The following is a 56,728-nucleotide window of genomic DNA, read 5'->3' on the forward strand; positions in this document are numbered from 1 at the left end:
GCAAGCCGGTCATCGGCGATATCGCCAAGATGCCGCATATGCTGATTGCTGGTACGACAGGCTCGGGCAAATCGGTCTGCATCAACTCGATGCTCATTTCGCTGCTTTATAAATCGACGCCCGAGGAAGTACGCCTCATCATGGTCGACCCCAAAATGGTCGAGTTGGGCAACTACAACGGCATCCCGCACCTGCTCATCCCGGTCGTGACCGACCCGAAAAAGGCGGCGGGCGCTTTAAACTGGGCGGTGGGCGAGATGGAGCGCCGCTATAAGCTCTTTGCCGACCATCAGGTGCGCAACCTCGTCGGCTACAACGATCTCCAGCGCGCCGAGCGCGCCAAGGCCGAAAAGGAAGAGGGCGGAAACCCCGAGCTGTATCAGGTGCTGCCGCAGATCGTCATCGTGATCGACGAGCTGGCCGACCTGATGATGGTCGCGGCCAAAGAGGTCGAGACCTCGATCTGCCGCATCGCGCAGAAAGCGCGCGCGGCGGGCATGCATCTTGTTGTTGCCACACAGCGACCCTCGGCGGACGTGATCACCGGCATCATGAAAGCCAATATCCCCTCGCGCATCGCGTTCGCGGTGGCGAGCCAGATCGAGTCGCGCATTATCCTCGATACGACGGGCGCGGAAAAGCTCATCGGCAAGGGCGATATGCTCTATGCCCCGCTCGGCGAGGGCAAGCCGACCCGCGTGCAGGGCTGCTTTATCTCTTCGGATGAGATAGAAGCTGTTATTGCGCATATCAAGGAGACAAGCACTGCCGAATACAATGAAGAGATCCTCGAGCATATCGAGCGCCAGGCCGAAGCTTCTGAAAAAGGCGGGAACGGCTCCTCGGGCGGCAATGCCGCCGACGACGAGGACGAAATGCTGGAGGAGGCCATCGACGTTGTCATCGACTGCAAGCAGGCATCCACCTCGATGCTGCAGCGCCGCCTGAAGCTGGGCTATTCACGTGCCGCCCGCATCATCGATCAGATGGAGGAGCGCGGCATCATAGGCCCGTTTGAGGGCTCAAAGCCGCGGCAAATCCTGATTTCCCGCGAGGACTGGCAGGAAATGCGGATGCGCCGTCACGACAACCCGTAAACCCAAAGCCTTGCCCCGTGGGGCAAGGCTTTGACACATCACAAGGAGGAATAGAAATGCCACTGACCAAAATTGATATTGCGGAGCAGTCTTTTAACCCCTTTGCACTGCTCGCTAAGGACTGGATGCTCGTTTCCGCAGGCACCGAAGAGAAATGGAACACTATGACGGCGAGCTGGGGCGGCGTCGGCGTAATCTGGGGCAAGCCCTCGGCCACCGCTTATATCCGCCACAGCCGCTATACGAAGGAATTTGTTGATAACTCTGAGTATTTTACGATTACATTTTTACAAGATGGACACCGTGACGTGCTCAGCCTGCTCGGATCCAAATCGGGCCGCGATATCGACAAGATGCACGGGAGCGGCCTGACGCCCGTATTTGTCGATGGACAGCCGACATTTGAGGAGGCAAAACTCGTGCTTGTGTGCAAAAAGCGCTGCAAGAGCGAGATCGCGCCCGGGGATATTCTGCAGGACGAAACGCTCGATAAGTGGTATGCCGACAAAGATTATCATACGATGTACCTCGGCGAGATCATCGCGGCTTATCAGGGCTGAACGCGAAAAATTAACAAGCTGGACACCGGAATTTCACATCATTCCGGTATGATCCGGGCAGAACCGAAAGGGGCGGGCCGATGAAAAAGAAACTGCTGTCGATGCTGCTGGCCGTGCTGCTGGCGGCCGGCGCTGTGCCGCAGGCCGCGGCGGGCTATGAAAACTTCCAAGCCGTCAATTCCTATTCACAGGGACAGTTTAGCGATGTTGCCGCATCGGCCTGGTATGCGCAGGACGTTGCGCTCGCCTATGAATATGGGCTGATAAACGGCCGGACCGCGTCAACATTTGCGCCCGACGGCCTGCTGACGCTGGGCGAAGCGGTCAAACTGGCCGCGTGCCTGAACAGCATGTATGAAACCGGCTCGGCCGCGTTTGAGCCCTCCAAGCCGTGGTATCAGACCTATGTAGACTACGCGCTGGACGCCGGCGTGCTCGCCGCGCCCTACGCGGACTATAACGCGAACGCCACGCGCGCGCAGTTTGCCGCGCTCTTTGCTGCCGCTCTGCCCGAAGAGGCTCTCGCGGCGGTAAACGACGTGGAGGACGGCGCAATTCCTGACGTGCCGCAGGACAGCGGCTATGCGGATGCGGTCTACCGGCTGTACCGCGCGGGCGTGCTGACCGGCTCGGACGCACGCGGCACGTTCCACCCGGACAGCCCGATCAAGCGCAGCGAGGTCGCGGCGATTGCCGCCCGCATGGCGGATGAGACCCGCCGCAAGACGGTCTCGTTCACAGCGCCTATGGACCGGCAGGGCGTCTATGATGCGTGCATGCCCGCTGTGTTCAAGCTTTACAGCTATAATGAAGCAGGCAAGGCGCTCGGCGTGGGCAGCGGCGTGGTCATCAGCGAGGACGGCGAAGCCGTGACCTGCGGCCACGTGGTCAATGGCGCGCACGGTTTGACGGCTGAATTTGCCGACGGTACGCGCGTCGAGGTCGAGGGCATTTACGATATGGATGCGGTGACCGATCTCGCACGTCTCAAACTTTCCGGAAGCGGGTTTGCATATGTGGAGATTGACGAAAAACCGGTCTTGGGAGAAAGCGTGTTTATTCTGGGTTATCCGGGCGGCGGTGATGCAAAGCTGACCGCGGGCGAGCTGCTCGCGACGGACGACGACATGCTGTTTACGCCCCTGCTGCGCACGAACGCGTCCGCGCGGAGCGGCAATTCGGGAGGCGCGCTGGTCAACGCTTATGGAAAGCTCATCGGCATCGTGTCGAACGGTGAAGACCAAACATCCTATGCCGTGCCCATTTCCAACCTCGCCGGCCTGTCCGGCTCGGTGCTCTCTACGATGGATGCATACACGAAGGCGCACATGCCCGATGCGTCCCAGTGTTACAGCGGCCTATACCCGGTGCCCGATTTTGGAAAAGTAGCCGGCGCGACGCCTGTCGGCAGTGAACGCGCGGTCATGCGGGAGGGGACGGCGGTCCATTATTACTATGCGCTTCCCTCGTCTGATGAGGCGTTCGACAGGCTGTTTATGGAGTATTACAAGCTCTGTATGCAGCATTCGTTTTATAGGTTTTCCGGCGATCAGCTTTCTTCCTCGGCCGGATATCCGTATATCATCAGCTTTGGACAACAGTATTACCGCGGGCGCATGGTGCTCGTACTTCAAATCATCAGCACCACTCCGGCAGTGATCGGCGGCCTTCCCAAGGCCGCCGCTTTTTTATCGGTATGATTTCACAAAAACGCAGAAAAGTGAATGGTTAAAAGCGATTTAATCACTTTTTTCTGCATAAAACTGCTCCTACAGAAGAAAAATGAAAAAAGAAATGTGGAAAATGCTGCCGGGAAGCATTTGGTTTCGGCGTTCTGCATAATCTGAAAGCGGGAATTAGGTAAAATTCTACAATAGAACAGCGAATGGGTGGCGTGGTATAATATGCTTGTGTAACAGAAAAGGGAAAAGAACAAGCAATCGCAACGAATGGAGGAAACCAACCAAATGAAGAAGTACGTTTACATGTTCACCGAGGGAAACGGCTCGATGCGCGAGCTGCTCGGCGGCAAGGGCGCCAATCTGGCTGAAATGACCGGGCTGGGCATGCCGGTGCCGCAGGGCTTCACGATCACCACCGAGGCCTGCACCCGCTACTATGAGGACGGCAAGACCATCTATCCCGATATTCAGGATCAGATCATGGAATATCTGGATCAGCTGGAGAAGATCACCGAGAAAACGCTCGGCGACCCCGCCCGCCCGTTGCTGGTGTCGGTTCGTTCGGGCGCGCGCGCCTCGATGCCCGGCATGATGGACACCATCTTAAACCTCGGCATGAACGATGAGATCTGCGAAGCGGTCGCAAAGCTCACGAACAACCCGCGTTTCGCACGCGACTCCTACCGCCGCTTCATCCAGATGTTTTCGGACGTCGTCATGGAGCTGCCCAAATCCTCGTTTGAGCAGTTTATCGACCAGGTCAAGGACAAAAAGGGCGTCAAGATGGACAACGAGCTCGACGCTGACGATATGTCCGAGCTGATCGTACTCTTCAAGGAGCACTATAAAAAATCGCTGGGCGAAGATTTCCCGCAGGATCCCAAAAAGCAGCTTATGGAAGCGGTTCGCGCAGTATTCCGTTCGTGGGACAATCCCCGCGCCAACACCTACCGCCGCATGAACGACATCCCGCATTCGTGGGGCACGGCGGTCAACGTCCAGTCGATGGTATTCGGCAATATGGGCGATACCTCGGGCACCGGCGTTGCATTCACCCGTAACCCGGCGACCGGTGAAAAGAAGCTGTACGGCGAGTTCCTGATGAACGCACAGGGCGAGGACGTGGTCGCGGGCATCCGCACGCCGCAGCCGATCTCGGCGCTCGCAGACACTATGCCCGACGTATACCAGCAGTTTGTCGATATCTCCAGCCGCCTAGAGCAGCATTACGGCGACATGCAGGACATGGAGTTCACCATTGAGAATGCCAAGCTCTACATGCTCCAGACCCGTAACGGCAAGCGCACCGCGCAGGCCGCTTTGAAGGTCGCGGTCGATCTGGTCGACGAGGGCGTATGCACCAAGGAGCAGGCCATCATGAAGGTCGAGCCCAAGCAGATGGACGCGCTGCTGCACCCGACGTTCGTGCAGGCTGCGCTCAAGGCCGCAAAGCCGGTCACCACCGGCCTGCCGGCGTCCCCCGGCGCGGCGTGCGGCGCGGTGTATTTCACAGCGGAGGAAGCCGCCAAGGCGCACAAGACGGGCGCGAAGGTCGTGCTCGTGCGTCAGGAGACTTCTCCTGAGGATATCGACGGCATGGCCGTTTCCGAGGGCATCATGACCGCCCGCGGCGGCATGACCAGCCACGCGGCGGTCGTCGCGCGCGGCATGGGCACGTGCTGCGTCGCCGGCGTGAACGATATCAAGGTGTCCGAAGCTGACAAAACCATCACCTTTGGCGACGGCACCGTCGTCCACGAGGGCGATTTCCTGTCGCTCGACGGCTCGACCGGCAACGTCTATCTGGGCAAGATCGACACGCAGGAAGCCGAGCTGACCGGCGACTTCGGCCGCTTCATGGGCTGGGCGGACGAGATTCGCACGCTTCACGTCCGCACCAACGGCGATACCCCGCGCGACGCGACGCAGGCGCGCAAATTTGGCGCGGAGGGCATCGGCCTTTGCCGCACCGAGCACATGTTCTTCGAGGCCGAGCGCATCAAGGCTGTGCGCGAGATGATCGTGTCCGACACGGTCGAGCAGCGCAAGGCGGCGCTCGCCAAGATTCTGCCCATGCAGCGCGGCGACTTTGAGGCGATCTACCGTGCGATGGGCGGCCTGCCCGTCACCATCCGCCTGCTCGATCCTCCGCTGCACGAGTTCCTGCCGCACGAAGAGTCCGAGGTGCGCGAGTTGGCTTCGCAGATGGGCATTTCGTTTGAAAAGCTCGAAGCCAAGGTCGAGGATCTGCACGAGTTCAACCCGATGCTGGGCACCCGCGGCTGCCGTCTGGACGTTCTATATCCCGAGATTGCCGAGATGCAGACCGAAGCCATCATTTCGGCGGCCATCAACGTCGTTAAGGCGGACGGCCTGAATATCACGCCCGAGATCATGGTGCCGCTCGTTTCCGACATTAACGAGCTGCGGTTCGTCAAGAAAGTCATCAAGGATAAGGCCGATGAGCTGATCGAGCAGAGCGGCCTTAAGATGAAATATATGGTCGGCACGATGATCGAGACCCCGCGCGCGGCTGTTACCGCGGACGAGATCGCCGAGGAGGCCGAGTTCTTCTCCTTTGGCACAAACGATCTGACCCAGATGACCTACGGCTTCTCACGCGACGATGTGGGCCGTATTCTGGACTGCTATTTCGATAAGAAGATCCTCGAGAGCGATCCGTTTGCCCGTCTCGATCAGAACGGCGTTGGCAAGCTGGTCAAATATGCGGTAGAAAGCGGCAAGCGCGTCCGCCCGGATATCAAGCTGGGTATCTGCGGCGAGCACGGCGGCGACCTGTCTTCCGTCGAGTTCTGCCACAATGTCGGCCTGAACTATGTTTCCTGCTCGCCCTTCCGCGTGCCGATCGCCCGTCTGGCGGCGGCGCAGGCGCGTGTCAAGGAGCTTGGCAAGGCGTAAATTGATGCAAAAAACGGCTGTCCGCTGGACAGCCGTTTTTTTTGTTTGCCCGCGGTGCGCGGATTTGGTATAATAGAAAAAATGGCTATCGTGCGGAAAAAACGCCGATGAGCAGGGAAAGGGCAAAATCCAGGCCGGCCCGGAACGCGTCCTCCGCAAGCCCGTTCGCCTCGGCGCGGGCGGAACGGCAGATGCGCTCAAGCTGCTGCTGCCCCTCCTCGGACAGGCGCGGATACAGCGCCGCATAATCCTGATGCGCGCGCCATTGCGCGGGTTCGGGCATATTGCGGTAGCCGTAGGCATAATAAAGGTCGTTCAGAAATGTGTTCATAAGACATCACCAGCCAGTTCATTAATCATGAACTTATTATAGTTCACGAAACGTGAACTGTCAATAGGAAAGGAGAAAAAAGTTGGATTATATTGATAGGCTGAAAAAAGCCCGATTAGACAAAAACTTGCGACAACAAGATGTCAGTGAACATTTAGGAATTGCGAAATCAACGTATAGCATGTATGAAACTCGCAAGAATAAAATGGATATTGAAACATTTGCCGAACTTTGCAGGCTTTTTAACGTAACGCCTAATGAAATGCTGGGCTTTGACGAATAACTATGGCAAAGCGCGAAAAAGAGTGCTATAATACATTGGAATGATATGGATAGAGGGTGCGATCATGAAAGGAATTATTCTCGCGGCGGGCAAAGGCTCTCGCCTATATCCGATGACGCGGCCGGTCTGCAAACCACTCCTGCCTGTCTACGATAAACCGATGATCTATTATCCGCTCGCCGTGCTCATGCAGGCCGGCGTGCGCGATATCATGATCATTATTCCCCCTGGAGAGGAAGGCCCATTTTACCGCCTGCTCGGCTCGGGCGCGCGCTTCGGCGTCAACATTTGCTATGAGGTGCAGGAGGTCGCGCGCGGCATCGCGGACGCGCTGCTCATCGGCGAACAGTTTGTCGGCGGGGACGACGTGTGCCTGGTTCTGGGCGACAACATCTTCCATTCGCTCGATTTTGAAAACTATCTGCATCAGGCCACGGCGCGCGAAAAGGGCGCGTGCGTGTTCGGCTATTATGTGGCCGACCCCCGCGCGTTCGGCGTGGTCGAGTTCGACGAGAGCGGCAACGCCGTTTCGATCGAGGAAAAGCCCCGTTTTCCGAAATCCAACTATATCATCCCCGGCTTGTATTTTTATGACAACCAGGTCATGGAGATCGCGCACAATTTGAAGCCCTCGGCGCGCGGCGAACTGGAAATTACTGACGTAAACCTCGAATACCTGCGGCGCGGCGAGCTGCATGTCGTCAAGCTCGACCGGGATTTTGTCTGGCTCGACGCAGGCACGGCGGACAACCTGCTGTTTTCCGCGCAGGAGGTCAAGCGCGTGCAGGATGAGACCGGGCGGTATATCGCCTGCCTCGAAGAAATCGGCTATAACCGCGGCTATATCAGTCATGAACAGCTCCAGCAGCTCAGCGGCGAGCTGAACAAAACGCTGTATGGGCAATATCTGGAGTGTCTGTAAAAGGAGCGTGCGTATGGCAGTCCACACCGAAACCAAAACGTATCATACCAAAGCCCACATGGGCATGATCGACGTGACCGACGATTTCCGCGCCGCAGTCAAGCGCGCCTGCGCGGAACACGGAGTCAAGTCCGGCATCATCACCGGCTTTACGACCGGCGGCGTGGCCGGGCTGACCACGCTCGAATTTGAGCCGGGCATCGTCCACCACGACCTGAAGGCTGCGCTCGATATTTTTTCGCCCTACCGGGACGAGACCGGCGCGGTCATCCACTACCGCCACCACGATACCTGGCACGACGATAATGGTTCGAGCCATATTAAGGCGGCGCTGCTGTCGCCGTTCATCACAGTGCCGTTCGTGGACGGTGAATTGGTCATCGGACCGTGGCAGAACCTGACACTGATCGAATGCGACACCCGCGACCGCACGCGGGACATTGTGTTTCAGGTGATGGGGGAATAAAGGTAAAAAGAAGCGCCCCGGCTGTAAGCCGGGGCGCTTTTCTTTGCAGTTAAGTGAGTGTATATGTGACGGTGGTTTTCAGCTCAATACCATTCTTGTTCGCAAGGCCGCTCGGCAGCGTTACGGTACCGTTTAAGCTTTTGGTGCCAATAAACGCGGAAGTGGCTTCATATTCGGTATAATCCCAAGTGATATTGGCGGTTTCCGTGCCGTCATTGGTGGTGATCGTGACCTGCATGGGGAAAGAAAGGCTGGAAACCGGCGTGTTCGTGCTGTAAGAGTAGGTGTTGCCGACCGACGCCGGGATCGAGACCACATACCATTCCAGCGTGACTGTCGCGGAGACGGAAAGCGGAATGTTGGACGGATTTACGATACCGTCCAGTTGGACAGTGCCCGTGATGGTTTGCGCCGTGTTGTACAAGTTGGCGTTAAAACTGCTTTCGTTCCACTGGATATTGGCCGCATGTGCGCCAGACTGCGAAGCGGTGACGCTGGTAGTGGCCGGCAGGCCGAGATCGGCAAACGCCGCGCCTTTATCCTTGGTGATATTCGCGCTGACCGGCGCGACGCTCTGCAATTCGTCCGGCAGGGGAGAGACCGGCCCAAACGCCGCGCTCGTCACCGAAGAACTGTTTGCGCCGCTGATTTTAACGGTGAGCGTCTGATTCAGATCGGCAGCCGCAGTCGTATATGTGCTGGAAACCGCGCCGCTGATTTCCGCGCCGTCTCGGTACCACTGATAGGTGAGGGGCGCGGTTGCGTCCGCGTTGGCGTGGGCGGTCAGCGTGTTGCCGACTGTAGAACTGCCGGTAATTTCCGCTGATGTGACCGGATGGACAGCCGGCGGCGTAACGCTGGATGATCCACCGCCGCCGCCCGAGGGCTTGCCGGCGTCATACTGCGGATCGGGCTTTACCGCGGCGGCCTGATCGGCGGCCTCGTCCGCCGCTTTGTCGATGGCAGCCTGCTCAGCCTGCCATTTGCTATTTAACTCAGCTTCCAATTCCTTAAGGTCGGCGTCCTCCGGGATATAGGGCGTAAGGTCGATCGTATCGCTGTTTTCCAGCGCCGCAACGGCCGCAAACGCGGGGGCGGAATCCAGTGTGAGCGCGGTTTTTGTGATTTCCGCGCCTGAAGAAACCATTTGTTCGCCCGCGGTGATGACGTGCTCCTCGCCCTCGACTGTCCACACCACCTTGCCGGAGAACAGGCCGGCGGCCGGCTGGTCGTTCAGCAGCGAGACATAACCCGAGGTGCCGCGCACGCTCATGCTGGTGCCGCCCGCGGAGACCGACATCGAGGAATCGCTCGACAACGGCTTCTTGACGTTAAAGAACATACTGCCGCTTTTGAGCGTGATCTTGAGCTTTTTACCCGTCGCCGTGCTGATCGTCGCGCTTGACGAGGCGGCAAGCTTAATGGCCTTGTCGTCATCCACCTGGAAGTAGACAGTGGTTGATTTGCCGGTCGTGATCGTATAGCCCGAGGCAAGCCTCATGCCTTTTGTGGCGGACACGCTCTTCTTGCCGCCTTTGTTGACGGTGGCGTTTGAACCCTCGACCGACAGGATCGAGATGCTGCGGCTGGTTGCCGAGGTCTGCGCCGCGCCCGCCATAGCCGGGGCGGAGACCATCAGTACCGCGAGCATCGCGGCCAGCAGTTGTTTACAAAGTTTCATGGGATGCCCTCCTTATGAATCCGGAAGCGTGAGCGCGGCCGTGCGGATCGCGCCGTTTAAGGTATCGGCAATATAAAGCGTGCCGTTTACAACACAGAGATCGGTCGGCAGATTGAGCTGAGAGCGCCGCGCGGGGCCGTCCGAATAGCCTGCCTCCCCGGTGCCGATGAGCGTGATCACCATACCGTCCGGTAAAACCGCGCGCACGCAGTGGTTGCCCGCGTCGGCGACCAGAAGCGTGCCGTCCTCCAAGAGGCGCAGGCCCTGCGGAAAGCGGAACCGGGCGTCTGCGCCCTTGCCATCGCGGTAGCCCGCGGGAAGATAACCGTCCTCATCAGGCGTTTCATCGCCGCCGCCCGCGATGGTAGTCACGTTGCCGTCCTTGATCCGGCGGATGCGGTGGTTGCCCGCGTCGGCCACATAGACCGCGCCATCTGAGCCGACCGCGATGCCGGACGGCTCGCAGAACCGCGCGTCCGCCACAGCGCCATCCTGATATCCGGGCTGCTCGGGCGTGCCTGCGAACAGGGTGACGGTCTGGTCGGCCGCGATCTGGCGGACGCAGTGGTTGAGCGTATCGGCGACATAGAGGCTGCCGTCCTCCCCGAGCGCAACGCCGCCCGGTGTGTTGAACCGGGCGGTTTTGGCCGCGCCGTTCTGGTATCCGGCCTCACCGCTGCCGCAATAGGTATACACTCTGCCGTTCGAAACGGTGCGGATCACATGGTTGCCCGCCTCGGATAGGTACAAGGTGCCGTCCGCGTCTGCGGTGCAGAACGCGGGCTTGTCAAACAGCGCGGTTTTGGCAGAACCGTCCCGAAGCTTACCGAGCGCATAGCCCGCCGCATCACGTCCGATGACCATGCCTGCCGCGGTGCTGACTGCCCCGCTTTGCAGCTTTCGTACCAGATTGTTTCCGCTGTCTAAAATATAAACCGCGCCGCCGCTGGATGCAAGGCCGGTGGGCTCGGAGATCAGGGCTTCGCCCGCCGGACCGTCGTGATAGCCGAGCGCACCCGGCAGAGTGGCTGTCCGTACCTCGCCTGCGCTGACGCGTTGCTGCTGTGCGGCGCGGAAAAGCAAAGAGGCGCTTTCCGCGCGCGTGATGGAGGCGAGAGGGGCAAAGCTGCCGTCCGGCTGGCCGCGAAGCAGGCCGCGTGTGGTTAGCGCGCCGATATAGGGTTTGGCATAACCCGAGACCGCCGCGGCATCCGTATAGGAAAGCTCCGCATCGCCTGAAACGTCCAGAAGACGGCCGACCAGCACCGCCGCGTCCTGCCGGCTCACCGGGGCGTTTGCAAAGGCATAGGTTTTGCCGTCGGCTTCCAGGCTGCCGGTCAGGATGCCGAGTCCCTGCGCGCCGCCCAGATAGGGGCGGAGTGCGGCGGGCACGCTTTCGGCGTCCGCCGTGGTGAGCGCACCCTGCTTGCCGCCCGCGCAGGCTTTGTTGAGCGCGGTGATGAATTCGCCGCGGGTCATCGCCTGTTCAGGTGAAAACGCGCCGTCGCCGGGTGCGAAATCGGAAAACGCGCCTTGTTCTGCGAGCGATGTGATCGCGTCGTATCCCCAGTAAGAGGGCGAAATATCGGAAAACGCGCCCGCGCCTGTCATCAGCATCGCCGCAGACAGGCCGCAGGCAGCCGCCCGCTTGCACCAGTTTTTTTTCATAAGTTTATTCCTCTGTCTCTTCTCTGATTTGCTCCACCCGGTAAACAGTCACCGGTTCGGCCTTGCCTTTCAGAATGCATTCCCCAAGGCAGGCAGCCTCAATGCGGCCGGAAAGCCGCCGATAGACCGCCTCGCTGATAAGCACCTCGCCGCCCTTTGCCCGGCTCTCCAGCCGCGCGGCGGTGTTGACCGTGTCGCCGATGGCGGTGTATTCCATACGGAAATCGGTGCCGATATTGCCGACGACCGCGTCTCCGCAGTGGATTCCGACGCCCACGCCGACCGTACCGCCTCCGGGCAGGGCGGAGGCCAGTTCGCCCGCGCCTGCGGCGATTTGAAGCCCGGTTTTGACCGCCTTGAACACATAATCGTCAACGGCGGCCGGGGCGCCCCAGAGTGCCATGGTCGCGTCGCCGATGAATTTATCGACCGTGCCGTCGTTTTCAAAGATACAGCGTGTCGTCAGCGCCAGATAACGGTTTAAAAACTCGACGACCCGCTCGGGTTCGAGCTGCTCGCTCAGCGTCGTGAAGCCCCGGATATCGACGAAAAGCACCGCGAGGTCGCGCTTCTGCCCGCCGATAGCGAGCGCGCCCTCACCCTTGCGGGCGATGTCCTCCGCGATTTGCGGCGACAGATAGCGGCTGTAAACCCCGACCAACCGGCGGCGTTCCTGCCGCTCGAGCCAGTAATTATAAAAGCTGCGGAAGAAAAAGGTCAGCCAGATGCCGAGCAGGGGATACAAGACCGGCAGAATCCAGCCACGATCGTATAGGAATACGCATAGGGCGGGATAGGCAGCGCTGAGCAGCACGGCCGCGAGCGCACCGAATCGGATATCCAGCCTGCCGCAGAGCACAAAGGTCAGCAGCATCAGCAGGAGCAGCGCGGCAAGTCCGGCGGCAAGCGGCGCGTGCTGCTTGAAATTACCCTCCAGCAGTGCCTGCACGACGTTGGCATGGATCTCGACGCCATACATCTGCGTATCGCGGCTGACCGGGGTATAGTAGCTGTCGAGCATGCCCGCCGAGTAGGGGCCGATGAGCACGATGCTGTCCGCAAACATCTCAGCGGGGTATTCGCCGTTTAACACGCGGATAAACGAGCTGCCTTCGCCCTCTGCGCCGAAGTAGTCCATAGGCTTGCCGGCGTAGGGGATGTACCACTGTCCGTCCTGGTCGAGCGGGGGAGCGGCCTCCGCTCCGGTGTAGGCGCGAAAGACCTCGTAAGCAAAGCTGTTTTCCGTCCGTCCCTCATATGTGACCGCCTGCAGGCTGCGGCGGATAACACCGTCCGCATCGGGCTGCACGTTGGTGTGCCCGGACGAAAGGGCGGCGTCCTTAAGCGCCGGGAAAGGCTCTTCGAGCGTCTGTACGCTGGTGCCGAGCGAAAACCCGGCGGCGTTTTGTTCGATCACCGTGCCGAACGACGCGTAGGACACGAGCACGACATTGCCCGCGTTTTGCACCGACCGGACGAGCGCGTCGTCCTCTTCAGGCGTGCGGCTGCCGTAAAACCCGATATCGACGCCGATAACCGCGGGCTTGCTGTCCGGGTCCTCGCACAGCTTGTCGATGAGTCCGGCGGTCACGTCGCGTCCCCAGGACTGGAACGGACCGAGCGCGCCCAGCGTGTCCTCGTCAATACCGATGACGTAAATATCCGGGCTGATGAGCGAAAGCCGCTGATAAAGGCGGTCCTGAACCGCCCAGTCGGCCCGGTCAAACCCGCCGCCCAGAAAAAGAGCGGCAAGTACAAGGGCAAGCAACGCATAGGCTGCGCGGGCTTTGTCAATCCGCCGCATCTCTGCCCTCCCACGCGCGGCTTTCCCGGAACAGCTGGACGATCTCGCCGTCCAGCTTGCCCTCGCGCACCATATCGTCGAGCACGGAAAATGCCTGTTCGACCGGGAACGCCGGCCGATAGGGCCGGTCGCTGGCGGTCAGCGCGTCGAAAACGTCCAGAATGGTCAGCAGCCGCACCTCGCGGGGCACCTCGTCGCCCTTGAGGCGGTTCGGATACCCCGAGCCGTCCATCAGCTCGTGGTGCTTGGCGGCCCAGCCGGGCACGCTGCGGTAGGCTTCTGTAAACTTGATCTTGCCCAGCAGCTTGCTGGTCAGTTCAACGTGGCTGTTCATAATCTGCCGTTCACCGCCCGAAAGTGTGCCGCGCCGGATGGAAAGCAACTCCTGTTCGCGCGCGGTCAGCCACGGGCGCTCTGCGCCGGCTTCATCGCGGTAGGTGCGCGCAGCGATCCCGGCGATGCCGGCGATATCCGCATCATCCAGCGAAACCGCACGGTTGACACGCTCCAAAAACGTCTGCGCGTCCTGAATGTCGGCCAGCCGCGCGGCGTATTGCTCAGCGTTCAGCCGGTGCTCCAGAAAATCAATCTTTGCGAGCAGGCTGATGGTGTGCAGCCGGTGCCAAACTGCGGTCTCCTCATGCCCCAAGCGGGAATCCTTGTTCATGATTTCGGCCGGGATGACGATTTTGCCAACGTCGTGCAGCCAGACAGCAATGATAAACTGCTCGCGGTCATTTTCCGAGAAGCGCCACGAGGCGCGGCCCTGTTCGCATGCATGGTCGAGGTAGCTGATAAACTGTTCGGCATAGCGCACCATGTTTTTGGTATGGTTGGCGTTATAGGGGGTGCGCTGGTCGAGCGCCTCGATAATGGAATAGACAAACGAGTGGAACAGTTCGGCGGTCTCCTGCAAATAGCTCATATTGCTGATCGACACGGCGGCCAGCGATGCGAGCGAGACGATTGCGCCTTCAAATACCTCGTGGAACGGCACGATTTTACCGTTTTCATCCTGCGCGTTGATGAGCTGCAAAACGCCGATGATTTCACCTGTGTAGCTTTCCATCGGCGCGACCAGCATCGACTGCGTGTGGTATCCGGTAATCGCGTCATAGGTGCGCGGCCCGGAAAAATCGAATTGCTCGGTATTCCACACGTCGGGAACGTTTATCACACGGCGGTCGATCGCCGCGCGCGCACACACATTTTTACGATCGAACGGCACAGGGGGCAGGCTGATCTGCTGGCCGTCCGCGCCGCGGTCGTAACCAAGCGAATTGGTCTTCATGATTGTGAAGACCAGCTTGCCGTTTTGTTTCAAATAGAGCGTGCCGCCGTCGCATCCCGTGATCGACATGGCCTCACTGACGATTTTGGAAAGCAGCTTATTATAATCCTTCTCCTTGCTTAATGCGGCGGCGATGTCCAGGAGATTTTTCACATTCACATGTGTCATCACAGGATGAGTTCCCTCCTTTCCTGCGCCAAAAAGCAGCGGGTGTCTTGACGGGCGATCTCGGCCTGCACCGCCGACAGCTCCGCGTCGGTGCGGGACGGATGCAGGTGTGCAAACGCTGTGCGTTTGGCGCGGCAGGCCTGGGAGAGCTGCAAGCCGTGTTGCCAGGTCGAGTGCCCGAAGCCCTGTCGGGCGGGATATGCGCGGTCGTCGTAAAACGCATCGTATACAAGCAGGTCGCAATCTTTTGCAAACGCGGTGAGCGCGGCTGAACTTTGCGTATCATACTCAAAATCGAGCGCGTATACGAGCGATTTACCGCCACATGTCATGCGGTAGAGCGTGCACTCATCAGGATGATGCGAGCGCATGGTCTCAAACGCGCATCCGCCGATAGAAAACGGCTGGCCGGCACGTAGGGTGTGATAATGCACGTTCGCCAGAAACGCTTCAGTGCCTACCGGCCAGAGCGGTGGACTCATCATGCGGTCGAGCTGCTGGCGCAGGGTCAGACCGCACCGATCCTCGCCGTACAGATGGATGGAATAGTCTTTCTTATACAGCGGCTCGAATAAAGGCAGCCCTTGGATATGATCCAGGTGTGTATGACTGATTAAAATATGTATCTCGTGGTGGGAACGCTTTGCAAGAAGTTCCCGGCCGAGCGGTATGCATCCGGTGCCGCAGTCGAACAGGAACAGCGCTTCCTCCGCCTGCACGCACAAACAGGGCGTATTTCCGCCAAACACCTGCGTATCCGCACCGGGCACCGGGATGGAGCCACGCACACCGTAAAATGTCACCTGCAAATAAAAGCCCCCCACCCTAAGAAAAGGCAATCCACAAATCAATATCGATTAAAAATTGGAATATACTGATACAATTATATTCTAATACATTTATAAGGTTTTGTATAGGGGAAAGGGGAGATTTTCCAATGTTTTTCTATGAAAAAAGAACCTATATGCCTGACGGCCATAGGCTCTTTTGATGATTCAAACAAAACTAATCTTTGTCTTGCAATGCATAAAGCGCAAGACTTGTCAGGCCGATTCCCAGCATTGCTATTCCTGAGCCGGCTTCCAATTTGTTCAAAAAGGATAAAACAAATAGGCAAAACGATGCCCCTCCTTGGCCTTGCGGCTGGGGAGGGGCTTTGCTTTCTGCGAGAATAAAATGAGATTATTTTTCGATTGGTCACATATAGTAAAACAGCAATTGAAAACGGGATATTACGAAATGAGACTGCGGAGGTGGAAAAATGGAAAAGTGGGAAGACCTGTTTGCAGGAAAATTGTTCATCACAGATATCGGAGAGTCGCTTCATACGGTGGTGAACGGAAAGGAGGTAGACCTAGGCAGATATGCCGTGTTTTCACCTAATAAGGGACATCCCGGTCATCAAGCGATTGAGGTGGGCTCGGATGTGAAATTATTGGCTCAGAAATATGGTATTACAGAAGAACGCATTTGTGTCCTGGCGAGTCGGGAGGAAGTAAAATGATCGCGTTAGAGGAACTGTTAAAGAGCATTTCACTTTCTGTGCAAAGCGCGCAGAATGCAATGCAGGAAGCGGAAATTAATAATTTTTTACATTTCTTTGAGAATGAGCTGCAAGCAGATGGTATGGATAATGTATCAGTTCCGGCACCAGTTTCGCCCAAAATACTGCCGTTTTGCATTAATCAAGGCAATCCGCAGCTGAAAGTGCCGCTGGTTTCGCTTACCGGGCACCGCTCACTATCGCTGGATACGGTGCGCGTTGTTTTAAATGTTACCGCGAAAGCAGATAGTGAGGGTGTTCAGGTTGAGGTGGCCTCGGTTGACAATAATGAGCAGCAGAGTCACCAAATCGCACTCGAATTTAAGCAGCAGGAGGCTTCGGAGGGCGTTTCACGTATGCTGGATGCAGCCAATCAGTTTATGTAACCACGGGAGAGAAAGGAGATCAACATGGCATTGGCAGATCAATTCGCGGGCTTACCGCTGGGACAACTGATTGCACAGCCTCTAATTGAGGTAGCTAAAGGGCAAGCTGAGTTGTGCAGTGTTTACTTAAGCTACTTATTCCGCTTGGCCTATAAAGATGGTAAAGCGGATGGAGAGACAAATGTGCTCAAGTTTACACTGAATCGCCAAATCGTCAGCCAAGAGGGTGAATCCAAGCTGCAGGCGATAGAAGTGCAGGCACCGTTGCTTTCGCTGGTTCCAGTGCCGGCCTTTGTTATGGATGAGGCTACCGTGGATTTTGAAATGGAGCTGAAAGAGCAAACCATGACTAAATCCACAGGCGATGAATCGGTGGAAACGCAATTTGGCACGAGTTTTTGGGGATGCCATGCAAGTATCCAAGGCAAGGTTGCCGCGCATCAGGAAAATTCCCGCCAGACGGACAGCACGGCAAAATATAAAATTTTTGCACGTGCTACGCAGCAGCAGCCGTCAGAGGGAATGGCAAAGCTTACATCGATATTTGCGTCTGTGATCGAGCCGATAGAAGCAGGCAAATAACCATATGTGAACTGGCTACATGAGGCAAGACGGAAGAAGGTGCGCAAATGCCTGTTCTAAGTGTGGTAAACTATCGCAGAGCGCATTGGACGGCGGCAGATCCCAATGTACGGGCTGCATTATTGGCGAATATTGGGCTGCTGCGCGTTACCAATGTGCATATTGGGCAAGCTGGGGATATTGAATTTAATGTGGGATCATTTACAAATGTACCGGCAGGTGCGGCGAACAGCATTTTAAGTACAGCGCTTTTGATTACCGCCGCTACGTTGGCGGTAGGAACAACGGTTGAACTGCACGGACATTTTAATACGGTTATAGATCAGCAGACGCGCGAAGCGAGAAAAGAAATCGCATCTATTGCTTTTAAGCTTTCCGCGGTTGGCGCGGAACGACCAGCATATTTGGGATGGATCGACCGTGCGAGCATTCCGGCGGCTAACCGGACGGCTCTTGATCGGGAGATAAATCGCAGGAGATGGAGAAATTAGTAAAATAACATAAGCCGTCCCTTTCGGGGCGGCTTTTATCTTTTTACCACAAACCAACTTCCGTCATCCCGCCGCCAAACAAACGTATTGCGTTTGCCTACCCGCACGCCATAGCGGAGGGCGTGCATGCCCTCATCATACCTACTGCCATACATGTGGACTATCCGGTATTCGCGTCCGTCAGGCCAGATGACGATGGCGGGGAAGTCCAGCCCATCAACGCGTCGTGTGCACACCTCGACGTTTACGATTTGCCGCCGCTGTGGGATTCTATCTCGGCGCACCGACCGTCCTGAAAGGGGCGGCGTTTGCTTTCCGCAGAGCCGGTGCCAAACATTACCACTTGATAAGAACGAACAAATGTTCTATTGTGAAAGCAAGGAGGCGGTACAATGGAACGAGTGATTTTACATGCAGATATGAACGCATTTTATGCGTCTGTCGAATGTCTGCACCGGCCGGAGCTGCGCGATAAACCTGTTGCCGTCGCAGGGGACGCAGAGGCGCGGCATGGCATCATCCTGACCCGTAACCAGATCGCCAAGCGGTTCGGCGTGAAGACGGGGGAAGCGATCTGGCAGGCGCGGGAGAAGTGTCCAGAGCTGGTCACTGTGCCGCCAAACTTTCCGCTTTACCTGCGGTTTTCGGAAATGGCGCGGAATATCTACCGCGACTATTCCGACCGTATCGAGCCTTTCGGCATTGACGAGGCGTGGATAGACGTGACCGGCTGTACGCATCTGTACGGCAGCGGGGAAGCAATTGCAAATGAAATCAGCCGCCGTATCAAAGAAGAGCTTGGACTTACCGTATCCATTGGTGTATCATGGAATAAAATCTTTGCAAAGCTCGGAAGCGACTACAAAAAGCCCGATGCGATAACGGTGTTCTCACGCGAAAACTATAAGGAACTGATTTGGCCGCTGCCGGTTGGTGATTTGTTATACGTCGGACCAGCGACACGCCGAAAGCTGCGCTCAATGTGCGTGCATACCATCGGAGAGCTGGCGCAAATTGAACCCCAGATGCTTCGTGCGCGGCTGGGCAAAATGGGCGATATTTTGTGGGGCTTTGCCAATGGCCTTGATCAAACGCCCGTAGCAATGGATGGCGACGCGCCGGCAGTCAAGAGCATCGGCAACGGCTGCACCGCGCCGCGCGATTTGGTTTGCGACGAGGATGCGAAGCTGCTGCTGTGCGCACTGACTGAATCAGTTGCTATGCGGTTGCGCGAGCAGGGGCTTTGTGCACGCACGGTGGTCGTTGGCATCCGCGACAATGGCTTATACAGCTACGAGAGGCAGGCTAAGCTGCAAAATGCGACCGATCTGACAGAGGATATCCTGACCGCTGCGCTTGCGATCCTGCGGGCGGATTACCGGTGGCATAGGCCGATCCGGTCGCTGACCGTGCGTGTGACGGATTTATGTGCGGGTAGCCAGCCGATACAGCTTGATTTGTATACAGATGCCGAACGACGGGAAAAACAAGAGCAGCTTGACCGGACGTTGGATTGGCTGCGCAGCAGGTTCGGCAATCGTTGTATTCAGCGGGCGGTGCTGCTTACGGATAAAAAGTTCGCGGCGATTGATGCAAAAAGCGATCACATCATTCACCCGGTCGGATTTTTCTAGGAGGAAAGGTTATGTGCGGACGATATCAATTTTCGCTGGATGAGCCGACGCTGCGGCAATATTGGGAGACCGCGCGAGAGAGGTTTCCCAACGTGCACATGGAAACGGGCGAGATATTCCCGACGCATGTTGTTCCCGTTTTGCTGGAGGAGGAAAGCGGTGTTGTGCCAGAACCTGTCAAGTGGGGTTTCCCACGCTTTAACGGCGGCGGGGTCGTCATCAACGCGCGGTCGGAAACGGCAGGCGAGAAACGTATGTTCCGGCAAAGCTTGATGACGCGGCGGTGCGTTGTGCCGACCAGCGGATTCTTTGAGTGGTCGCATGACAAGGCCAAAAACAAATATCGCTTTAAGGTACCGGGTAGCAGCGTGCTTTACCTCGCGGGACTTTGGAATGAGTTTAGCGGAGAGCGGCGGTTTGTGATCCTGACCGAGGCGGCAAACCCGTCAATAGCGGATATCCATGACCGAATGCCGGTTTTGCTGGAGCCGGAACAGGTGGAAGCCTGGATTCGAGACAACGAACAGGTGTCGGCATTGCTTGCGCAAGAAGCCCCTGCGCTCGAACGAGAGGAGGAGGGAAATGTGCAGCAAAGTTTATGTTGACGTGCTGGCGGCATGGACGGCGGATGGGTGGATTATACCCAAGGTGGTTAAATGGGAGGATGGGCGCAAATTTCCTATCGACCGTATCCTCGACGTGCGTCCGGCAGCGTCGCTCAAAGCGGGCGGAGCGGGCATGAGATACACAGTGCGTATCGGCAGGACGCAGAGCTTTTTGTTCCTCGAGGATGACCGGTGGTTTGTGGAGGCGAAACAGCAGGGAGCTTGATTCGTAGGCTGCTGGTTTTTTGGGATCGATTATGCAAACAAAGGCAATTTCACAGGTGACGTGTTAGGTGACGTGTAGAAAAGCCTAAAAAGGCATAATTCAACGTTTTCCACTTTCACATACTAAAATATGATTTCAAGATAAAAGTTATAATAAAATAACAAAATCCCGTTTAACAAAACTGTTAAACGGGATAAATGTTGGTGACCCAGCGGGGATTCGAACCCCGGACACCCTGCTTAAAAGGCAGGTGCTCTGCCGACTGAGCTACTGGGTCATTTGAGTTAATGGAAAAATGGCAGGGACGGCTGGATTCGAACCAGCGAATGTCGGCGTCAAAGGCCGATGCCTTACCGCTTGGCGACGCCCCTGTATTCGCGGGAAGCTGTCCCCTAGAGACAACGCGCTGCACTTGGCAGCGCGTCATAGGGTTGTCATATGGGGTGGGTAAAGGGACTCGAACCCTCGACCCCCGGAACCACAATCCGGTGCTCTAACCAACTGAGCTATACCCACCATATTCGGTCTGATCAGCGGGAATTGGCACGCCAGGAGGGATTCGAACCCCCGGCCTACTGCTTAGAAGGCAGTTGCTCTATCCTGCTGAGCTACTGGCGCATATCCATTCCTGAGCTCGCAACCAAAATAAAAGATTGGAGCGGGTGATGGGAATCGAACCCACGTGTTCAGCTTGGAAGGCTGACATTCTACCATTGAACTACACCCGCGGGTTTTCTGACGCTTAAATATTATACCAAGCATTGCAAGGCTTGTCAACTAGTATCGGGAGACTTTTTACAGATTTTTGGAGTATCAGCACCGCCCCGCCGCAAAAAGAGGCGAGGCGGCGCTAATTATATCCGTCAAATTGTCTGTACGACGATCTTGCCATTCGCCGCCGAGAGATGCGCGCCGGAAAGCGCGCTCTCTGCGGTGACGATCGCGGTGGCGAGCGGGTTTTCGATCTCCTTTTCGATCAGGCGGCGCAGATTTCGCGCGCCGAATTTGATGGAAAAGGATTTTTCTGTCAGGCAGCCGATCAGGCTGTCGTCCCATGTCAGGCGAATATGCTTGAGCGAAAGGTTTTTCGCAAGTTCCTCCAGCATGATCTGCGCGATGCGGCGGAAATCGGCTTCGGAAAGCTGGTTGAAAGCGATGATCTCATCAATGCGGTTGAGAAATTCGGGGCGCATGATTTGTTCAAGCGCTTTCATGGCGCGCTCGCGGCTCTGCTCAGACACTGTTTTGCCAAAGCCCATAGGAGCCGAGCTGCTCGATGAGCCTGCGTTCGAGGTCATGACGATAACCGCGTTTTCAAAGCTGACCACGCGGCCCTGCGCGTCGGTCAGGCGGCCGTCGTCCAGAATTTGCAGCAGCGCGTTGAGCACATCGGGATGCGCTTTTTCGATTTCGTCAAACAGGATGACGGAGTATGGGCGGCGGCGGATCTTTTCCGTCAGCTGCCCGGCCTCGTCATAACCGACATAGCCCGGGGGCGAGCCGATCAAGCGGGAGACCGTATGCTTTTCCATATACTCGCTCATGTCGAGCCGCACGAGTGCGTCGGGCGAATCGAACAAATCGAGCGCGAGCTGTTTGACCAGCTCGGTCTTGCCCACGCCGGTCGGGCCGACGAAGAGGAACGACGCCGGCTTCTTTTTGGGGCTGATGCCCGCGCGCGAGCGGCGGATAGAGGAGGCGACCGCCGAAATGGCCTCGTCCTGCCCGATGATGCGGGCTTTCAGGCGGTCCTCCATGCCGGCAAGCCGCGCACCTTCCTGGGCGCACACCTTGGAGGCGGGGATACCGGTCCAAAGCTCAATGACGGAGGCGAGGTTCTGCTCATCGAGTGCCGGGGCGGGCTTGCACAGCAGCTCGTGCAGGCGCCCCTCCACCTGAAGGAGCCGCGAGCGGCAGGACGCAATGCGCGCGTAGGTCTGCTCGTTTTCGTCGTTCTGCGCGGTCTGCGAAAGCAGATCAAGCTGGGTCTGCAAGCCCTCGAGCTCGGTTTGCAGCGCCGGGATCTCGGAAAGCTGCGGCGAATCGAGGTTCAGGCGCGAGCAGGCCTCATCGATGAGGTCGATGGCCTTATCAGGCAGAAAACGGTCGGTGATATAACGTTCGGACATGCGCGCGGCAAGGTCGCAGACCTCGTCGGACACGGTGACGCCGTGGAACGTCTCATAATACGAGCGGATGCCCTTCAAAATTTCGGCGGTCTCCTTGACGGACGGCTCGCCGATGTGCACAGGCTGGAACCGGCGTTCGAGCGCCGCGTCCTTTTCGATATACTTGCGGTACTCCGCGAACGTGGTCGCGCCGATCACCTGAATCTCGCCGCGGCTGAGCGCGGGCTTCAGAATGTTCGCCGCGTTCATCGAGCCCTCGGAGTCGCCCGCGCCGACGATGTTATGCACCTCGTCGATGACGAGGATGATATTGCCCAGCGCCTTGACCTCGTTAATCAGCCCTTTCATGCGGCTTTCAAACTGGCCGCGGAACTGTGTGCCCGCGACGAGCGCGGTCAAATCGAGCAGGTGGATCTCCTTGTTCCGCATTTTAAAGGGGATGCGCCCCTCGGAGATGCGCACCGCAAGCCCTTCGGCCACGGCTGTCTTGCCGACGCCGGGCTCGCCGATCAGGCAGGGGTTGTTTTTCTGGCGGCGGTTTAAAATCTGGATGACGCGGTCGGTCTCACGGTCGCGGCCGACGATATGGTCGATGCGGCCCTCGCGCGCCTTGCGCGTCAGGTCGTCGCAATAGCTGTTCAAATATTTCCGCTTTTTATCGTTTTGCGGCGGCGTCTGCGAGCGTGTGCGCGCGCTGCCCTGCGGACGCTGCGGCGCTTGCGGCGAAAAGATGGAGGGCATGGGGACGCTGGGTTCCTCGGCCTCGTGGGGCGCGTCGTCGTCCGAATCGTCGGGCCCGGCGGGAACAAGGCCGTTCAAATCCTCGAGTGAGTTGATCTCACCCGCTAGAGCCTCAATATCGTCCTCCGTGATGCCCATTTGCTCCATAATGTTATCGAGCGGCTTAACGCCCAGCTCGCGCGCGCATTTGAGGCATAGGCCTTCCTGCGAGGTTTTGTCCGGGCCTTCAATCTTGGTGATGAAGACGACCGCGACGTTTTTCTTGCAGCGCGCGCACATTGGCATATTCATAAATAGATACTCCTTGTCAGATAGCTACGGGAAGCAGGTCGATGAGCGCTTTCAGAAGGACCGTGCTTTCGACGCGTTCGGGAGAAAGGCATCCGAGCGCGGAATAGGTGATGGGGGAAAACCACTCAATACCGATGAGGATAAGGCAGATAAGCAGCAGGCCGCACACCGCGCCGATGGCCGCGCCGCCAAGCGAGTCCAGCACGCCGAGCGGGGTCAGGTGGGCGAGGAAGTGCAGGCTTTTGCCGAGGATGGCGGCCAGCCAGCCGAACAAAACGGCAAACAGCAGCAAAAGCGCGAGAAACGCGATGCTTTCCGCCATGCTGGCCGCGGCTTCGGTGACGGTCTGCTTTAAACCGTCCAGCAGCCCGGAGGCCGCGCCGAGCTCTGCCTGCTTGGAAAACACCTCTCCGACGATCGGCGTGACTACCAGCCGTGCAAGCCCGGGCGCAAGCGCCTTAGCGGTAAAGGAAGCGGCGGCGAGCGCCGCGATCTTGCCGACCATACCGGTGAGCGAATGCAGCGCGCCGCGGCGGAAGCCCAGAATCAGGTTGACCAGAAGAACGGCCAGGATCATCAGGTCAGGCAGGTTTAAAAGCTTGGGAAGCAGATCGGTTATGGGTTCATTCAGTGTCATTCGGGATTTCCTCGGAACGTGTAGAGTGTGCGGTGAAGATGCGCGACTGCTTGGCGTAAAGCGCGAAGACCGAGCCGTCATCGGTCAGCAGCACGCGCCGCGCGCCGACTGCCTCTGGATTGCGCCATTGGGGCTGAAAGGACGTGTCATACACGGAAACGCCGGACGCGGAAAGCGCCGCGACACCCGCGCGGGACACGGCGAGCGCGCTGGGTTCCTCTGCGACCGGATACGGACCCTCGACCTTGCCGCTTGCACGCATCAAATAGATATCGCTGCGCGAAGAGCCGGAATACGAGCGCGTTGCGAGTGCGAGCGCATCGTTCGAGAGGGAGAACGCGAGCAGATCGTTTGAAGAATAGGAGATCACCTTCTCGGCCTGCCCTTTGCGGCTGACGGTATACAGCCCATCGTCGCACAGCGCGGCAGCCGCGCCGTTGGACAGATAGGCGACCTCCAGGCCGAGCGTGCCGAAAAGTGTGGCCTCGGCCTCCTTTTCGCCCTTGCCGACGGAAAAGAACAGCACCTTGGAGTCAAGCGACACGCTGTTTTGCTGGAACGCGAGCGCAGCAAGGGTCTTGCCGTCCGGAGAGAGCGCGGCGGATAGGATATAGTATTCCGAGGTTTGCCATTTAAACACCTCGGCGCCGCGGTTATTATAGACATAAACAGCGGTGCGGTACCCCTGCTCGTCCGTGACTAGGGTGCAGTAGCCGTCCTCCGTGATGCTGCCGGTGATGATGGGGGAGGTAAGCGTCAGCTCGGCGACAGGCGCGACAGAGTTGGAAAGCGTCGCGCCGTGTCCGCCGCGGTCATATGCCAGCACGTATTCGCCGCCTGACTCGACGACCGGGGACGCATAGGCGAGCGTTTTCTTCATTGTGGTCAGCCCGCCGGGCTTGGCGAGATACAGTGTATCGCCGTCGACATAAGCGAGGCCCGAGCCGAACAGTGTGCCGTCCGCGAGCGAACCGTTTTCATAGACGATGCTTGTAATATCGCCCTCATGCTGCCGCAGGCCGGCGATGGCGTAGCTGGTCAGGCTACGGATGGACGCGGGGGTCAGCAGCCGGTAATTGGCCAGCAGAAACAGGAACGCGCCGACGGCCAGCAGCCAGCCCACTGCGGTGCGCAGCTTGACGCACAGGCGCACGCGCTTGTCCTCGCTTTCGCGCAGGATCTTGCGGCGCTCCTTTTTGGAGCGCGGGAAAGCGATCACGTTGCTTTGCCGATCCTTGACATGTCCGGCCATCGGTTCACCTCCTCATTGTACCGCGCAGAAGACAGAAAAATGTGAATAGAGCGTAAATTTCAAAGGAAAAACCCGGTTTCCGCGCGGTCAAGCGCGAATGGGGCGAGTTCGGGCGTTTGCTCATACCACAGCCGGTTCATATAGAGGCCGTGGGCGGGTAAGGTCGGGCCGGCGGCCTCGCGGTCGCCTGCGCGCAGGATATCGGAAACGTCGTCCGGCGCAAGTTTGCCGCCGCCGACGTAAGTAAGCGTACCGGCGATGGCGCGCACCATATTGTACAGAAACCCGTCCCCGCAGACACGGATACGGATGAGCGGCCCAACGGCTTCGGCTTCGCACCAAAAGACCGTGCGCACCGTCGATTTGACGGGCGTGCCCTGGCTGCGCACCGCCGCAAAATCCTGCCTGCCGACGAATTTCTGCGCGCCCGCCTGCATGCGTGCAAGGTCGAGCGGGTAGGTGTAACGGTAGGCGCGGCCCGCTAGAAACGGGTCAGGCAACGCGGAGGGGAACAGATAATAGGCGTACTCCTTGCGGGTGCAGTCGAACCGCGCGTCGAACCCATCGGGCACTTCACACGCGCCGGACACCGCGATATCGTTTGGCAGAAAGCTGTTTAAAGCAAGCGGCAGACGGTCCAGTGGGATGGTGCAGTCCGCCTTGAAATTCGCGACATACCACCGCGCGTGCACGCCCGCGTCGGTGCGTCCGACGCCCGACACGCGCACGCTTTGCCCGAGCAGCCGCCCGATGGCGGTTTCGAGCGTCTCCTGGATGGACGGGCCGTTTTTCTGGATCTGCCAGCCGTGATAGGCCGTACCGTCATAGGACAGAATGAGCGCGATATTCATAGACCGAACCGCCCGAGCGCGATCGCGCCGCCGAAAACGGCGATGCTGAGCAGGATGGCGCAGATGTCGACGCGCTCGATTTTGAGCTGCTTCATGCGTGTGCGGCCGACATCCCCGCGGTATAGGCGGCATTCCATGGCGGTTGCAAGCTCGTCCGCCCGGCGGAACGCCGAAATGAACAGCGGCACCAGAATGGGGATCATGGCGCGGGCGCGCTGGATGATATTCCCCGAATCAAAATCCGCGCCGCGCGCTTTCTGCGCCGAAATGATCTTTTCGGTTTCCTCGATCAGCGTGGGGATAAAGCGCAGCGCGATCGACATCATCATGGAAAGCTCGTGCACGGGCGCGTGCAGCTTTTTGAGCGGCGCGAGCAGACGCTCTAGGCCGTCGGTAAGCTGGATGGGCGAGGTGGTGTAGGTCAGCATAGAGGTTGCGATGATGAGCAGCATCAGGCGCAGCACCATGAAAAACGCGATCTTAATGCCCTGCCGGGAGATATGCAGGAAGCCCCACTGCCAGATATAGTCGCCCGGTGTGTAAAACAGGTTTAAAACAGCGGTGAAGACGATGATAAACAGCACGGGTTTGAGTCCGCGCACGATCATTTTGGGAGAAATGCGCGAAATGGCGATTTCGAGGCACAGAAAGCCGATGATGAGCGCATAGGAGACCGGGCCTGCGGCCAGAAACAGCGTGACGATCATGGCGACCGTCAAAACGATCTTCACGCGCGGGTCGAGCCGGTGCACCGCGGTCTCGCCGGGGAAGTACTGGCCGATGGTGATATCCTTGAGCATCAGCTGCCCCTCCTTTCGCGGCAGGCGCGGATGGCGTCCAGCGCCTGATCGACCGTGAACACCGAGGTATCCACGTCAAGCCCGCGCTTTTTCAGCTCGAGCATCACCTTGGTCACCATCGGGATATCGAGCCCGGCGGCGATGATCTCGCCGACGTGTGCGAAGACTTCGCGCGGCGTGTCGCAGAACAGGATCTTCGCCTGATTCATGACGAGCAGCCGGTCGGCGAGCTTTGCAATATCCTCCATCGAGTGCGATACGATCAGCACAGTCGCGCCCGACTCGTCGTGGTAACGTTTGACAAGGCCGAGGATCTCGTCCCGTCCTCCGGGGTCGAGGCCGGCGGTCGGCTCGTCCAAAACGAGCACGTCCGGCCGCATGGCGATGACGCCAGCGATGGCGACGCGGCGCTTCTGTCCGCCCGAGAGCGCGAACGGGGACTGCGAAGAAAGGCTCTCGTCCAGCCCGACCGCGCGCATGGATTCCCGCACGCACTCGTCGATTTCTTCGGCGGGCAGACCCATATTGGTTGGCCCGAACGCAATATCTTTCGCAATGGTCTCTTCAAAAAGCTGGTATTCGGGATACTGGAACACCAGTCCGACGCGGAAGCGGGTCTCCCGCGCGCATTTGCCCTTTTCGTTCCAAATAGACTGCCCATCGAGCAGGATCTCGCCCTCGTCGGGCTTTAAAAGTCCGTTAAAATGCTGGATGAGCGTCGATTTGCCCGAGCCGGTGTGGCCGATGATGCCTAAAATCTCGCCTTTTTCAATTTGCAGGTCGACATGGTCGAGCGCTTTGCGCTCAAAGGGGGTGCCTGCGCCGTAAATATGGGTCAGGCCCCGCGTTTCCAAAATAGTTGACAAGTGGCCGTCCTCCAAACCGTTTATTGTAGATACTGCTGTAAAATATCCGCGCACTCTTCGACCGACAGCGCGTCGATCGGGAGGCCCGCGCCGTCCCGCTCGTTGAGGTCGCTTAAGATTTCCACGGTCTGCGGCACGGTCAGGTGCGCGTCGCGCAGCTCTTTTACACGGGTGAAGATCTCGCGCGGCGTGCCGTCCATCAACACGCTGCCCTCGTGCATGACGACCACGCGGCCGGCCTGCACTGCCTCGTCCATATGGTGCGTGATGAGCACGACCGTGATGCCCAGCGTCGTATTGAGGCCGCGCACCACATTCATCACCTCGCGGCGGCCCTGCGGGTCGAGCATGGCGGTGGGCTCGTCTAAAACGACGCAGCGCGGCATCATGGCGATGACGCCCGCGATGGCCACGCGCTGCTTCTGCCCGCCGGACAGCCGGTGCGGCGCCTGTTTGCGGTATTCGTACATGCCGACGGCCTCGAGCGCGTCGTCCACGCGTTTGCGGATTTCGGCGGGCGGCACGCCCATATTTTCGAGCGCGAACGCCACGTCCTCCTCGACCACGGTGGCGACAAGCTGGTTGTCCGGGTTCTGGAACACCATGGACACGGTCTTGCGCACCTCATAGGTGTTCTGTTCCTCGCGGGTGTCCATCATATCGACATAGCACACGCCGCCGGTGGGCAGGCGGATGGCGTTAAAATGCCCGGCAAGCGTACTTTTCCCCGAGCCGTTGTGCCCCAAAACGGCGACGAACTCGCCGCGCCCGATGGTCAGGCTCACGCCCTTGAGCACGGGCACGGACAGCGTGCCCTCCTCGGTGGGATAGGCGTATTCGAGGGCCTCGGTTTTGATGATTTCAGACATTTTTACTCCTCCGCGATAAACCGCGCGCTTGATCCGCACGGCAAAACAAGCCCGGTCGACTCGACCGGCAGGCCAAGCTCCTGCGCCTCGATCTTGCCCGCCGCGCGCCTGCCCGCCGTGATGCCGAGCAGGTACGCCATGACTGACGGGGCCAGCCCCGCCGAATAGCTGGAGATCAGCACAAACAGGGGCTTGTCCGATAAAAGCTCCATTGTGAGCGCGACGAAATCCGCCACGTCCTCCTCGATCTTCCACGTTTCGCCCGACGGCCCACGGCCATATGAGGGCGGATCCATGATAATGGCGTCGTATTTGCGGCCGCGCCGAATCTCGCGCTGCACGAACTTCTTGCAGTCATCCACGATCCAGCGGATGGGTTTGTCCGCGAGGCCGGAGGACTGCGCGTTTTCCTTCGCCCAGCCGACCATGCCCTTGGAGGCGTCCACATGGCAGACCTCCGCACCCGCGGCAGCCGCCGCGAGCGTCGCCCCGCCCGTGTAGGCGAACAGGTTGAGCACCCGCACCGGGCGGTGTGCGCCGCGCACCATGCGGTCGATAAAATCCCAGTTTGCGGCCTGCTCGGGGAATAGGCCGGTGTGCTTGAAGCTCATGGGCTTGAGCTGAAAGGTCAGCTCCCCATAGCGGATGGCCCACTGCTCGGGTAGCTTCCGGATCTCCCATTTGCCGCCGCCAGCTGAGGAGCGGTGGTAAACCGCGTTCGGCTTGTCCCACGCGCGGCAGCCTGCTTCGCGCGGCCAGATGGCCTGCGGGTCGGGGCGCACGAGCACCTGGTTTGCCCAACGCTCGACCTTTTTGCCCTCGCCGCAGTCGAGCACGGCGTAATCTTTCCAGTTGTCTGCGATCCACATAAGCGTGTTCCCCATCATTCCATAATATATCAGTTTCTATTTTACCACCAAACGGTGGGTAAAGCAATTTAAATTGTGTCAAGACAGCGGGGTGCAAACGCGCGGGATTTCATGCAAATTGTCGGTTTTGGGGCGGCAAGCGCAAAAGCAGGCCGCGAACGAGTTCGCGGCCTGCCCAGCTTTGGCGGAATACGCCGTTCCCGACGGCGTCCGCACGCTATTTTTTCCTTTTCGGCTTGGCCCATCCGGCTTTCTTGGGCGGGGCAGGGCGGCGGCGCGCGTCTTTCGCGGGCTTCGCGTTCCGCCCCGCCGGCGGCTTTTCGCCGTGCGCGGGGCGGATGAGACAGTCCTTCCCGAAGCCGATCAGATCCTCGCGTCCGGCCTTCTTGAGCGCGGCGAGGACGATGGGGCGCTTATCCGGCCGGCGCCATTGCAGCAGCGCGCGCTGCATGGCCTTCTCCTCGGCGGTTTTGGCGACAAAGACCGGCTTCATCGTGCGCGGGTCGAGGCCGGTATAGTACATCGCGGTCGACAGCGTGCCCGGCGTGGGGTAAAAATCCTGCACCTGCTCCGGCATATAGCCGACACGGTTCAGGTAGCAGGCCAGCTCGACCGCGTCCCGCAGTGTCGCGCCCGGATGGGACGACATCAGATACGGCACAAGGTATTGCTTGCGTCCCAGCTTTTGATTGATACGGGCATAGCGTTCGCGGAAGCTTTCATATACAGAGAATGATGGTTTGCCCATATAATACAGAACGTTATCGCTCATGTGCTCGGGCGCGACCTTGAGCTGCCCTGAAATATGGTGCTCTACCAGTTCGCGGAAAAACGCGTCGTTCCGGTCTGCCATCATGTAGTCATAGCGCAGCCCCGAACGCACAAACACCTTTTTTACGCCCTCGATCTGCCGCAGCTCGCGCAGCAGGTTCAGATAGTCGGTATGGTCGGCCTCAAGGTTTTTGCAGGCGGAGGGGAACAGGCAGCGCTTGTCCCGGCAAAGGCCATGCTCCTCCTGTTTTTTGCAGGAGGGGAAGCGGAAGTTGGCGGTCGGCCCGCCGACGTCATGGATATACCCCTTAAATTCTGGCATGGCCGCGATCTGCGTTGCCTCTGTAAGCACGCTTTCATGGCTTCGTGCCGAAATATAGCGTCCCTGATGAAAAGCGAGCGCGCAAAAATTGCATGCGCCGAAGCAGCCGCGGTTGTGGATGATGGAAAACTGCACCTCCTGGATCGCGGGCACGCCGCCTTGCGCCTCATAGGAGGGATGGTAGGCGCGCATGAAAGGCAGGGCATACACCCTGTCCATCTCCGCGGTGGAAAGCGGCCTCGCGGGCGGGTTCTGCACGAGCACGCGCTTGCCGTGCCGCTGCAAAAGGGCTTTGCCGCGCACAAAATCCTGCTCGCCGTATTGCAGCATGACCGAACGGGCGTACTGGGGCTTGTCGGCGGATACCTCGTCAAACGAGGGGCACTCGACGGCTTCAAACGGCGTTTCCGCCGCGCTGTGCGCGAAATAGGCCGTGCCGCGGACCTCCCGGCACGCGTCCGCCCCCTTTTTGCCGTGTTTGAGGTTTTCCGCTAGCTCGAGTACCGAGCGCTCGCTCATGCCGTACATCAGCCCGTCCGCACCGGTGGATTCCAGAATGGACGGCATAACGCGGTCGGCCCAGTAGTCGTAGTGTGCGAAGCGGCGTAAGGAAGCCTCTATGCCGCCCAGATAGATGGGCGTATCGGGGAACGCGCGGCGCGCCAGCATGGAATAGACGGTCACGGCGCGGTCGGGCCGTTTTCCCGACTTTCCGCCGGGGGTGTACGCGTCGTCCGACCGTCGTTTTTTGGCCGCCGTGTAGTGCGCGACCATCGAATCGATGTTGCCGCCGTTGATGAGCACGGCGTAGCGCGGCCGGCCCATGGCGAGGAAATCCCGTTCATCGTGGAAATCCGGCTGGCTCAAAATGGCGACGCGGAAGCCCGCATCCTCCAAAACGCGTGAAATGATCGCCGTGCCGAATGACGGATGATCGACATACGCATCGCCGGTCACAAGCAGAAAATCGCAGTAATACCAGCCGCACGCCTCCATATCCTGTTTTGAAATCGGTAAAAAACCGCTCATATGTTCCACCTTTGCAAAAAAATAACCGTTTCCCGATCAAAGGAAACGGTTATTCGTGTGTTTCGTCAGTTGTCGAGATAATACTGCACCAATTCCTGCATCAACTCGTCGCGGTCGATCTTGCAGATCAGGCTGCGGGCGTTGTTGTGATTGGTGATGTAGGTCGGGTCCTCGGAGAGGAGATATCCGACGATCTGGTTGATTGGGTTATAACCCTTCTCCTTAAGCGCGTCATAGACCGCGGTCAGCGTGCGCTTCATTTCTTTGTTGGATTCGTCTACCAGACTGAACTTTCTCGTGCCGTCAAGCATGGCTGTCTCCTTTCCTAGGGGTTTTCTCTTTTGGTCTGATACAAGCATAATACAAAACGCGTGAAAAGTAAAGCCTTATCCGCGAAGTACGGCGCTAAAATCTTTTTCCAGCGCGGCGATGGCGGCGCGCATGGCCTTGTCGCACTCCTCGTCGGTCAGCGTGCGGTCGGGCGCGCGCAGGATGAGCGAATAGGCGACCGACTTCCTGCCCTCCGGGATGCCCTGTCCCTTGTAAACGTCGAACAGGCGGACATCCTCCAGGATATCGCCCGCGGCCTTGCAGATCGCAGCCTGCAGCGCCGCGGCGGGCGTTTCGTCGTCAACCAGCACGGCGATGTCGCGCGTCGACGCCGGGAACTTGGGCAGGGGGTGGTAGAGCTTCACCGGGTCGATCGCGTCAAAGAGCGCGTCGAGCGGCAGCTCGGCGGCGAGGATCTCGCCGGACAGATCGTTTTTCCTGCATACGGACGGGTGCACCGCGCCAAACACGCCGGCGGCTTTGCCGCCGATGACGATGCCCGCACAGCGTCCCGGATGGTAGGACGGGTCATCCTTTTTGGGGACGAACTGCACGTCCTTGATGTTCAGCTCGCGGAAGAGCGCTTCGAGCACGCCCTTGAACTGGAAGAACGACAGGCGCCCGTAAGAGCCAAGCGCCAGAATCTTTTCCTCATGCGGCAGCACGTCGGGGTCGGCTTTGCCGTCCTTTACCGCGGGCGTGTACACTGTGCCCAGCTCAAAGAGCGATGCCGTGGGGTTCCGGTGGGCATGGTTGTGCGCGAGGTTCAGCAGCATCGAGGGCAGCACGGTCGTGCGCATGACGCTGAAATCCTCGCCGAGCGGGTTTAAAATGGTGGTCGAGATGCGGCGCGGGTCGTTCGCGGGCAGGTCGATGGCGTCATAGAATTTGGGCGAGATGAACGAATGGCTCATGGCCTCGTCGAAGCCCGCCTCGCGGCAGATGAGCGATACCGTGCGTTCCATCTGCTGCCGCGGCGTAAACTCGCCCTGCACCATTTCGCCCGCGTAGAGCGTCACCGGGATTTTGTCATAGCCGTACATGCGGGCGACTTCCTCGGACAGGTCGCACATGCGCTCGATATCGGTGCGGAACGACGGCACGACGACCTCGTTTCCCTCTACACGGAACTCCAGCTTTTCCAGCAGCCGCTTCTGCTCGTCAGCGGGCAATTCGATGCCGAGCAGCGCGTTCATTTTGTCGGGTTCAAACGGCAGGCGTTTGGGGTTCGGGTCGGAATGGTCGACGTCGATCACGCCGTTTACGACCTCGCCCGCATGGAGCTGTTCGACCAGCTCGCACGCGCGGTCGACCGCGGCCATGGTCATGCGCGGGTCAAGCCCCTTTTCAAAGCGGCCGGACGCCTCGGTGCGCATGCCGAGCGTCTTGGCGGTCACGCGGACGGTCGCCCCGTGGAAATTGGCGGACTCGAACACGACCGTTTTCGTATCGTCCTCAATCTCGGAGTTTGCGCCGCCCATCACGCCTGCGACCGCGACCGGCTTGTCGTTGTCGCAGATGGCGAGCATTTTATCAGACAGCTCGTGGTCCTGCCCGTCGAGCGTCTGGATGGATTCGCCGCTTCGCGCGCGGCGCACGACGATCTTGCCGTCCGACAGGCACTTGTAGTCGAAAGCGTGCATCGGCTGGCCGTATTCGAGCATCACGTAGTTGGTGATGTCGACGATGTTGTTGATCGGCCGAACGCCGGACGCGTGCAGCCTTTCGCGCATCCACGCGGGGCTCGGCTCGATCTTGATGTTTTTGACCAGCCGCGCGGTGTAGCGCGGGCACAGGTCAGGGTCTTTGACCTCGACCGACATATAATTGCTGATCGAGTCGCCGCAGCCCTGCACTTCGGGGGTCTTGACGGAAAACGATCGGCCGAACGTCGCGGCGGTCTCACGGGCGAGGCCGATGACCGAAAGGCAGTCCGGCCGGTTGGAGGTGATCTCGAAATCGGCTACATAGTCGTCAAGCCCCAAAACCTTTTTGATGTCCTCGCCCACAGGCGTGCCCGCGGGCAGGAACAGGATGCCGTTTTCGTGCGCGTAGGGCACGCAGCCGTGGGAAAGCCCGAGCTCCTGGAACGAACACATCATGCCGTTCGAGGCCACGCCGCGCAGCTTGCCCTTGGTGATCTTAACGCCGCCGGGCAGCGTCGATTTGTGCAGCGCGACCGGGCAGATTTCGCCAACGGAAGCCTCGGTCACGTTGGGCGCACCGGTGACGATCTGGACGGGCTCGCCCTGTCCCGCGTCGATCTGGCAGATCTTGAGATGGTCGGAGTCCGGGTGGTCAACGACGGACAGGACTTTGCCGGTCACGACGTTTTCGATGCCCGCGCCGAGGTAAGAAACCTCCTCGACCTTGGAGCCGGACATGGTCATTTTGGCGTCATACTCCTTGGGCGTGACGCCGGAAATATCGGTATAATCCGAAAGCCAGGAAAGTGGCAGTTTCATGAGTAATTTTCCTCCCTTAGAACTGATGCAGGAAACGGACGTCGTTCTCATAGAACAGACGGATATCGTCGATTTTGAAGCGGCCCATGACCATGCGCTCAAGTCCCGCGCCAAACGCATAGCCCGAGTATTCCTCGGGGTCGATGCCGCTCATTTCGAGCACCTTGGGGTGCACCATGCCGCAGCCCAAAATTTCGATCCAGCCCTCGCCCTTGCAGAGCGGGCAGCCCTCGCCGTGGCAGCGGTAGCACTGGATATCCATTTCGGCCGACGGCTCGGTGAACGGGAAGTGGTGCGGACGGAAACGGACGACCGTGTCCTCGCCGTACAGTTTCTTGGCGAACAACTCCAAAATGCCCTTCAGGTCACTCATGCGGATGCCCTTATCAACGACTAAGCCCTCAAGCTGGTGGAACAGCGGCGAGTGCGTCGCGTCGACCGCGTCCGAGCGGTAAACCCGGCCGGGGGCGATGATGCGGATGGGCGGCTTTTTGTTTTCCATCACGCGCACCTGCATGCCCGAGGTCTGCGTGCGCAGCACGACATTGTCCGAAATGTAGAACGTGTCCTGCGTGTCGCGCGCGGGATGGTCCTTGGGGATGTTGAGCGCTTCAAAGTTATAGTGGTCGAGCTCGACCTCGGGGCCTTCCGCAATGGAGAAGCCGAGGCCGAGGAAAATTTCCTTGAGCTCGTCGAGTACGATATTGAGCGGATGCTTTTTGCCGAGAATGACCTCCTCGCCGGGCAGGGTCACATCGATCGTTTCGCTTTCGAGCTTGTGTGCGAGTGCGGCGTTTTCGATCAGCTCTTTCTGCTTATCGATAATGGTCTCGATCTCGGCGCGCACGTCGTTGATGAGCTGGCCGACGACCGGGCGTTCCTCCGCCGCAACATCTTTCATGCCTTTGAGCAGGGCGGTCAGCTCGCCCTTTTTGCCGAGGAATTTCACGCGCGCGGCATCAAGCGCGCGCGGGTCGGCCGCGCGGTTCAGCTCGTCCTTGGCGGCCTGCAAAATGCCTTGCAGTTTTTCTTTCATGCTGTTTCTCCTCCCAGAAAATAAAAAGCCTTTCGCCCCAATGCATAGGGACGAAAGGCAAAAGATACTTCCGTGGTACCACCCTGATTCCCGGACACACGCCGGGCGCTCATTGAACGGGGATAACGTCCCGTCAGTCCGCCCGCGCCTACTGGAATAGGTTCAGCGCCGGTGCTCGCAGGGGAACTTCGCGTCAGGTCTCTCCCAGCGGCTCACAGCCAAGGCCGCTTTCTCTGAAAGGAGGGGGCGGGACGTTACTTTCCCTGTTCATCGCAGGTTACTTATTAAGAATAGTATTATTAAAGCACAGAGGAGAGGAAAAAGCAAGGGGGATTTTATTTTTTGCTGATTTTTAAATATTAAGAACCCACTTTGGCGCCACTTTCAACACAAATGCCTTTACATGGTTTTAAATATAATTGAGGTGAAAATTGTGGATCAAGTTCAATGTAGACATTGCAAACATTACAGACGGCACTATGTTCGTCGAAAGGACGGTTTTGTTACCACAGACTGCGGCCATTGCACATATCCAAGAATCAAGTTTCGAAAACCTGATACACGTGCCTGTGAACACTTCGTAAAACAGGATTGACGAAGCGGGGAAAGCCGCCTGCGGGCGGCAGGGAACGCCGCGCTGCCCGCGCGGGGGCCAAAAGGAGTAAGACACCTACGGTTTCTTACCCCTCTTGGAACTCCCGATCTTCCCTCGTGTAGTTTTTCACGCGTTAGCCGCGCCAGTGCTTCACGCAGTACCTTCTTTTCACGGAGAAAAGCGGGGAACGGGGTGCAGGAGGCTACTCGACTCTGTCCAAGAGGCCGCCGCGCTGGCCCGAGGTTCCCGCCAGCACGGCGGCCCCTAGAATTGAGCCAAGTCGTTCAAACGCTCCGTTCCCCGCGATTCACCGTGGCTGCAAAGTACTGCGTGAGGTTTAGGCGCGGCCAGAGCGTAAAAAACGGCGCAGGGGGGAGCGGTTTCCAAAGTATCGCGGGGGGACGGAGTCCCCCCATCATACTTTGGCCCCGCGCCGGGCAGGCGCACGTTCCCGCCGCCCGCAGGCGGCGTACTCCCCCTTGACAGTTTCAACATTTCTGGATATACTATTAAAGTTAATACGAGAATTGCAATGACAAAGAGTAGTATCCATATTCCCGCTCTCAGAGAAAAGGCGGTCGGTGCAAGCCTTGGTGCGGGGAATGGAGAAGTCGCTTTGGAGCAGAATGGCTGAAAACACAGTAAGCCGTTTCGCCTTGCCCCCGTTACGGGCTTCGAGTGTCCGGCGAAAGCCGGAAATTCAGGTGGTACCACGGAGTTTGCTTCGTCCTGTTGATGGACGGGGCATTTTTTATTTTGCAAACAAAACCATAAAGGAGAATAGTCTAATGAGCGAACTGCCAAAGACCTACGACCCGAAAGCGGCCGAGGACAAGCTGTACAGCTTCTGGAACGATTCCGGCTTTTTCCATGCCGAGGTGAACCCGGACAAGAAGCCGTTCACCATCGTTATCCCGCCCCCGAACGTCACCGGCCAGCTCCACATGGGCCACGCGTTCGACGAAACGCTGCAGGACATCCTTATCCGCACAAAACGCATGCAGGGCTATGAAGCCCTGTGGGTGCCGGGCACCGACCACGCGGGCATCGCCACGCAGATCAAGGTCGAGGAAGCCCTCCGGAAAGAGGAGGGACTCACCCGCTACGACCTCGGCCGCGAGAAATTCCTCGAGCGCGTGTGGGACTGGAAGCACAAATACGGAAACCGCATCATAGACCAGCTGAAAAAGCTCGGTTCGTCCTGCGATTGGGAGCGTGAGCGCTTCACCATGGACGAAGGCTGCTCCAAAGCCGTGCGCGAGGTGTTCGTCAACCTCTATAACAAGGGGCTGATCTACAAAGGCCACCGCATCATCAACTGGTGCCCGCACTGCACGACCGCGCTTTCCGACGCCGAAGTCGAATACGAGACCCAGCCCGGTAAGCTTTGGCACCTGCGCTATCCGCTGGCGGACGGCTCGGGCGATCTGGTCGTCGCGACCACCCGCCCGGAGACGTTCATGGGCGACACCGGTGTTGCCGTCAACCCGAATGACGACCGCTACAAGCATTTGATCGGCAAGACCTGCATCCTGCCCATCATGAACCGCGAAATCCCGATCTTCGGAGACGAATACGTTGACATGGAGTTCGGCACAGGCTGTGTCAAGGTCACGCCCTGCCACGACCCGAACGACTTCGACATGGGGCAGCGGCACAACCTCGAGCAAATCCTTGTCTTTAACGAGGACGCGACCGTCAACGAAAACGGCGGCAAGTATGAGGGTATGGACCGCTACGAGTGCCGCAAGGCCGTGGTCAAGGACCTTGAGGAGGGCGGCTACCTCGTCAAAATCGAGGAGCACGAGCACAACGTCGGCACCTGCTACCGCTGCGGCACGACGGTCGAGCCGATGACCTCGGCGCAGTGGTTTGTCAAGATGGCGCCGCTCGCAAAGCCCGCCATGGATGTGGTGACCGAGGGCAAGACCAAGTTCGTGCCCGACCGCTTCTCCAAGACCTATCTGCGCTGGATGGAAAACGTACACGATTGGTGTATCTCCCGCCAGCTCTGGTGGGGACATCGCATCCCCGCGTTCTACTGCGAGGACTGCGGCGAGATGGTCGTCTCTAAGGACGATGTGCACGTCTGCCCGAAGTGCGGCTCGAAGAACGTTACCCAGGAGGAGGACGTGCTGGACACGTGGTTCTCTTCCGCGCTGTGGCCGTTCTCCACGCTCGGCTGGCCGGAAAAGACCAAGGAACTCGACTATTTTTACCCGACCTCCACACTCGTCACCGGCTACGATATCATCTTCTTCTGGGTCGCGCGCATGATCTTTTCGGGCGTGGAGCACATGGGCGAAACGCCGTTTGACACCGTGTATATCCATGGCCTTGTGCGCGACGCGCAGGGACGCAAAATGTCGAAATCCCTCGGCAACGGCATCGACCCGCTAGAGGTCATTGACCAATACGGCGCGGACGCGCTGCGCTTTACGCTCGCGACCGGCAACAGCCCCGGAAACGATATGCGCTTTTCGACCGAGCGCGTCGAGGCGAGCCGCAACTTCTGCAACAAGATCTGGAACGCGTCGCGTTTCATCCAGATGAACCTGACCATCGATAAGGCCGAGCTGCCGGAAACGCTGGCCATTGAGGACAAGTGGATCATCAGCAAGTTTAACACGCTTGTGCGCGAGGTCACCCGCAACATCGACCAGTACGAGTTAGGGCTGGCCGCCTCCAAGCTGAACGATTTTATTTGGGAAAGCTTCTGCGATTGGTATATCGAGATTGCGAAGACCCGCATCCAGAACAAGGATGAAAATGTGCAAAAGGTGCTGTGTTTCGTGCTCTCCGGCGCGATGCAGCTGCTGCATCCGTTCATGCCGTTCATCACCGAGACCATCTGGCAGGCGCTGCCGCACGAGGGGAAAAGCGTCATGGTGTCCAAATGGCCGGGATACCGGGACGATCTGCATTTTTCCGCCGAGGAAGCGCAGATGGAAACGCTGATGAACGCCGTCCGCGCCATCCGCGGCCGCCGCGCCGAAATGAACGTGCCGCCCTCCAAAAAGGCCAAGGTGCTCGTGCTGACAGAGAAAAAAGCCACGTTTGAAGCGGGCGGTATCTTCTTCCCCAAGCTGGCTTATGCCTCCGAAATCGAGCTGATCGAAGCGGTGCCGGCGGATGCGGCGAAAATGGCGTCCGTCGTCACCGAGGACGCGCAGATCTATATGCCGATGGGCGACCTGATCGACTTTGAGGCCGAACGCGCGCGCCTCCAGAAAGAAAAGGCCAAGGTGGAGGATGATATCGCGTTTGTCATGAAAAAGCTGGATAATCCCGGCTTTGTGGATAAAGCGCCTGAGAAAGTCGTCGCGGTAGAGCGGGAGAAAGCCGAGAAGCTGCGCGAACACCTCGCCAAACTGGAAGAATCCATCAAGGCGCTCGGATAAGTAAGAAAAAAGGCACCCTGTTCGGGTGCCTTTTTGAATGGATAAACGTCTCCGGTTATGCCAGCCGGCGGTACAGCTCAATAATCTGTTCGGCAAACAAACGCGTGGTTTCCGCCATGGCGAGCTGATCCTCGGCGTGCACGAGCGTCAGCCGGGTGAGCAGCCCCTCATCGGAGGAGACTTCCTCCTGGATCAGGTCAAAATGCGCCTCATGCGCGTGCAGGTATTCCTCATTGCCGCGGGAAACGGCCTGCTCCGCCGCTTCAAAATCGCCCTTTTTGGCGTGCTCAACGGCCTCCAAATAATCGCTCTTGGCCGCGCCGCTGAACGAAATCAGCGAAAAGCAGGCCTGTTCGAGCTGTTCGGATGTGATCGCCATTTTAGTTGTCCCCCATCAGCTTTTTGATATCCTGATAAACCTGCTTGCCGTTCATCGTGCCATACGCCATCATGTCGATAACAGCGACGGGCTTGCCCTCGCTCATCTCCTCGATGCGGCTCTTGAGATAGCGCACCTGCGGCCCGAGCAGGATCAGGTCGGCCTTGCCGACGTGCTCGCGCGCCTTGATCTCGCTCGCGGCCCAGATGTTGAGGTCGCACCCGTCGTCTTTCGCGGCGGCGGCGATACGGTCGCACAGCATACCGGTCGACATCCCCTGGGAGCAAAGCAGCAAAACATTCATGAAAAACAGCCTCCTTAAATATGTTCATGCAGGAAAAAGTGTGATATAATGACGGAAAACCGCACGCAAAATGCGGAGGTGATGAAATGAACCTGGTCGACCTGTCCAAGCGCTATCTGCTGAACGAAACCGAACACCGCGTGCTCGCCTGCATCTTGCAGTCCATCGAGCAAGGGGAAAGCAAGATCAACATTCGGGACGTTGCCCAGCAGTCCTATGTATCGACAACGACGGTCATCAAGCTCTCTAAAAAGCTGGGATACCACGGTTACAGCGATATGATCTATTCGCTGCGCCGCCATGCAGAGGAGGAGCGCTCGGCGGCCGCCGGCATCGACCTGACCAGCATCCTCGCCGAGGTCGACGTGCCGTGCATCGAGGCATTTGCGGACGAGCTGTTCCGCTGCCGGAACGGCTGTGTGTTCGTCGTCGGCCTGGGGTTTAATACAATTGCGTCCTCCTATATCATGCGGCGGCTGGCAACACTCCGCATATTGGCCTACGACGGGTCGCCCGTCGACATGATGCGGCCCGGCAGCGAGCCGTCGTTCACGATCATCCTGTCCAAAAGCGGGGAAACGCGCGACCTGGTCGATGTGGCTTCCCACGCGCAGGCGCTTGGGCACCGGCTGTACACCATCACCGCGCACGGGGATTCGACGCTCGCGCGCATGAGCGAGCACCGGCTGGTGCTGCGCACAGGCGGCTCGGTCGCGTACGACGTGCCGGATTTCTTTATCGGCCGGACAATCATCCTGTTTGAATATATCCTTTCGCGCCTGGTCGACCGGCTGGCCGAAAGCGAATGAGCTTCTAAGGGTATCTTAGCATGTCCGTGCGCGCCGTGCAACCGCCCGGACAAAACGGAAACATGTTTTTTATGCGGTTGAAATATTTTTTAATCGGTCGAACTTCTTGAAAAAACACCCGAAACCTTTATGCTTGAGAGTATGAGGCGCCGGGTGCTTTTGCTTTCCCGGTGGAAATGAGTTGGCTCATCCCGATGGAAATGAGGAGGATTCCCTATGAAACAGTTCTCAGTCGCCATTGCCGGCGGCGGCAGCACATACACCCCGGATATGCTGGAAATGCTGTGCCTGGTGCGCGAGCATTTTCCGCTTCGCCGCGTGGTGCTGTATGATATCGACGAAACCCGGCAGGCGCATATCGGCCGGTTCGGCGAGATTTTGTTCCGCGAATACTACCCCGGGGTGGAGTTCTGCTATACGACCGATCCCGCGAAAGCGTTCACGGATATCGATTTTGTTCTTGTGCAGATCCGCCCCGGCGGGCTTGCGATGCGCGAGCAGGATGAAAAGATCCCGCTTCGGCACGGCGTGATCGGGCAGGAGACCTGCGGCCCCGGCGGCTTCGCCTACGGGATGCGCTCTGTGCCCGCGATGATCGAGCTGGTGAACACCATCCGCCGCTATTCGCCCGAGGCGTGGATCCTCAACTATTCGAACCCGGCCGCGATCGTCGCCGAGGCGACCAAGCGCGTGTTCCCGGACGATTTCCGGCTCATCAACATCTGCGATATGCCGATCTCGATCATGGATATCTTTTGTCCGCTCGCGGGCGGACGCAAGCGCATGGACATTGAGCCGCGCTACTACGGCCTGAACCACTTCGGCTGGTTCACCGCGATGTACGACAAGCAGACCGGCGAGGACGTGCTGCCCGAAATTTTAGAAAAGCTGCAAAAGGGCGGCTGTGACGACGAGCTTGGATTCTCCGGCAAAAACGATGATTACTGGAACTTCACGTTTAAGCATCTGGAAAAAATGGTGCAGGACTATCCCCATTCGCTGCCCAATACCTATATGCAGTACTATCTATATCCGCAAACGATGGTCGCGCACAGCGACCCCAATTATACGCGCGCCAACACCGTGATCGACGGGCGCGAAAAGCGCGTCAAGGCGTATTGCGACGAGGTCGCCTCGCTCGGCAGGATGCGGGGCACCAAATTTGACCTGGACCGGAAATACAGCGCCGGCTCGCATAAAAATGCGGACGGTGAATTTGAATCGGCCACGGTCGCGCACAACGACGCGCACGCCACCTACATTGTCGAGCTGGCCATGAGCATCGCTTATAACCGGAACGACGTGTTCCTCATCATCACCGAAAACAAGGGCGTGGTGCCCAATCTGTCGGACGGGATGATGCTCGAGGTCGCGTGCCGGGTGGGCGCGCGCGGCGCCGAGCCGTTCCGCATGGAGGAAGCCGGGACATTTGAAAAGGGCTTGCTCGAAGGGCAGTACGCCTATGAAAAGCTGGCGGTCGACGCGGCGCTTGAGGGCTCTTACCAGAAAGCGCTGCAAGCGCTCGCAGTGAGCCGCACCGTGGCCGACACCGACCTCGCGCGCACCATCCTCGATGAATACATCGCGGCAAATGGGGAGCACTTCCCTGTTTTGAAATAAAAGCCGGACAATGTTAAGGGGGTAAAACAAAAATGAAGAAACTGACGAACTTCATGGAGCAGCATCTGATGCCGCTTTCGCAGAAGCTGTCGGCAAACAAGTATCTGGTCGCGCTGCGCGACGGCCTGATGCTCTCGATGCCGCTGCTGATCATCGGCGCGGTCGCCATCATCATCGGCGATTTCCCGGTGCAGGGCTTCCATGACTTTATGGCGTCCATCGTGGGCGACGTGTGGTATGAATGGTGCTGGAACATGGTCAATCCCGCGACCATGGGGCTGGTCGCGCTGTTTGCGGTCATCGGCGTGGCGCACAGCCTCGCGAGTGAGGAGGACGTCGAGCCGCTGCCCGCGGTCGCGATTTCCATTTCGGCCTATTTCCTGCTTTTGCAGCAGATGGAGGAGGGCGGATACGCGGCCTCCTCCTTTGAGGCGAGCGGCCTGTTCACCGCCATGCTCACCGCGCTGATCGCGACCAAGCTGTACGCGGTCATCCTAAAGAAAAACTGGAAAATCAAAATGCCGGAGACCGTGCCGAGCTTCGTTTCCCGCCAGTTCGAGGCGCTTATCCCGGCGGCCATCATCCTGCCGATTTTCCTGATCATCCGGCTGGTCTTCGCGGCGACCCCGTTCGGCACGGTGTCGAACTTCATTGTCACCATGATCCAGATGCCGCTGACCAACATCGGCACCTCGCTGATTGGCACGCTGCTCATCACCTTCCTGAACTCGCTTTTGTGGTTCTTCGGCATTCATGGCACAGCGGTCATCGATTCGTTCATGGGCCCGCTGTGGTATGCCGCGCGCTTTGCCAACCTCGACGTATTCCAGGCTGCGGCAGGCGCGGCGCGCCCGTACATCGTCACGCAGGATTTTGCGAACATGATCATCTTCCTCGGCGGCACCGGCAACACGGTTTCGCTCGCCGCGATCATGGCGTTCAAGTGCAGATCCAAACGCATAAAATCGCTCGGTAAGCTCAGCCTGCTGCCCGGTATTTTCAACGTTAACGAGCCGGTCATCTTCGGCCTGCCGCTCGTGCTGAACCCGATCATGGCGATCCCATTCTTCATTGTGCCGCCCGTGACAGTGCTGATTTCGTTCGCGGCCATGTATTTCGGGCTGGTGCCCTATCCCACGGGTGTTACCGTGCCGTGGACGCTGCCCGCGCCTTTCGGCGGCTGGATGATGTGCAACGATATCCGCGGCGGCCTTTTGCAGCTTGTGGTGCTCATCATCGGCGGGCTGATCTACTATCCGTTTATTTCGGCGCTCGACCGCCAGTACATGAAGGAAGAGCAGGCCGAACCGGCTGAAGCATTGGAGGAAGCGTGAAACAGCTATTTGCCTGCGATTATGACGGCACGCTGTCGCAGGACGGCGGCATCGACGAAGAAACGCTGCGCGCGATCCGGGACTATCAGGCGCGCGGCGGACTGTTCGGCATTTGCAGCGGACGAGACCCGGGTTCGCTGCAAAGCGAGCTTTCGGCTTATGACCTTACATGCGATTTCTTCATCATGATGAACGGCTCGCGCATCGAATGCGGCGGGGACTGCGTTCGAGAGCACGTGCTCACCGGCTTTGAGCAAGCGCTGCCGCTGCTCTCCGAAAGCTGCCTGTTCTTCAGCATGACGGGCGACGGCGAGCTTTGCCTGTGCCCGCCCGACTTTCGGCTGGAAGAGCCCGCAGAGCAGGCATATATGGACGATCTGCGCACCAAATACCGGCAGGTGTCCCGTCCGGAGGACATGCGCGTGGTTTATCAGATCAGCTGCCGAACGCCCGGGCAGGCCGAGGCGGTCGCGCTGGCAGAAAAGCTGCACACACTGGGGCTGGATGCGTTCCCCAACTGGGAATATGTCGATATCGTGCCGCATGGCGTGAGCAAGGCCGAAGCGGTCGCGTTTGTCGGCAGCCGGTACGGAGTCGACGATCAGAACATCTATACCGCGGGCGACGGCAGGAACGATATGGAAATGCTGCGGCGCTTCGGCGGCTTTGCGATCGAGTATGCGGAGGACTGCGTGCGGCAGGCCGCCGGGCGCACGGTCCGCACGGTCGGGCAGGCACTGCGGCAGTTATTGGAATAGGAGGCGCACGGATGGCAATGACCCCGGCAAACCCGTTTCGGCGGCTTTTCGCCTATGCGGTCGACTGGTATGTGTGCACGATGCTGTGCGGCGCGCCGCTCATGCTGGTCAACAGCATGCGCACCGGCCTCGCGGAGATCGACACATCGCTGCCGCCCGGTGCGGAAGGCTATCTTTGGGGGCTGATCGCGTTTGCGGTCGGCGCGGCGTATTATCTGCTGTTCCCGGTCTTCTGGCACGGCCAGACGCCGGGCAAACGGTTGTTTCGCCTGCGCATCGTCACGGACGGCGGGAAAACGCCCGGCGCGGGTGCGCTTGCGCTGCGCCAGCTCGCCGGCGTGCTGCTGCTCGAGGGGGCGGTGGCGTTCCCGAGCCAGCTTTTGCGTGAACTGCTCGCCCGCGCGGCGGGGGACGGGGCGGCGAACCTTGTCCGCATCGCCATGGTCGCGCTGACGGTAATTTCGATTTGCCTCGGGCTGTACACGCCCGGCAGGCGGATGCTGCACGATTTTATTTCGGGCACGCGGGAGGTGTCCGCGGCCTGAAAAAAGCCCGTTCGGCCCCGAGAGGCCGGGCGGGCTTTTCTTTTTGCCAAAACGTGCTATAATAGATGGAAATATCAATCCGAGAGGTTTCAGAAATCATGGACACAGACCTTCCCAAAACAGCGATAGACTATATCCATTCGCTCGGGCGGTTTTCCGGAAAGCCCGGGCTGCACCGCATCCGCGCGCTTTGCGCGGCGCTGGGCGATCCGCAGAAAACGCTCAAATTTGTGCACCTGGCCGGTACCAACGGCAAGGGCTCGACCGCGTGTATGCTCGCGTCGGTGCTGCGCGCGGCGGGATACCGGACGGGGCTTTATACCTCGCCGTACCTCATCCATTTTCACGAGCGCATCCGGGTGGACGGCGCAATGATCCCGGACGGCGACCTGACGCGCCTTGTCGAACGGGTCGGCCTTGCGGCGCAAAGCCTCATCCTGCCGGACGGCGAGAGCATCGGGGAATTTGAGTTCACGACCGCGCTCGCGTTTTTGTATTTCGCCGAACAGGGCTGCGATATCGTTGTGCTGGAAACCGGGCTGGGCGGCCGCTGCGACGCGACCAACGTCATCGATGCGCCCGAGGCTGTCGTGCTCACGCCGATCTCGCGCGACCATATGGCCGTTCTGGGCGATACGGTGGCCGAGATCGCCGCGGAAAAAGCGGCCGTCATCAAGCCGGGCAGCGCGGTCATCTGCGCAAACGGTCAGCCCGGCGGGGTCATGCCGGTTGTCCTGCGCGCGTGTGAGGCTGCGGGCGGCATCTGGTGGAGCGAGCCGCTGGATATCCGGCTGCTGCGCATGGATATTGAAGGCACCGCGTTTGTCTACGAGGGGCAGGGCTATACCATCCCGATGTCCGGCCGACACCAGCTCCAAAACGCCATGACCGCGCTGCAAACCGTTTCCGCGCTGCGCGCGCGCGGCTGGAAGATCGATCCGGCCGCAGTCGTGCGGGGGCTTGCGGCGGCGCGGATGCCGGGGCGGCTCGAACGCCTGCGCGAATCGCCGCTCGTACTGCTGGACGGTGCGCATAATGAGGGCGGCGTGGCCGCGCTGTGCCGCACGGTGGACGAGTTTCTGAAAATGCGGCGGCTGCACGTCGTCATGGGTATGGTGCGCGATAAGGACTTTGAAGTCTGCGTTCGCGAGCTGGCATGCCGGGCAGATTCGTTCTACGCCTGCGAACCGGGCGGGACCGACCGCGCGCTTTGCGCGCAGACGCTCGCCGCGCTGGCCGAACGCGACTGTGACTGCGTGTCCGACTGCGGCGGCGCGGCGCAGGCGATTGCGCTTGCGCTGGAGCGCGCCGAGCCAAAAGACTGCGTGCTCGTCTGCGGTTCGCTGTTTCTCGTGGGCGAGGCCGAAAAAATCCTGCGCACACGACAGAAACCGGCAGAATAAAATAGAAAATTATGGTAAATTGGGCTTGTACCGCAAAAGGGTACAAGCCCTTTTTGTATGCAGAGGTGAAAAAGAGATGTTACATATCAATCCAACCGAGCGCGAGAGCGAGCTTGTCATCTCGCTTGCGGGCGAGCTCGACCATCATGAAACGCGCGACGCCATTGACACCTGCGAGGATCTGCTCGCGCTGTATCCCGCGCCCAAGCTGACGCTCGACCTGTCCGGCCTGACGTTTATGGATTCGTCCGGCTTGGCGCTAGTGATGCACCTGTTCCGCACCTGCGCGCGTTCGGAGCGCGATTTTGTCGTGCGCGGCGCGCCGCCGCAGCCGCTTCGCGTGTTTGAGGCAGCCGGGCTGCCGCAGGTCATGATTTTTGAGAGGGGGGTATGAGCGTGCGCGAGGTAGTCAATAAAATGAGCATTAAATTTGAGAGCCGGTCGGTGAACGAGGCGTTCGCCCGGCAGGCGGTCGGCGCGTTCGTCGCGCAGCTCGACCCGACGATGGACGAGCTGGGCGATGTGAAAACCGTCGTTTCCGAGGCGGTCACGAACGCCATCGTGCATGGCTATGGGGATAAGACTGGGTTTATCACCGTTACCGTGCGGCTGTTCGAGGGCAGGGCGCTGGAGCTGAAAATCAAGGATTCGGGGCGCGGCATCGCGGACGTACAGCAAGCGCGCCAGCCCATGTTTACCACGGGCGACGATACGAGGAGCGGCATGGGCTTTACGATCATGGAGACCTTCACGGACAAGCTGCGCGTGCGCTCAGCGTCCGAACACGGCACGATCGTGACCATGGTCAAGCAGCTTAAGGAGCGCGGCGCGTGACGAGTGAAACGCGCGGCCTGCTGGAACAGGCGGCCGCGGGCAGCCGCGATGCGGAAACCGAGCTGCTGGAGAAAAACAGCGGTCTGATCTGGAGCATCGCGCGGCGGTATTATGGGCGCGGCGTCGAGGCGGACGACCTATACCAGCTTGCGTGCGTCGGGTTTATTAAGGCGGTGCGCGGGTTCGACGTGGACAAGGGCTGCGAGTTCTCAACCTATGCTGTGCCCAAGATCGCGGGCGAGATCCGGCGGTTTCTGCGGGACGACGGCGCGGTTAAGGTCAGCCGTGCGGTCAAAGAACGCGCGGTGCGCCTGCACAGGATACAGGGCGAATTGGAGGCCAGGCATGGCGAGGCGCCCACGGTGTCCGAGCTGGCCGCGGCAAGCGGGCTGACAGTTGAAGAGGTCGCCGCGTGCGAACAGGCCAACGTGTCGGTCGATTCGTTCGAGCGCGAGCTTTCGGGCGGCGGGCGGCTGGGCGATCTGGTGGGCGACGAAGGGCTGGAAGAGCGCGCGTGCCTATATTTATCGCTCAAGGAGGCCATACGGGACTTGCCCGAGCGGGAACAGCAGGTGCTCGCTTTGCGGTTTTCGCGCGATATGACGCAGCAGCAGGTGGCGAAGGTGATCGGGGTGTCGCAGGTGCAGGTGTCGCGCATCGAGAAGAGGGCGCTTGCGCTGCTCCGTGAGCAATTGGTGGAATAGAAAAACTCCCACGCTTAGGCGTGGGAGTTTTTTTAGTCGCGGAATTCAAGGAGCTTGTTGGGAGGAATTTCAAGCGCATCGGCAATATCAAAGAGCATATCGAGTGAAATGCCAACAGAAGCCGTTTCGATCTTTCCAATGCTGACACGAGCGGCATCAATTGCTTCCGCTAATTGGTCTTGCGTAAACCCACGGTCTTTGCGGTAATAGGCAATGTTAAGGCCAAGTTTGCGGTATTTATCCGAATGTTTAAAATCCATATTATCACCTCGTAAATAGTGTATCGGTGATATAAGATGGATGAAATTAACCAAAGGGATACATATAAATATTGACAATATACAACAATAAATATATAATATGGATATAGATATTAAAAATAGTGAAAAGTAAGGTGAAAAGCAACATGGAAGTAAACTTTGAACGCAAAATCGATGGGCAGGGGCGCGTTGTGCTGCCGTTGGATATGCGCCGCTCACTGGGGCTGAAAAAGGGCGATACGGTTTGCATCGATGTGAAAGACGGCCAGATTATCCTTACCTCGAAAGAAAAGTAACGCGCGCCTGCCCGGCGCGGGGCCAAAAGGAGTAAGACACCTACGGTTTCTTACCCCTCTTGGAACTCCCGATCTTCCCTCATGTAGTATTTCGCTTTCTGCGCCGCGCGCTTTCTTTCCGCAGTACCTTGCAGCCTCGGAGAAACGCGGGGATACGCCGTCAAACAACTTGGCTCTGCTCCGCTTGCCGCCGTGCTGGCCCGAGGCTCCCGCCAGCACGGCGGCCCCTAGAATTGAGCCAAGTCGTTCAAACGCCCGTAGCCCCGCATTTAACGCGGCTGCAAAGTACTGCGTGAGATTTTGGCGCGGCCAACGCGTGAAATACAACCGAAGGGAAGATAGGGAGTCCACAGAGGGACAAGAAACCGTAGGTGTCTTGTCCCTTTGTGCCCCGCCGCGGGAGCGGCTCGTTCCCCCGCGCCGGGCAGGCGCGCTATTTTAGCAGATAAGAACATTTGTTTTGTTAAAGGAACTGTGGTATAATCGTTGCATAGCGTCATATGAAACGAGGATACTCTATGGAACCGACCAAATTTGATATGAAATATGCAGCTGTGCGCCGTGCGGTCATCGAGCAGCGGTTTGCGCATTTGAACGACATGCAGCGCGAGGCCGTCTATACGACCGAGGGCCCGCTTTTGATCCTCGCGGGCGCGGGTAGCGGCAAGACGACCGTGCTCATCAACCGGATCGTCAGCATCCTGCGGTTTGGCGAGGGCTATACCGACCCTTACGCACCGCCGGGCGCGTCCGAGGAGGACCTGCTGTTTCTCACCGAATACCTGACCGACCCCAAGCCCGAGAACCGCGACCGCGCCGACCGCCTGTGCGCCGTGCGCCCCGCGCGCCCGTGGGAGATCATCGCCATCACGTTCACCAACAAGGCCGCGCGCGAGCTGCGCGAACGCCTGACGCGGAGCGTGGGTGAGGAGGACGCCTCCGCCATCTGGGCGCACACGTTCCACACCGCCTGCCTGCGTATCCTGCGCCGCCACGGCGAGCTTTTGGGCTTTGAAACCGCTTTCACCATCTATGACGAGGACGATAAAAAGCGCGTTATCATCGATCTGCTGCGCCGCCTCAATCTGGATGAAAAAATTTACGACCCGCGCATGGTCATGGGTCAGATTTCGCGCGCCAAGGACAAGCTGATGACCCCGAAGCAGTTCAAGGCCGACGCGCAGGGCGATTATGTCCGCGAAAAGGTGGGCGATGTGTATGCGCTGTACGAAAAGGAAATGAAAAAGGCCTGCGCGCTCGATTTTGACGATATCATCATGAAGACCGTGCTGCTTTTGCAGCAAAACCCCGACGTGCTCGACTATTACCAGCACAAATTCCGCTATGTGCTCGTCGACGAGTATCAGGATACGAACTACGCGCAGTATGTGCTGTCCAGCCTGCTCGCGGGCGGGCATGAGAATATCTGCGTCGTCGGTGACGACGACCAATCCATCTATAAATTCCGCGGCGCGACGATCACCAACATCCTCGAATTTGAAAAGCAGTATAAAAACGCCCGCACCATCCGCCTCGAGCAGAATTACCGCTCGACCGGCAATATTTTGAACGCCGCGAACGAGATCATCCGCAACAACGTGCAGCGCAAGGGCAAAGAGCTTTGGACCGACCACGACGGCGGCGCGAAGATCCGCCTGCATCGCTCGGACAGCCAGGAGGGCGAGGCCGCCTATATCGCGGATACGATCCTGGACGGCGTGCGCGAGGGCCGTTCGTTCAGCGACTACGCGGTGCTGTACCGCAACAACGTCCTTTCGGACAATATCGCCGCCGCGTTCATCCGCAACGGCATCCCCTACCGCGTGTATAAGGGGCGCGACTTCTTCTCGCGCGCCGAAATCCGCGACATGTTCGCCTACCTGTGGGTGATTGAAAACCCGGCCGACACGCTGCGCCTTAAGCGCATCATCAACACGCCCGCCCGCAAGATCGGCGACCGCTCGGTCGAGCTCGCGGAAAGCGTGGCCGCGGAGCAGAGTATGCTGCTGTACGACGTGGTGCAGAAAGCGGGCGAATTTGCCGAGCTGTCGCGCGGCGCGAACGCGATGATGAAATTCGGCCAGATGATGGAAAACCTGCGCAAACAGCGCGAGTTTTTGAGCCTGTCCGAGCTATATGACGAGCTGTTGGATAAATCGGGCTATGCCGCCGTGCTCGAAGCCAAAGGCGACATGGAATCCAAGGGCCGCCTCGAACATATCGAAGAACTGAAATCCTACATCCTGACCTATGAGGAAAAGACCGAAACGCCCACGCTTTCCGGTTTTCTCGAGGAAATGGCGCTCTATACCGACGCCGACCAGACCGGCGACGACGAGGACGCCGTGCTGATGATGACCATGCACTCGGCCAAGGGGCTGGAGTTCCCCATCGTCTTCCTCGCGGGCATGGAGGACGGGCTGTTCCCCGGCTTCCGCGCCATGGAGCGCGGGGATGATATGGAGGAGGAACGCCGGCTGTGCTATGTCGCGGTGACGCGTGCGCGCGAGCAGCTTTACCTGACCTGCGCCGAGCGCCGCCTGCTGTATGGCCGCACGCAGTATGCGCATCCGTCGCGCTTCGTGCAGGAGATGCCAAGCGAGCTGCTCGACAGCAACGTGACCGCGAACCAGTTTGAGCAGGCCGCGCAGGCCGTCGCTTCGCCCGGGCCGGATTTCGCGTCCGCCCGCAGCGTTTCGGCGTCGCCTGCCGCGCGCCCGGCCATTCGGATGAATACGGCTTCCCAGCCGCTGCCGGATTTCCCGGCCGGCTGCCGCATCCGCCATAAGGCGTTCGGCGAGGGGCTGGTGACCGCCGTAAAGCCTATGGGCGGGGACGCGCTGCTCGAGATCGCGTTTGACGAAAAGGGCACCAAGCGCCTGATGGCCAAGAGCGCTGCGCAGTTCATGGAAAAGCTCTGATAAAAAAGATGGAGGCGCCCCGATGGACTTTATCAATCTGACGGCGGAAAACCTCGCCGAAGAGCATTTGTGCTGCATTATCCGCAGTAAAAAGCCGCATCCGGGCGTGGAGGCCAAGCGCCAATGGCTGGCGGATCGGCTGGGTGAGGGACACGTGTTCCGCAAGCTCGACGCCAAGGGCACGGTCTTCATCGAATACGCGCCGCTCGAGACCGCGTGGGTGCCCATCGAGGGCGAGAACTACCTCTACCTATACTGCCTATGGGTCACTGGCGCCGCCTATAAAGGCAAAGGGTATGGCCGCGCGCTCATGGAATACTGCCTGAACGACGCAAAAGAGAGGGGCCGCTCGGGCGTGTGCATGCTGGGTGCGCGCAAGCAGAAATCGTGGCTGAGCGATCAGGCCTTTGCAAAAAAGTTCGGATTTACGTGCGTCGACACGGCAGGGGAGTACGAGCTGCTCGCGCTGTCGTTCGACGGCACGGCGCCGCGCTTTGCGCAAAACGCAAAAAAACAGCGCATCGAAAACCAGGAGCTGACAGTCTATTTTGACAGGCAGTGCCCGTTTATCGAACAGCGTGTCAGGCTGTTCCGGGAGTATTGCGAGGCAAACGCGGTGCCCCTGTCGCTCATCGAGGTGGACACGCTGCAAAAGGCCAAGGCGATGCCCGGTGTGTTTAACAATTGGGCCGTGTTTTACCGGGGCGAATTTCAGACCGTCAACCTGCTGGACACGGCGGCGCTCGGGCGGCTGCTCAAAAAGTGAAAACAGTATGGCAAAACGCCGCAACACACGTTGCGGCGTTTTTTTTGCGGCTTCAAGCTATGCCGAGCAGACGGCAGGCCGAGGCTGTGGCAAAGCACAACGCAAAGCCGATGAGCGTGGGCAGCGCGATCGACCAGAGCGTCCATTTGACGCTATGGCTTTCTTTCCAGATGGTCAGGCAGGTCGTCGAGCACGGCCAGTGCGCGACCGCGAAAACCAGCGTGCACAGCGCGGTCGTCACCGTCCAGCCGTTTGCGACGAGCAGCGTGCGGAAAGCCGCGAGGTCGGAAACGTCGGCCAGCGTGCCGGTCGCCAGATAGCCCATGACGATTAGCGGCATGACCAGCTCGTTTGCCGGAAAGCCCAGGATAAACGCGAGCAGGATGACGCCGTCCATGCCGAGCAGCTTGCCGAACGGGTCGAGCGCCTGCGCGATATGCGTCAGCACCGATGCGTCGCCCACCATGATGTTGGCCAGTAGATAGATGATGAGGCCGGCTGGCGCCGCGACGATAATCGCCCGTCCCAGAACAAACAGCGTGCGGTCAAAAATGCTGCGCACGATGACTTTGCCGAGCTGCGGCGCGCGGTAGGGCGGCAGTTCCAAGGTAAAGGAGGACGGCTCGCCTTTAAGCAGCGTGGCGGACAGCAGGCGGGAGGCCGCGAGCGTGAGCAGCACACTGCCGACGAGCACGCCGGTCAGCAGCAGCGAACCGGTGATGGCGTTGCCGGCAAAGAAAACGGAGCACAGGAAAATGAGCAAGGGAAACCGGCCGTTGCACGGCGCGAATGTATTGGTCAGCATGGCGATCAATCGTTCGCGCGGCGAATCGATGATGCGGCAGCCCGTCACGCCGCACGCGTTACAGCCGAATCCCATACACATGGTTAAGCTTTGTTTACCGCAGGCGTGGGCGCGGCGGAATGAATGGTCAAGCTGGAAAGCCACGCGGGGCAGGTAGCCCGCGTCTTCCAGAAGCGTAAAGAGCGGGAAAAAGATCGCCATTGGCGGCAGCATAACGGAAACGACGGTTGCCAGCACGCGCCACGCGCCATCCACAAGCAGGGAGACCAGGGCGGCGGGAAGCCCGAGTGCGGTCAGCCCCGCGGCAATCGGTTCGGCAAGGCCGAGCAGGTGTTCGCCCAGCCATTCGCTGGGCACATTGGCGCCGAACAGGGTGATGTAAAAGACAAGCGCGAGCAGTAGCAGCATGAGCGGGATGCCGAAGCGGCGGCTCATGAGCACGCGGTCGATGCGCCGGTCGCGCGAGTAGGCGCAGGCCGAGCATTCGACACAGCCCATGGCAATCTCCTCGGCGCGCAGGGCGGCGGAGGCGGTCAGCATATCGCCAACCTCGGTCGAGGTCATGCCTGCGGGCGGGACTTCAAGCAAACGCTCCAGCGCCTCGGCGCGTGGAAGGCCGGTTTCGTGGGCTGCCTGTTCGATTACGGCGGGATACCGGATGGCGGCCACTTCGTTTTCGGTCTCGCCGGAGGCGGCGCGGCAAGCCATGCGCTGCAATTGGGGCAGCCCTTGCCGCCGCCGCGCGGCGCAGGGCACGACCGGGATGCCCAGTTCGCGGGAAAGTGCGGCGACGTCGATACGGATACCCTTTTTCCGCGCCTCGTCCATCAAATTGAGGCATAGAACGACGCGCGGCGTCACCTCGAGCACCTGAAGCACCAGAATCAGGTTGCGCTCAAGGCAGGTCGCGTCCGCGACCAGAATGGTGCAGTCAGGCTCGCCGCTGACGATGAAATCGCGCGCCGCCCGCTCTTCCTCCGAACGGGCGCGCAGCGAATAAGTACCAGGCAGGTCTACCAGCGTGAGCTGCTCGCAGCCGCAGCGCATTGTGCCGTGCGCGTTGGCAACGGTCTTTCCGGCCCAGTTCCCTGTATGCTGATGCGAACCGGTCAGCGCGTTGAAAACAGTGGATTTGCCGACATTAGGGTTGCCGGCGAGCGCGATGACCGGGATTTGCGCGTGTTCTTTCAAATTTCCTGCACCCCCACTTCGACCTGCTCGGCATCCGTTTGGCGCAGCGCGATGACCGCGCCCCGGATCAGGTAGGCTGTGGGGTCGCCCGAGGCCGCCCGCTGCAGGCAGGTGACCGGCGTGCCGGCAACCAGTCCGAGGTCTTGTAAACGGCGGCGCATGCTGCCGGAAAGATGTAAAGCGCGCACCCGCGCCCGCCCGCCTTCGGGCAGCTCGGGGAGCGTCTGATAACGTTCGTTCATGGTGAGTTCAGCCCTCGCATGTTGGATTGACGCGCACAAATGGGTGCACGACTACCTCATGCTATGCGGCTGGACACCAGGGCGTGCGGCGCCGCTTGCCAAACACGATCTCTTTGGTGTATACTGATAAAAACAGCCGAGGGGGGACGCTGGTGGGGAAACGGAAAACGCGCGGCTTTACGCTGGCCGAACTGCTCGTCGTAGTGGCAATCATTGCGGTGCTGATCGCGATCGCGATCCCGGTGTTTTCCCATACGCTGGAGAAAGCACGCGAGCGCGTGTGTCTGGCCAACTTGACCTCGTCGCAGCATATCGTCACTATGCAGCGCATGCTGGAGCCCGGGCTGACGGCGCAGGAGGCGCTCGCGCTGATCAAGGAATCGGTCGGTGACCCCGAAACGCTGTGCCCGTCGGGCGGCAAATACAAGGTCGAAGTCGATTCGGACAATACTGCGAGCCTGGTCGTGCTATGCAGCGTCCACGGCAGAACCGCGGTAGAGATTGTCAATAGCAAGATCACCGCGCTGGCAGAAGCGGTAAAGGGATATTTTGGGGCGGATACCTCGCGCAAGGAATTGGATTCGAGCGGCCCAAACTGGGGTTTGGATATTAAGAAAAAGCTGGCCGAAGAGCTGAACACGACGCTGGACTACGATTTCCGCGTATGGAAAAATCAGTCGAACGGGTCATTCGTTGTCTACGTGTTCGAGCCGGTGGAGGGCAAAAAGAAAGACGATGTAGTTTCGGCAACGCGCTACACATTTGATAAAACCTGGAAACAGGTCGGCGAACCGGAACAAGGCACCGCGCCGCTGACCGAGAAGACCACGGACGACCGGAACGGCAAGCCGGTGACGCATTTGATCCTGCTCGCGGAGCAGTTCCAAAAGGATTCATAAAAAAGAGGCCGGCAGGCCTCTTTTTTATGTAACGAAATCCAGAGTTGCCGGGTCTAAAGAACAGAGAAAGCGAAAGGGGGTGGCCGCTTGCGAGAAAAATTGAATTTCGAGGCGCTGTACCGCCTATATTTTTCCCATCTCTACCGGTACGCGCTGATGCTCTGCGGCAGCGCCGCCGAAGCCGAAGACGCGGTGCAAAACGCGTTTGAGCGCGCGCTGCGCGCGGAGCAGGGGTTCCGGGGCGACAGCTCGGTGAAGACCTGGCTGTTCACCATCACGCGGAACGAATGCCTGCGGCAGATCGGCAAGCGGCCGCCAAATGAGGAACGGGAAAGCGGGGAACTCGAAAGCGCGGTCTATGTAGAGCAGACGGCGTGCGACCGGGAAGCGGCGCGCGTCGTGCTGGATTATATCGAGGCGTGCGAGGAACCGAAAAAAAGCCTGCTGGCGATGCGGCTGCTGGGCGAACGTTCATTCCCGGATATCGGCGCGGTTTTGGGAAAAAGCGATACTTGGTGCCGCGTGACGTTCCTGCGGGCCAAAAATGAAATCTTAAAGCGATTGGAGGGTTATCTATGAGCAGCAAATTGGACTGCGCGGTGGCGCGCGACCTGCTGCCGCTGTATGCGGAAAAGCTGGTGAGCGGGCAAACCGCGGCGCTACTGGAAGAACACCTGGCGGAATGTCCCGTGTGCCGGGCTACGCTCCGGCGCATGGAGACCGAGGTGGCGGTAAAGCCTGAAAAGCCCGCCGCGCCGGAAAAACAGGTGGCGCGGTATCTCACCGGCTTGCGAATCTGGTATCTGGCGTGCCCGCTCATGGCGTTTGTGCTGGAGCTTTTGGGACTCACACGCGCGTCGCATTTCTATATCGGTGCGCTGGCCGTTTTGAGCGTCATCTGCCTTGCGTCGCAGTTTGTTTCCGGCGCCACGATGGGCGGCATTGATTATGAACAGGTTCGTCAGCATGACGAGGCTGAACGGCGCAGCCGCCGCTGGTGGGGCGGGTATTACATGTCCCCCCTGCAGCTTGCGCTGCCCGCGCTGCTGCCGGTGTGCGTTGTGC

At 59.1% G+C, this 56,728-nt stretch carries 53 protein-coding genes, 5 tRNA genes and 2 other annotated features (2 of these 60 running past the window's edge); of the genes, 30 read left to right on the forward strand and 28 right to left on the reverse strand.

The annotated features are described in order from the left end of the window. The 4 genes from SO058_RS01235 to ppdK all read left to right on the forward strand — a co-directional run. A protein-coding gene (locus tag SO058_RS01235; protein ID WP_320841187.1) for an FtsK/SpoIIIE family DNA translocase crosses the window boundary here: on the forward strand, positions 1-1,097 show its end. It extends 1,381 nt beyond the left edge of the window; the window shows 1,097 of its 2,478 coding nt (coding positions 1,382-2,478); its start codon lies off the left edge, out of view; it ends in the stop codon at positions 1,095-1,097. A gap of 56 nt (positions 1,098-1,153) precedes the next feature. Next, entirely contained in the window at positions 1,154-1,657 is a 504-nt protein-coding gene (locus SO058_RS01240) for a flavin reductase family protein (protein ID WP_320841188.1), read from the forward strand. Between the two features lie 80 nt (positions 1,658-1,737). Next, entirely contained in the window at positions 1,738-3,357 is a 1,620-nt protein-coding gene (locus tag SO058_RS01245; RefSeq protein ID WP_320841189.1) for a trypsin-like peptidase domain-containing protein, read from the forward strand. 267 nt (positions 3,358-3,624) lie between these two features. Further along, on the forward strand, positions 3,625-6,258 hold the full coding sequence (ppdK, locus tag SO058_RS01250) for a pyruvate, phosphate dikinase (RefSeq protein ID WP_320841190.1): 2,634 nt from the start codon (positions 3,625-3,627) through the stop codon (positions 6,256-6,258). An 85-nt stretch (positions 6,259-6,343) separates the two neighbouring features. Here ppdK and SO058_RS01255 read toward each other — a convergent pair whose 3' ends face one another. Continuing rightward, positions 6,344-6,589: a hypothetical protein gene (locus SO058_RS01255; protein ID WP_320841191.1), complete on the reverse strand. Its 246-nt coding sequence runs from the start codon at positions 6,587-6,589 to the stop codon at positions 6,344-6,346. An 82-nt stretch (positions 6,590-6,671) separates the two neighbouring features. Here SO058_RS01255 and SO058_RS01260 point away from each other — a divergent pair, with 82 nt between their 5' ends. From SO058_RS01260 to SO058_RS01270, 3 genes are all read left to right on the forward strand, one after another. Further along, the gene (locus SO058_RS01260) at positions 6,672-6,872 is read left to right on the forward strand and encodes a helix-turn-helix domain-containing protein (RefSeq protein WP_320841192.1); all 201 of its coding nucleotides are present in this window, start codon (positions 6,672-6,674) and stop codon (positions 6,870-6,872) included. A gap of 64 nt (positions 6,873-6,936) precedes the next feature. Then, a complete protein-coding gene (gene rfbA, locus SO058_RS01265; RefSeq protein ID WP_320841193.1) occupies positions 6,937-7,794 on the forward strand; it encodes a glucose-1-phosphate thymidylyltransferase RfbA in 858 nt (285 codons plus the stop codon). 13 nt (positions 7,795-7,807) lie between these two features. Continuing rightward, on the forward strand, positions 7,808-8,260 hold the full coding sequence (locus SO058_RS01270; protein WP_320841194.1) for a YjbQ family protein: 453 nt from the start codon (positions 7,808-7,810) through the stop codon (positions 8,258-8,260). Between the two features lie 49 nt (positions 8,261-8,309). On the opposite strand, the gene SO058_RS01275 is transcribed toward SO058_RS01270, so the two are convergent. From SO058_RS01275 to SO058_RS01295, 5 genes are read right to left on the reverse strand one after another with little or no spacing between them, the layout of a single operon-like run. After that, positions 8,310-9,941 (reverse strand): FecR domain-containing protein, encoded by a 1,632-nt coding sequence (locus SO058_RS01275; protein ID WP_320841195.1) that lies wholly within the window; start codon positions 9,939-9,941, stop codon positions 8,310-8,312. Between the two features lie 12 nt (positions 9,942-9,953). Then, positions 9,954-11,609, reverse strand: coding sequence for an S-layer homology domain-containing protein (locus SO058_RS01280; RefSeq protein ID WP_320841196.1), 1,656 nt, complete (start codon positions 11,607-11,609; stop codon positions 9,954-9,956). A gap of 4 nt (positions 11,610-11,613) precedes the next feature. Further along, on the reverse strand, positions 11,614-13,413 hold the full coding sequence (locus SO058_RS01285) for a CHASE2 domain-containing protein (protein WP_320841197.1): 1,800 nt from the start codon (positions 13,411-13,413) through the stop codon (positions 11,614-11,616). Continuing rightward, positions 13,400-14,872, reverse strand: a complete 1,473-nt coding sequence (locus SO058_RS01290) for an HD domain-containing phosphohydrolase (RefSeq protein ID WP_320841259.1) — start codon at positions 14,870-14,872, stop codon at positions 13,400-13,402. The genes SO058_RS01285 and SO058_RS01290 overlap by 14 nt, the downstream gene beginning before the upstream one ends. Next, the gene (locus SO058_RS01295) at positions 14,872-15,675 is read right to left on the reverse strand and encodes an MBL fold metallo-hydrolase (protein WP_320841260.1); all 804 of its coding nucleotides are present in this window, start codon (positions 15,673-15,675) and stop codon (positions 14,872-14,874) included. Before SO058_RS01295 ends, SO058_RS01290 begins: the two co-directional genes overlap by 1 nt. Positions 15,676-16,133: 458 nt before the next feature. On the opposite strand from SO058_RS01295, the gene SO058_RS01300 reads away from it, so the two are divergent. The 7 genes from SO058_RS01300 (at position 16,134) to SO058_RS01330 (ending at position 20,339) form a co-directional block, all read left to right on the forward strand. Beyond that, positions 16,134-16,376, forward strand: coding sequence for a hypothetical protein (locus SO058_RS01300; protein ID WP_320841198.1), 243 nt, complete (start codon positions 16,134-16,136; stop codon positions 16,374-16,376). After that, complete coding sequence (locus SO058_RS01305; protein ID WP_320841199.1) at positions 16,373-16,801, forward strand: DUF2589 domain-containing protein; 429 nt, start codon at positions 16,373-16,375, stop codon at positions 16,799-16,801. Before SO058_RS01300 ends, SO058_RS01305 begins: the two co-directional genes overlap by 4 nt. A gap of 24 nt (positions 16,802-16,825) precedes the next feature. Then, entirely contained in the window at positions 16,826-17,383 is a 558-nt protein-coding gene (locus SO058_RS01310; protein ID WP_320841200.1) for a DUF2589 domain-containing protein, read from the forward strand. 47 nt (positions 17,384-17,430) lie between these two features. Further along, complete coding sequence (locus SO058_RS01315) at positions 17,431-17,874, forward strand: hypothetical protein (RefSeq protein WP_320841201.1); 444 nt, start codon at positions 17,431-17,433, stop codon at positions 17,872-17,874. 392 nt (positions 17,875-18,266) lie between these two features. Beyond that, positions 18,267-19,508, forward strand: a complete 1,242-nt coding sequence (gene dinB, locus SO058_RS01320; RefSeq protein ID WP_320841202.1) for a DNA polymerase IV — start codon at positions 18,267-18,269, stop codon at positions 19,506-19,508. Positions 19,509-19,519: 11 nt separating this feature from the next. Next, positions 19,520-20,113, forward strand: coding sequence for an SOS response-associated peptidase (locus SO058_RS01325; RefSeq protein WP_320841203.1), 594 nt, complete (start codon positions 19,520-19,522; stop codon positions 20,111-20,113). Continuing rightward, positions 20,091-20,339 carry a hypothetical protein gene (locus SO058_RS01330; RefSeq protein ID WP_320841204.1) on the forward strand — a complete coding sequence of 83 codons (249 nt, stop codon included), beginning with the start codon at positions 20,091-20,093 and terminating at the stop codon, positions 20,337-20,339. The genes SO058_RS01325 and SO058_RS01330 overlap by 23 nt, the downstream gene beginning before the upstream one ends. A gap of 201 nt (positions 20,340-20,540) precedes the next feature. Here the strand turns inward: SO058_RS01330 and SO058_RS01335 are convergent. The 17 genes from SO058_RS01335 to pheS all read right to left on the reverse strand — a co-directional run bounded on the left by SO058_RS01335 (position 20,541) and on the right by pheS (position 35,597). Then, positions 20,541-20,616 (reverse strand) — tRNA-Lys (locus tag SO058_RS01335). 19 nt (positions 20,617-20,635) lie between these two features. Further along, a tRNA-Gln gene (locus SO058_RS01340) sits at positions 20,636-20,710 on the reverse strand. A 68-nt stretch (positions 20,711-20,778) separates the two neighbouring features. Further along, positions 20,779-20,855: transfer RNA gene (locus tag SO058_RS01345), tRNA-His, on the reverse strand. A gap of 25 nt (positions 20,856-20,880) precedes the next feature. Beyond that, positions 20,881-20,957 (reverse strand) — tRNA-Arg (locus SO058_RS01350). Between the two features lie 36 nt (positions 20,958-20,993). Then, positions 20,994-21,067 (reverse strand) — tRNA-Gly (locus tag SO058_RS01355). 135 nt (positions 21,068-21,202) lie between these two features. Next, complete coding sequence (locus tag SO058_RS01360) at positions 21,203-23,500, reverse strand: ATP-dependent Clp protease ATP-binding subunit (RefSeq protein WP_320841205.1); 2,298 nt, start codon at positions 23,498-23,500, stop codon at positions 21,203-21,205. A gap of 16 nt (positions 23,501-23,516) precedes the next feature. After that, positions 23,517-24,137: a CvpA family protein gene (locus tag SO058_RS01365; RefSeq protein ID WP_320841206.1), complete on the reverse strand. Its 621-nt coding sequence runs from the start codon at positions 24,135-24,137 to the stop codon at positions 23,517-23,519. Next, complete coding sequence (locus SO058_RS01370) at positions 24,124-25,389, reverse strand: DUF5711 family protein (RefSeq protein ID WP_320841207.1); 1,266 nt, start codon at positions 25,387-25,389, stop codon at positions 24,124-24,126. The genes SO058_RS01365 and SO058_RS01370 overlap by 14 nt, the downstream gene beginning before the upstream one ends. Positions 25,390-25,448: 59 nt before the next feature. Further along, a complete protein-coding gene (gene truA, locus SO058_RS01375) occupies positions 25,449-26,240 on the reverse strand; it encodes a tRNA pseudouridine(38-40) synthase TruA (RefSeq protein ID WP_320841208.1) in 792 nt (263 codons plus the stop codon). Then, positions 26,237-27,040, reverse strand: a complete 804-nt coding sequence (locus tag SO058_RS01380) for an energy-coupling factor transporter transmembrane component T family protein (RefSeq protein WP_320841209.1) — start codon at positions 27,038-27,040, stop codon at positions 26,237-26,239. The genes truA and SO058_RS01380 overlap by 4 nt, the downstream gene beginning before the upstream one ends. After that, the gene (locus tag SO058_RS01385; RefSeq protein ID WP_320841210.1) at positions 27,040-27,906 is read right to left on the reverse strand and encodes an energy-coupling factor transporter ATPase; all 867 of its coding nucleotides are present in this window, start codon (positions 27,904-27,906) and stop codon (positions 27,040-27,042) included. Before SO058_RS01385 ends, SO058_RS01380 begins: the two co-directional genes overlap by 1 nt. A 20-nt stretch (positions 27,907-27,926) precedes the next feature. Further along, on the reverse strand, positions 27,927-28,775 hold the full coding sequence (locus tag SO058_RS01390; protein WP_320841211.1) for an energy-coupling factor transporter ATPase: 849 nt from the start codon (positions 28,773-28,775) through the stop codon (positions 27,927-27,929). 2 nt (positions 28,776-28,777) lie between these two features. Next, positions 28,778-29,644 carry a class I SAM-dependent methyltransferase gene (locus SO058_RS01395; protein ID WP_320841212.1) on the reverse strand — a complete coding sequence of 289 codons (867 nt, stop codon included), beginning with the start codon at positions 29,642-29,644 and terminating at the stop codon, positions 28,778-28,780. Positions 29,645-29,861: 217 nt separating this feature from the next. Beyond that, entirely contained in the window at positions 29,862-31,766 is a 1,905-nt protein-coding gene (locus SO058_RS01400; RefSeq protein WP_320841213.1) for a YgiQ family radical SAM protein, read from the reverse strand. 65 nt (positions 31,767-31,831) lie between these two features. Further along, positions 31,832-32,077: an IreB family regulatory phosphoprotein gene (locus SO058_RS01405; RefSeq protein ID WP_320841214.1), complete on the reverse strand. Its 246-nt coding sequence runs from the start codon at positions 32,075-32,077 to the stop codon at positions 31,832-31,834. 75 nt (positions 32,078-32,152) lie between these two features. Continuing rightward, entirely contained in the window at positions 32,153-34,561 is a 2,409-nt protein-coding gene (gene pheT / locus SO058_RS01410; RefSeq protein ID WP_320841215.1) for a phenylalanine--tRNA ligase subunit beta, read from the reverse strand. 16 nt (positions 34,562-34,577) lie between these two features. Next, complete coding sequence (gene pheS, locus SO058_RS01415) at positions 34,578-35,597, reverse strand: phenylalanine--tRNA ligase subunit alpha (RefSeq protein WP_320841216.1); 1,020 nt, start codon at positions 35,595-35,597, stop codon at positions 34,578-34,580. A gap of 43 nt (positions 35,598-35,640) precedes the next feature. Next, positions 35,641-35,877 (reverse strand) — a binding site (T-box leader). An 838-nt stretch (positions 35,878-36,715) separates the two neighbouring features. Further along, positions 36,716-36,927 (forward strand) — a binding site (T-box leader). Between the two features lie 53 nt (positions 36,928-36,980). Between pheS and SO058_RS01420 the strand changes: the two genes are divergently transcribed. Then, a complete protein-coding gene (locus tag SO058_RS01420; protein WP_320841217.1) occupies positions 36,981-39,593 on the forward strand; it encodes a valine--tRNA ligase in 2,613 nt (870 codons plus the stop codon). A 55-nt stretch (positions 39,594-39,648) separates the two neighbouring features. Here the strand turns inward: SO058_RS01420 and SO058_RS01425 are convergent, their stop codons facing one another. Both SO058_RS01425 and SO058_RS01430 read right to left on the reverse strand, forming a co-directional pair. Continuing rightward, entirely contained in the window at positions 39,649-39,972 is a 324-nt protein-coding gene (locus SO058_RS01425; protein WP_320841218.1) for a PTS lactose/cellobiose transporter subunit IIA, read from the reverse strand. Between the two features lies 1 nt (position 39,973). Further along, complete coding sequence (locus SO058_RS01430; protein ID WP_320841219.1) at positions 39,974-40,276, reverse strand: PTS sugar transporter subunit IIB; 303 nt, start codon at positions 40,274-40,276, stop codon at positions 39,974-39,976. 86 nt (positions 40,277-40,362) lie between these two features. Between SO058_RS01430 and SO058_RS01435 the strand changes: the two genes are divergently transcribed. The 9 genes from SO058_RS01435 to SO058_RS01475 all read left to right on the forward strand — a co-directional run bounded on the left by SO058_RS01435 (position 40,363) and on the right by SO058_RS01475 (position 48,283). After that, positions 40,363-41,085 (forward strand): MurR/RpiR family transcriptional regulator, encoded by a 723-nt coding sequence (locus SO058_RS01435; protein ID WP_320841220.1) that lies wholly within the window; start codon positions 40,363-40,365, stop codon positions 41,083-41,085. 216 nt (positions 41,086-41,301) lie between these two features. Further along, positions 41,302-42,705: a family 4 glycosyl hydrolase gene (locus SO058_RS01440; RefSeq protein ID WP_320841221.1), complete on the forward strand. Its 1,404-nt coding sequence runs from the start codon at positions 41,302-41,304 to the stop codon at positions 42,703-42,705. Positions 42,706-42,737: 32 nt separating this feature from the next. After that, complete coding sequence (locus tag SO058_RS01445; RefSeq protein ID WP_320841222.1) at positions 42,738-44,039, forward strand: PTS sugar transporter subunit IIC; 1,302 nt, start codon at positions 42,738-42,740, stop codon at positions 44,037-44,039. Beyond that, positions 44,036-44,797, forward strand: a complete 762-nt coding sequence (locus SO058_RS01450; RefSeq protein ID WP_320841223.1) for an HAD family hydrolase — start codon at positions 44,036-44,038, stop codon at positions 44,795-44,797. Before SO058_RS01445 ends, SO058_RS01450 begins: the two co-directional genes overlap by 4 nt. A gap of 11 nt (positions 44,798-44,808) precedes the next feature. Continuing rightward, a complete protein-coding gene (locus tag SO058_RS01455) occupies positions 44,809-45,342 on the forward strand; it encodes an RDD family protein (RefSeq protein ID WP_320841224.1) in 534 nt (177 codons plus the stop codon). Between the two features lie 98 nt (positions 45,343-45,440). After that, on the forward strand, positions 45,441-46,745 hold the full coding sequence (locus SO058_RS01460; RefSeq protein ID WP_320841225.1) for a bifunctional folylpolyglutamate synthase/dihydrofolate synthase: 1,305 nt from the start codon (positions 45,441-45,443) through the stop codon (positions 46,743-46,745). Positions 46,746-46,821: 76 nt separating this feature from the next. After that, positions 46,822-47,139, forward strand: a complete 318-nt coding sequence (locus SO058_RS01465; protein ID WP_320841226.1) for an STAS domain-containing protein — start codon at positions 46,822-46,824, stop codon at positions 47,137-47,139. 23 nt (positions 47,140-47,162) lie between these two features. Continuing rightward, positions 47,163-47,579, forward strand: a complete 417-nt coding sequence (gene spoIIAB, locus SO058_RS01470; protein WP_442872228.1) for an anti-sigma F factor — start codon at positions 47,163-47,165, stop codon at positions 47,577-47,579. Beyond that, entirely contained in the window at positions 47,576-48,283 is a 708-nt protein-coding gene (locus SO058_RS01475) for a sigma-70 family RNA polymerase sigma factor (RefSeq protein ID WP_320841228.1), read from the forward strand. Before spoIIAB ends, SO058_RS01475 begins: the two co-directional genes overlap by 4 nt. A 32-nt stretch (positions 48,284-48,315) precedes the next feature. Here SO058_RS01475 and SO058_RS01480 read toward each other — a convergent pair whose 3' ends face one another. Then, positions 48,316-48,543: a helix-turn-helix domain-containing protein gene (locus SO058_RS01480; RefSeq protein WP_320841229.1), complete on the reverse strand. Its 228-nt coding sequence runs from the start codon at positions 48,541-48,543 to the stop codon at positions 48,316-48,318. A gap of 146 nt (positions 48,544-48,689) precedes the next feature. On the opposite strand from SO058_RS01480, the gene SO058_RS01485 reads away from it, so the two are divergent. From SO058_RS01485 to SO058_RS01495, 3 genes are all read left to right on the forward strand, one after another. Then, complete coding sequence (locus SO058_RS01485) at positions 48,690-48,839, forward strand: AbrB/MazE/SpoVT family DNA-binding domain-containing protein (RefSeq protein WP_320841230.1); 150 nt, start codon at positions 48,690-48,692, stop codon at positions 48,837-48,839. Positions 48,840-49,357: 518 nt separating this feature from the next. Next, positions 49,358-51,760 carry an ATP-dependent helicase gene (locus SO058_RS01490; protein ID WP_320841231.1) on the forward strand — a complete coding sequence of 801 codons (2,403 nt, stop codon included), beginning with the start codon at positions 49,358-49,360 and terminating at the stop codon, positions 51,758-51,760. A 22-nt stretch (positions 51,761-51,782) separates the two neighbouring features. Further along, positions 51,783-52,526 (forward strand): N-acetyltransferase, encoded by a 744-nt coding sequence (locus SO058_RS01495; protein WP_320841232.1) that lies wholly within the window; start codon positions 51,783-51,785, stop codon positions 52,524-52,526. Positions 52,527-52,578: 52 nt separating this feature from the next. Here the strand turns inward: SO058_RS01495 and feoB are convergent, their stop codons facing one another. Then, positions 52,579-54,522 carry a ferrous iron transport protein B gene (gene feoB / locus SO058_RS01500; RefSeq protein ID WP_320841233.1) on the reverse strand — a complete coding sequence of 648 codons (1,944 nt, stop codon included), beginning with the start codon at positions 54,520-54,522 and terminating at the stop codon, positions 52,579-52,581. After that, positions 54,519-54,764 (reverse strand): FeoA family protein, encoded by a 246-nt coding sequence (locus tag SO058_RS01505; protein WP_320841234.1) that lies wholly within the window; start codon positions 54,762-54,764, stop codon positions 54,519-54,521. Before SO058_RS01505 ends, feoB begins: the two co-directional genes overlap by 4 nt. A gap of 152 nt (positions 54,765-54,916) precedes the next feature. On the opposite strand from SO058_RS01505, the gene SO058_RS01510 reads away from it, so the two are divergent. From SO058_RS01510 to SO058_RS01520, 3 genes are all read left to right on the forward strand, one after another. Next, entirely contained in the window at positions 54,917-55,663 is a 747-nt protein-coding gene (locus SO058_RS01510) for a prepilin-type N-terminal cleavage/methylation domain-containing protein (protein WP_320841235.1), read from the forward strand. An 87-nt stretch (positions 55,664-55,750) separates the two neighbouring features. Next, the gene (locus tag SO058_RS01515) at positions 55,751-56,242 is read left to right on the forward strand and encodes an RNA polymerase sigma factor (protein ID WP_320841236.1); all 492 of its coding nucleotides are present in this window, start codon (positions 55,751-55,753) and stop codon (positions 56,240-56,242) included. Next, positions 56,239-56,728, forward strand: partial view of a zf-HC2 domain-containing protein gene (locus SO058_RS01520; RefSeq protein WP_320841237.1) — the 5' portion only. It continues 143 nt past the right edge of the window; 490 of the gene's 633 nt are visible here — the first part of the coding sequence; the start codon lies at positions 56,239-56,241; its stop codon lies beyond the right edge, outside the window. Before SO058_RS01515 ends, SO058_RS01520 begins: the two co-directional genes overlap by 4 nt.

It is taken from the genome of Agathobaculum sp. (assembly GCF_034098985.1).
GTDB lineage: Bacteria > Bacillota > Clostridia > Oscillospirales > Butyricicoccaceae > Agathobaculum.

What these genes read in the sequence shown, in the direction of transcription:
- SO058_RS01400 (WP_320841213.1), bottom strand. Translation starts at nt 31,766, where the DNA reads ATGAGCGGTTTTTTACCGATTTCAAAACAGGATATGGAGGCGTGCGGC.
- SO058_RS01420 (WP_320841217.1), top strand. Translation starts at nt 36,981, where the DNA reads ATGAGCGAACTGCCAAAGACCTACGACCCGAAAGCGGCCGAGGACAAG.
- SO058_RS01495 (WP_320841232.1), top strand. Translation starts at nt 51,783, where the DNA reads ATGGACTTTATCAATCTGACGGCGGAAAACCTCGCCGAAGAGCATTTG.
- truA (WP_320841208.1), bottom strand. Translation starts at nt 26,240, where the DNA reads ATGAATATCGCGCTCATTCTGTCCTATGACGGTACGGCCTATCACGGC.
- SO058_RS01310 (WP_320841200.1), top strand. Translation starts at nt 16,826, where the DNA reads ATGGCATTGGCAGATCAATTCGCGGGCTTACCGCTGGGACAACTGATT.
- SO058_RS01370 (WP_320841207.1), bottom strand. Translation starts at nt 25,389, where the DNA reads ATGGCCGGACATGTCAAGGATCGGCAAAGCAACGTGATCGCTTTCCCG.
- SO058_RS01430 (WP_320841219.1), bottom strand. Translation starts at nt 40,276, where the DNA reads ATGAATGTTTTGCTGCTTTGCTCCCAGGGGATGTCGACCGGTATGCTG.
- SO058_RS01255 (WP_320841191.1), bottom strand. Translation starts at nt 6,589, where the DNA reads ATGAACACATTTCTGAACGACCTTTATTATGCCTACGGCTACCGCAAT.
- SO058_RS01395 (WP_320841212.1), bottom strand. Translation starts at nt 29,644, where the DNA reads ATGTGGATCGCAGACAACTGGAAAGATTACGCCGTGCTCGACTGCGGC.
- SO058_RS01405 (WP_320841214.1), bottom strand. Translation starts at nt 32,077, where the DNA reads ATGCTTGACGGCACGAGAAAGTTCAGTCTGGTAGACGAATCCAACAAA.
- rfbA (WP_320841193.1), top strand. Translation starts at nt 6,937, where the DNA reads ATGAAAGGAATTATTCTCGCGGCGGGCAAAGGCTCTCGCCTATATCCG.
- SO058_RS01285 (WP_320841197.1), bottom strand. Translation starts at nt 13,413, where the DNA reads ATGCGGCGGATTGACAAAGCCCGCGCAGCCTATGCGTTGCTTGCCCTT.
- SO058_RS01440 (WP_320841221.1), top strand. Translation starts at nt 41,302, where the DNA reads ATGAAACAGTTCTCAGTCGCCATTGCCGGCGGCGGCAGCACATACACC.
- SO058_RS01300 (WP_320841198.1), top strand. Translation starts at nt 16,134, where the DNA reads ATGGAAAAGTGGGAAGACCTGTTTGCAGGAAAATTGTTCATCACAGAT.
- SO058_RS01490 (WP_320841231.1), top strand. Translation starts at nt 49,358, where the DNA reads ATGGAACCGACCAAATTTGATATGAAATATGCAGCTGTGCGCCGTGCG.
- SO058_RS01360 (WP_320841205.1), bottom strand. Translation starts at nt 23,500, where the DNA reads ATGAATATGCCAATGTGCGCGCGCTGCAAGAAAAACGTCGCGGTCGTC.
- SO058_RS01435 (WP_320841220.1), top strand. Translation starts at nt 40,363, where the DNA reads ATGAACCTGGTCGACCTGTCCAAGCGCTATCTGCTGAACGAAACCGAA.
- spoIIAB (WP_442872228.1), top strand. Translation starts at nt 47,163, where the DNA reads ATGAGCATTAAATTTGAGAGCCGGTCGGTGAACGAGGCGTTCGCCCGG.
- SO058_RS01270 (WP_320841194.1), top strand. Translation starts at nt 7,808, where the DNA reads ATGGCAGTCCACACCGAAACCAAAACGTATCATACCAAAGCCCACATG.
- SO058_RS01380 (WP_320841209.1), bottom strand. Translation starts at nt 27,040, where the DNA reads ATGCTCAAGGATATCACCATCGGCCAGTACTTCCCCGGCGAGACCGCG.
- SO058_RS01330 (WP_320841204.1), top strand. Translation starts at nt 20,091, where the DNA reads ATGTGCAGCAAAGTTTATGTTGACGTGCTGGCGGCATGGACGGCGGAT.
- SO058_RS01485 (WP_320841230.1), top strand. Translation starts at nt 48,690, where the DNA reads ATGGAAGTAAACTTTGAACGCAAAATCGATGGGCAGGGGCGCGTTGTG.
- SO058_RS01460 (WP_320841225.1), top strand. Translation starts at nt 45,441, where the DNA reads ATGGACACAGACCTTCCCAAAACAGCGATAGACTATATCCATTCGCTC.
- SO058_RS01455 (WP_320841224.1), top strand. Translation starts at nt 44,809, where the DNA reads ATGGCAATGACCCCGGCAAACCCGTTTCGGCGGCTTTTCGCCTATGCG.
- SO058_RS01390 (WP_320841211.1), bottom strand. Translation starts at nt 28,775, where the DNA reads ATGTCTGAAATCATCAAAACCGAGGCCCTCGAATACGCCTATCCCACC.
- SO058_RS01245 (WP_320841189.1), top strand. Translation starts at nt 1,738, where the DNA reads ATGAAAAAGAAACTGCTGTCGATGCTGCTGGCCGTGCTGCTGGCGGCC.
- SO058_RS01240 (WP_320841188.1), top strand. Translation starts at nt 1,154, where the DNA reads ATGCCACTGACCAAAATTGATATTGCGGAGCAGTCTTTTAACCCCTTT.
- ppdK (WP_320841190.1), top strand. Translation starts at nt 3,625, where the DNA reads ATGAAGAAGTACGTTTACATGTTCACCGAGGGAAACGGCTCGATGCGC.
- SO058_RS01465 (WP_320841226.1), top strand. Translation starts at nt 46,822, where the DNA reads ATGTTACATATCAATCCAACCGAGCGCGAGAGCGAGCTTGTCATCTCG.
- SO058_RS01280 (WP_320841196.1), bottom strand. Translation starts at nt 11,609, where the DNA reads ATGAAAAAAAACTGGTGCAAGCGGGCGGCTGCCTGCGGCCTGTCTGCG.
- SO058_RS01315 (WP_320841201.1), top strand. Translation starts at nt 17,431, where the DNA reads ATGCCTGTTCTAAGTGTGGTAAACTATCGCAGAGCGCATTGGACGGCG.
- SO058_RS01445 (WP_320841222.1), top strand. Translation starts at nt 42,738, where the DNA reads ATGAAGAAACTGACGAACTTCATGGAGCAGCATCTGATGCCGCTTTCG.
- SO058_RS01325 (WP_320841203.1), top strand. Translation starts at nt 19,520, where the DNA reads ATGTGCGGACGATATCAATTTTCGCTGGATGAGCCGACGCTGCGGCAA.
- SO058_RS01305 (WP_320841199.1), top strand. Translation starts at nt 16,373, where the DNA reads ATGATCGCGTTAGAGGAACTGTTAAAGAGCATTTCACTTTCTGTGCAA.
- SO058_RS01505 (WP_320841234.1), bottom strand. Translation starts at nt 54,764, where the DNA reads ATGAACGAACGTTATCAGACGCTCCCCGAGCTGCCCGAAGGCGGGCGG.
- SO058_RS01480 (WP_320841229.1), bottom strand. Translation starts at nt 48,543, where the DNA reads ATGGATTTTAAACATTCGGATAAATACCGCAAACTTGGCCTTAACATT.
- dinB (WP_320841202.1), top strand. Translation starts at nt 18,267, where the DNA reads ATGGAACGAGTGATTTTACATGCAGATATGAACGCATTTTATGCGTCT.
- pheS (WP_320841216.1), bottom strand. Translation starts at nt 35,597, where the DNA reads ATGAAAGAAAAACTGCAAGGCATTTTGCAGGCCGCCAAGGACGAGCTG.
- SO058_RS01365 (WP_320841206.1), bottom strand. Translation starts at nt 24,137, where the DNA reads ATGACACTGAATGAACCCATAACCGATCTGCTTCCCAAGCTTTTAAAC.
- SO058_RS01290 (WP_320841259.1), bottom strand. Translation starts at nt 14,872, where the DNA reads ATGACACATGTGAATGTGAAAAATCTCCTGGACATCGCCGCCGCATTA.
- SO058_RS01275 (WP_320841195.1), bottom strand. Translation starts at nt 9,941, where the DNA reads ATGAAACTTTGTAAACAACTGCTGGCCGCGATGCTCGCGGTACTGATG.
- pheT (WP_320841215.1), bottom strand. Translation starts at nt 34,561, where the DNA reads ATGAAACTGCCACTTTCCTGGCTTTCGGATTATACCGATATTTCCGGC.
- SO058_RS01425 (WP_320841218.1), bottom strand. Translation starts at nt 39,972, where the DNA reads ATGGCGATCACATCCGAACAGCTCGAACAGGCCTGCTTTTCGCTGATT.